The 56,104-nt window shown below is 67.8% G+C and carries 58 protein-coding genes and 1 pseudogene (2 of these 59 running past the window's edge); 17 read left to right on the forward strand and 42 right to left on the reverse strand.

The annotated features are described in order from the left end of the window. The 6 genes from cobA to mqo form a co-directional block, all read right to left on the reverse strand. On the reverse strand, positions 1-171 hold the beginning of the coding sequence (cobA, locus tag AC5Y4D_RS12590) for a uroporphyrinogen-III C-methyltransferase (RefSeq protein WP_499990535.1). 1,047 nt of this gene lie to the left of the window's left edge; 171 of the gene's 1,218 nt are visible here — the first part of the coding sequence; its start codon is at positions 169-171; the stop codon falls past the left edge of the window. Then, entirely contained in the window at positions 168-1,568 is a 1,401-nt protein-coding gene (locus AC5Y4D_RS12595) for a cobyrinic acid a,c-diamide synthase CobB (protein ID WP_499990536.1), read from the reverse strand. The genes cobA and AC5Y4D_RS12595 overlap by 4 nt, the downstream gene beginning before the upstream one ends. A gap of 97 nt (positions 1,569-1,665) precedes the next feature. Next, complete coding sequence (gene cobO, locus AC5Y4D_RS12600) at positions 1,666-2,280, reverse strand: cob(I)yrinic acid a,c-diamide adenosyltransferase (protein ID WP_500037304.1); 615 nt, start codon at positions 2,278-2,280, stop codon at positions 1,666-1,668. 1 nt (position 2,281) lies between these two features. Beyond that, the gene (locus tag AC5Y4D_RS12605) at positions 2,282-4,114 is read right to left on the reverse strand and encodes a magnesium chelatase subunit D family protein (protein ID WP_500037305.1); all 1,833 of its coding nucleotides are present in this window, start codon (positions 4,112-4,114) and stop codon (positions 2,282-2,284) included. After that, entirely contained in the window at positions 4,111-4,575 is a 465-nt protein-coding gene (locus AC5Y4D_RS12610; RefSeq protein ID WP_499990539.1) for a GNAT family N-acetyltransferase, read from the reverse strand. The genes AC5Y4D_RS12605 and AC5Y4D_RS12610 overlap by 4 nt, the downstream gene beginning before the upstream one ends. Continuing rightward, a complete protein-coding gene (gene mqo / locus AC5Y4D_RS12615) occupies positions 4,572-6,053 on the reverse strand; it encodes a malate dehydrogenase (quinone) (RefSeq protein WP_500037306.1) in 1,482 nt (493 codons plus the stop codon). The genes AC5Y4D_RS12610 and mqo overlap by 4 nt, the downstream gene beginning before the upstream one ends. Before the next feature lie 115 nt (positions 6,054-6,168). On the opposite strand from mqo, the gene AC5Y4D_RS12620 reads away from it, so the two are divergent. Together AC5Y4D_RS12620 and mtr are read left to right on the forward strand one after the other, a co-directional pair. Then, positions 6,169-7,167 (forward strand): alpha/beta hydrolase, encoded by a 999-nt coding sequence (locus AC5Y4D_RS12620; RefSeq protein WP_500037307.1) that lies wholly within the window; start codon positions 6,169-6,171, stop codon positions 7,165-7,167. Positions 7,168-7,174: 7 nt separating this feature from the next. After that, positions 7,175-8,575, forward strand: coding sequence for a mycothione reductase (mtr, locus tag AC5Y4D_RS12625; RefSeq protein ID WP_499990543.1), 1,401 nt, complete (start codon positions 7,175-7,177; stop codon positions 8,573-8,575). Here mtr and AC5Y4D_RS12630 read toward each other — a convergent pair. Further along, complete coding sequence (locus AC5Y4D_RS12630) at positions 8,553-9,098, reverse strand: Fur family transcriptional regulator (RefSeq protein WP_499942192.1); 546 nt, start codon at positions 9,096-9,098, stop codon at positions 8,553-8,555. The two genes, mtr and AC5Y4D_RS12630, sit on opposite strands and share 23 nt — an antisense overlap. Positions 9,099-9,210: 112 nt before the next feature. Here AC5Y4D_RS12630 and AC5Y4D_RS12635 point away from each other — a divergent pair, with 112 nt between their 5' ends. Both AC5Y4D_RS12635 and AC5Y4D_RS12640 read left to right on the forward strand, forming a co-directional pair. Continuing rightward, on the forward strand, positions 9,211-10,326 hold the full coding sequence (locus tag AC5Y4D_RS12635; protein ID WP_499990545.1) for an alkaline phosphatase family protein: 1,116 nt from the start codon (positions 9,211-9,213) through the stop codon (positions 10,324-10,326). A 119-nt stretch (positions 10,327-10,445) separates the two neighbouring features. Continuing rightward, the gene (locus AC5Y4D_RS12640) at positions 10,446-11,396 is read left to right on the forward strand and encodes a PPE family protein (RefSeq protein WP_499990546.1); all 951 of its coding nucleotides are present in this window, start codon (positions 10,446-10,448) and stop codon (positions 11,394-11,396) included. Positions 11,397-11,401: 5 nt separating this feature from the next. Here AC5Y4D_RS12640 and AC5Y4D_RS12645 read toward each other — a convergent pair whose 3' ends face one another. From AC5Y4D_RS12645 to AC5Y4D_RS12675, 7 genes are all read right to left on the reverse strand, one after another. Next, the gene (locus tag AC5Y4D_RS12645) at positions 11,402-12,178 is read right to left on the reverse strand and encodes a 3-oxoacyl-ACP reductase (protein ID WP_499990547.1); all 777 of its coding nucleotides are present in this window, start codon (positions 12,176-12,178) and stop codon (positions 11,402-11,404) included. Then, positions 12,178-13,542 carry an aldehyde dehydrogenase family protein gene (locus tag AC5Y4D_RS12650; protein WP_499990548.1) on the reverse strand — a complete coding sequence of 455 codons (1,365 nt, stop codon included), beginning with the start codon at positions 13,540-13,542 and terminating at the stop codon, positions 12,178-12,180. Before AC5Y4D_RS12650 ends, AC5Y4D_RS12645 begins: the two co-directional genes overlap by 1 nt. Continuing rightward, entirely contained in the window at positions 13,539-14,282 is a 744-nt protein-coding gene (locus AC5Y4D_RS12655) for a gamma-glutamyl-gamma-aminobutyrate hydrolase family protein (protein WP_499990596.1), read from the reverse strand. The genes AC5Y4D_RS12650 and AC5Y4D_RS12655 overlap by 4 nt, the downstream gene beginning before the upstream one ends. After that, positions 14,248-15,609 carry a glutamine synthetase family protein gene (locus tag AC5Y4D_RS12660; RefSeq protein WP_499990549.1) on the reverse strand — a complete coding sequence of 454 codons (1,362 nt, stop codon included), beginning with the start codon at positions 15,607-15,609 and terminating at the stop codon, positions 14,248-14,250. The genes AC5Y4D_RS12655 and AC5Y4D_RS12660 overlap by 35 nt, the downstream gene beginning before the upstream one ends. Before the next feature lie 26 nt (positions 15,610-15,635). Beyond that, positions 15,636-16,184: an alpha/beta hydrolase gene (locus tag AC5Y4D_RS12665; RefSeq protein ID WP_499942182.1), complete on the reverse strand. Its 549-nt coding sequence runs from the start codon at positions 16,182-16,184 to the stop codon at positions 15,636-15,638. A gap of 144 nt (positions 16,185-16,328) precedes the next feature. Continuing rightward, positions 16,329-17,186, reverse strand: coding sequence for a type I methionyl aminopeptidase (map, locus tag AC5Y4D_RS12670; protein WP_500037308.1), 858 nt, complete (start codon positions 17,184-17,186; stop codon positions 16,329-16,331). Between the two features lie 130 nt (positions 17,187-17,316). Continuing rightward, positions 17,317-17,901 carry a DUF1707 SHOCT-like domain-containing protein gene (locus AC5Y4D_RS12675; protein WP_500037309.1) on the reverse strand — a complete coding sequence of 195 codons (585 nt, stop codon included), beginning with the start codon at positions 17,899-17,901 and terminating at the stop codon, positions 17,317-17,319. 152 nt (positions 17,902-18,053) lie between these two features. Between AC5Y4D_RS12675 and AC5Y4D_RS12680 the strand changes: the two genes are divergently transcribed. Further along, entirely contained in the window at positions 18,054-18,323 is a 270-nt protein-coding gene (locus AC5Y4D_RS12680; RefSeq protein WP_500037310.1) for a plasmid mobilization protein, read from the forward strand. Positions 18,324-18,329: 6 nt separating this feature from the next. Further along, on the forward strand, positions 18,330-18,701 hold the full coding sequence (locus AC5Y4D_RS12685; RefSeq protein ID WP_500037360.1) for a type II toxin-antitoxin system VapC family toxin: 372 nt from the start codon (positions 18,330-18,332) through the stop codon (positions 18,699-18,701). A gap of 27 nt (positions 18,702-18,728) precedes the next feature. Here AC5Y4D_RS12685 and AC5Y4D_RS12690 read toward each other — a convergent pair whose 3' ends face one another. From AC5Y4D_RS12690 to dxr, 6 genes are all read right to left on the reverse strand, one after another. Beyond that, positions 18,729-20,555 carry a penicillin-binding transpeptidase domain-containing protein gene (locus tag AC5Y4D_RS12690; RefSeq protein WP_500037311.1) on the reverse strand — a complete coding sequence of 609 codons (1,827 nt, stop codon included), beginning with the start codon at positions 20,553-20,555 and terminating at the stop codon, positions 18,729-18,731. Between the two features lie 69 nt (positions 20,556-20,624). Continuing rightward, positions 20,625-22,637, reverse strand: coding sequence for a PE domain-containing protein (locus AC5Y4D_RS12695; RefSeq protein ID WP_500037312.1), 2,013 nt, complete (start codon positions 22,635-22,637; stop codon positions 20,625-20,627). Between the two features lie 149 nt (positions 22,638-22,786). Next, positions 22,787-23,641, reverse strand: a complete 855-nt coding sequence (locus AC5Y4D_RS12700; protein ID WP_500037313.1) for a GNAT family N-acetyltransferase — start codon at positions 23,639-23,641, stop codon at positions 22,787-22,789. Positions 23,642-23,690: 49 nt separating this feature from the next. Next, entirely contained in the window at positions 23,691-24,863 is a 1,173-nt protein-coding gene (gene ispG / locus AC5Y4D_RS12705; RefSeq protein WP_500037314.1) for a flavodoxin-dependent (E)-4-hydroxy-3-methylbut-2-enyl-diphosphate synthase, read from the reverse strand. A 23-nt stretch (positions 24,864-24,886) separates the two neighbouring features. Next, positions 24,887-26,101 carry a M50 family metallopeptidase gene (locus AC5Y4D_RS12710; protein WP_499990552.1) on the reverse strand — a complete coding sequence of 405 codons (1,215 nt, stop codon included), beginning with the start codon at positions 26,099-26,101 and terminating at the stop codon, positions 24,887-24,889. A gap of 19 nt (positions 26,102-26,120) precedes the next feature. After that, complete coding sequence (dxr, locus tag AC5Y4D_RS12715; RefSeq protein ID WP_500037315.1) at positions 26,121-27,308, reverse strand: 1-deoxy-D-xylulose-5-phosphate reductoisomerase; 1,188 nt, start codon at positions 27,306-27,308, stop codon at positions 26,121-26,123. Between the two features lie 167 nt (positions 27,309-27,475). On the opposite strand from dxr, the gene AC5Y4D_RS12720 reads away from it, so the two are divergent. The 4 genes from AC5Y4D_RS12720 (at position 27,476) to AC5Y4D_RS12735 (ending at position 31,007) form a co-directional block, all read left to right on the forward strand. After that, the gene (locus AC5Y4D_RS12720; RefSeq protein ID WP_500037316.1) at positions 27,476-28,150 is read left to right on the forward strand and encodes a fasciclin domain-containing protein; all 675 of its coding nucleotides are present in this window, start codon (positions 27,476-27,478) and stop codon (positions 28,148-28,150) included. A 111-nt stretch (positions 28,151-28,261) separates the two neighbouring features. Next, a complete protein-coding gene (locus AC5Y4D_RS12725) occupies positions 28,262-30,004 on the forward strand; it encodes a cytochrome c biogenesis protein DipZ (protein WP_500037317.1) in 1,743 nt (580 codons plus the stop codon). A 91-nt stretch (positions 30,005-30,095) separates the two neighbouring features. Then, on the forward strand, positions 30,096-30,674 hold the full coding sequence (locus AC5Y4D_RS12730) for a fasciclin domain-containing protein (RefSeq protein ID WP_500037318.1): 579 nt from the start codon (positions 30,096-30,098) through the stop codon (positions 30,672-30,674). 78 nt (positions 30,675-30,752) lie between these two features. Beyond that, positions 30,753-31,007 (forward strand): DUF2631 domain-containing protein, encoded by a 255-nt coding sequence (locus AC5Y4D_RS12735; protein WP_499942161.1) that lies wholly within the window; start codon positions 30,753-30,755, stop codon positions 31,005-31,007. Here AC5Y4D_RS12735 and AC5Y4D_RS12740 read toward each other — a convergent pair. From AC5Y4D_RS12740 to pyrH, 6 genes are all read right to left on the reverse strand, one after another. Next, positions 31,004-31,876, reverse strand: coding sequence for a cytochrome c biogenesis CcdA family protein (locus tag AC5Y4D_RS12740; protein ID WP_500037319.1), 873 nt, complete (start codon positions 31,874-31,876; stop codon positions 31,004-31,006). The genes AC5Y4D_RS12735 and AC5Y4D_RS12740 overlap by 4 nt on opposite strands. A 5-nt stretch (positions 31,877-31,881) precedes the next feature. After that, positions 31,882-32,385 carry a disulfide bond-forming protein DsbE gene (gene dsbE, locus AC5Y4D_RS12745; RefSeq protein ID WP_500037320.1) on the reverse strand — a complete coding sequence of 168 codons (504 nt, stop codon included), beginning with the start codon at positions 32,383-32,385 and terminating at the stop codon, positions 31,882-31,884. Positions 32,386-32,454: 69 nt separating this feature from the next. Further along, positions 32,455-33,576: a dual-specificity RNA methyltransferase RlmN gene (rlmN, locus tag AC5Y4D_RS12750; RefSeq protein ID WP_500037321.1), complete on the reverse strand. Its 1,122-nt coding sequence runs from the start codon at positions 33,574-33,576 to the stop codon at positions 32,455-32,457. A 13-nt stretch (positions 33,577-33,589) separates the two neighbouring features. Further along, on the reverse strand, positions 33,590-34,516 hold the full coding sequence (locus AC5Y4D_RS12755; RefSeq protein WP_499942155.1) for a phosphatidate cytidylyltransferase: 927 nt from the start codon (positions 34,514-34,516) through the stop codon (positions 33,590-33,592). 30 nt (positions 34,517-34,546) lie between these two features. Continuing rightward, entirely contained in the window at positions 34,547-35,104 is a 558-nt protein-coding gene (frr, locus tag AC5Y4D_RS12760; RefSeq protein WP_499942153.1) for a ribosome recycling factor, read from the reverse strand. A 21-nt stretch (positions 35,105-35,125) separates the two neighbouring features. After that, positions 35,126-35,887, reverse strand: a complete 762-nt coding sequence (gene pyrH / locus AC5Y4D_RS12765) for a UMP kinase (RefSeq protein WP_499942150.1) — start codon at positions 35,885-35,887, stop codon at positions 35,126-35,128. A 267-nt stretch (positions 35,888-36,154) separates the two neighbouring features. Here pyrH and mbp1 point away from each other — a divergent pair, with 267 nt between their 5' ends. Together mbp1 and AC5Y4D_RS12775 are read left to right on the forward strand one after the other, a co-directional pair. Further along, positions 36,155-36,391 (forward strand): microaggregate-binding protein 1, encoded by a 237-nt coding sequence (mbp1, locus tag AC5Y4D_RS12770; protein ID WP_499942148.1) that lies wholly within the window; start codon positions 36,155-36,157, stop codon positions 36,389-36,391. Positions 36,392-36,579: 188 nt separating this feature from the next. Next, entirely contained in the window at positions 36,580-37,329 is a 750-nt protein-coding gene (locus AC5Y4D_RS12775; RefSeq protein WP_500037322.1) for a winged helix-turn-helix domain-containing protein, read from the forward strand. 159 nt (positions 37,330-37,488) lie between these two features. Here AC5Y4D_RS12775 and AC5Y4D_RS12780 read toward each other — a convergent pair whose 3' ends face one another. After that, positions 37,489-38,124 (reverse strand): MPT63 family protein, encoded by a 636-nt coding sequence (locus AC5Y4D_RS12780; RefSeq protein WP_500037323.1) that lies wholly within the window; start codon positions 38,122-38,124, stop codon positions 37,489-37,491. A 366-nt stretch (positions 38,125-38,490) separates the two neighbouring features. On the opposite strand from AC5Y4D_RS12780, the gene AC5Y4D_RS12785 reads away from it, so the two are divergent. Further along, positions 38,491-38,910, forward strand: a complete 420-nt coding sequence (locus AC5Y4D_RS12785; RefSeq protein ID WP_499942143.1) for a MarR family winged helix-turn-helix transcriptional regulator — start codon at positions 38,491-38,493, stop codon at positions 38,908-38,910. Here AC5Y4D_RS12785 and AC5Y4D_RS12790 read toward each other — a convergent pair. From AC5Y4D_RS12790 to rpsB, 3 genes are read right to left on the reverse strand one after another with little or no spacing between them, the layout of a single operon-like run. Beyond that, the gene (locus AC5Y4D_RS12790) at positions 38,907-40,310 is read right to left on the reverse strand and encodes an amidase (protein WP_500037324.1); all 1,404 of its coding nucleotides are present in this window, start codon (positions 40,308-40,310) and stop codon (positions 38,907-38,909) included. The genes AC5Y4D_RS12785 and AC5Y4D_RS12790 overlap by 4 nt on opposite strands. A 10-nt stretch (positions 40,311-40,320) precedes the next feature. Next, positions 40,321-41,136 (reverse strand): translation elongation factor Ts, encoded by an 816-nt coding sequence (tsf, locus tag AC5Y4D_RS12795; RefSeq protein ID WP_499942141.1) that lies wholly within the window; start codon positions 41,134-41,136, stop codon positions 40,321-40,323. A gap of 13 nt (positions 41,137-41,149) precedes the next feature. Continuing rightward, complete coding sequence (rpsB, locus tag AC5Y4D_RS12800) at positions 41,150-41,971, reverse strand: 30S ribosomal protein S2 (protein ID WP_499942140.1); 822 nt, start codon at positions 41,969-41,971, stop codon at positions 41,150-41,152. 296 nt (positions 41,972-42,267) lie between these two features. On the opposite strand from rpsB, the pseudogene AC5Y4D_RS12805 reads away from it, so the two are divergent. Beyond that, positions 42,268-42,765 (forward strand): annotated as a pseudogene (locus tag AC5Y4D_RS12805) (M23 family metallopeptidase); the annotation flags it as partial. Positions 42,766-42,837: 72 nt separating this feature from the next. Here the strand turns inward: AC5Y4D_RS12805 and AC5Y4D_RS12810 are convergent. The 8 genes from AC5Y4D_RS12810 to AC5Y4D_RS12845 all read right to left on the reverse strand — a co-directional run bounded on the left by AC5Y4D_RS12810 (position 42,838) and on the right by AC5Y4D_RS12845 (position 50,847). Beyond that, complete coding sequence (locus AC5Y4D_RS12810; RefSeq protein ID WP_500037325.1) at positions 42,838-43,734, reverse strand: tyrosine recombinase XerC; 897 nt, start codon at positions 43,732-43,734, stop codon at positions 42,838-42,840. 32 nt (positions 43,735-43,766) lie between these two features. Further along, the gene (locus tag AC5Y4D_RS12815; protein WP_500037326.1) at positions 43,767-44,927 is read right to left on the reverse strand and encodes a lactate 2-monooxygenase; all 1,161 of its coding nucleotides are present in this window, start codon (positions 44,925-44,927) and stop codon (positions 43,767-43,769) included. A 36-nt stretch (positions 44,928-44,963) separates the two neighbouring features. Continuing rightward, on the reverse strand, positions 44,964-45,812 hold the full coding sequence (locus AC5Y4D_RS12820) for a siderophore-interacting protein (RefSeq protein ID WP_499942135.1): 849 nt from the start codon (positions 45,810-45,812) through the stop codon (positions 44,964-44,966). A gap of 48 nt (positions 45,813-45,860) precedes the next feature. Next, positions 45,861-47,000 (reverse strand): DNA-processing protein DprA, encoded by a 1,140-nt coding sequence (dprA, locus tag AC5Y4D_RS12825; protein ID WP_500037361.1) that lies wholly within the window; start codon positions 46,998-47,000, stop codon positions 45,861-45,863. A gap of 2 nt (positions 47,001-47,002) precedes the next feature. Beyond that, positions 47,003-48,514, reverse strand: a complete 1,512-nt coding sequence (locus AC5Y4D_RS12830; RefSeq protein ID WP_499942133.1) for a YifB family Mg chelatase-like AAA ATPase — start codon at positions 48,512-48,514, stop codon at positions 47,003-47,005. Continuing rightward, positions 48,514-48,882 (reverse strand): YraN family protein, encoded by a 369-nt coding sequence (locus tag AC5Y4D_RS12835; protein ID WP_499942131.1) that lies wholly within the window; start codon positions 48,880-48,882, stop codon positions 48,514-48,516. Before AC5Y4D_RS12835 ends, AC5Y4D_RS12830 begins: the two co-directional genes overlap by 1 nt. Before the next feature lie 125 nt (positions 48,883-49,007). Beyond that, positions 49,008-49,829 (reverse strand): formate dehydrogenase accessory sulfurtransferase FdhD, encoded by an 822-nt coding sequence (gene fdhD / locus AC5Y4D_RS12840; RefSeq protein WP_500037327.1) that lies wholly within the window; start codon positions 49,827-49,829, stop codon positions 49,008-49,010. Between the two features lie 43 nt (positions 49,830-49,872). Next, the gene (locus tag AC5Y4D_RS12845) at positions 49,873-50,847 is read right to left on the reverse strand and encodes an NAD-dependent epimerase/dehydratase family protein (RefSeq protein ID WP_500037328.1); all 975 of its coding nucleotides are present in this window, start codon (positions 50,845-50,847) and stop codon (positions 49,873-49,875) included. A gap of 122 nt (positions 50,848-50,969) precedes the next feature. Between AC5Y4D_RS12845 and AC5Y4D_RS12850 the strand changes: the two genes are divergently transcribed. Both AC5Y4D_RS12850 and AC5Y4D_RS12855 read left to right on the forward strand, forming a co-directional pair. Continuing rightward, the gene (locus tag AC5Y4D_RS12850) at positions 50,970-52,328 is read left to right on the forward strand and encodes a WS/DGAT/MGAT family O-acyltransferase (protein ID WP_499942126.1); all 1,359 of its coding nucleotides are present in this window, start codon (positions 50,970-50,972) and stop codon (positions 52,326-52,328) included. Between the two features lie 53 nt (positions 52,329-52,381). Next, complete coding sequence (locus AC5Y4D_RS12855) at positions 52,382-53,131, forward strand: GAF and ANTAR domain-containing protein (RefSeq protein WP_499942368.1); 750 nt, start codon at positions 52,382-52,384, stop codon at positions 53,129-53,131. Here the strand turns inward: AC5Y4D_RS12855 and AC5Y4D_RS12860 are convergent, their stop codons facing one another. The 4 genes from AC5Y4D_RS12860 to rplS all read right to left on the reverse strand — a co-directional run bounded on the left by AC5Y4D_RS12860 (position 53,132) and on the right by rplS (position 55,456). Beyond that, complete coding sequence (locus AC5Y4D_RS12860) at positions 53,132-53,437, reverse strand: DUF2469 domain-containing protein (protein ID WP_500037329.1); 306 nt, start codon at positions 53,435-53,437, stop codon at positions 53,132-53,134. A gap of 4 nt (positions 53,438-53,441) precedes the next feature. Further along, positions 53,442-54,176 carry a ribonuclease HII gene (locus AC5Y4D_RS12865; RefSeq protein WP_499942124.1) on the reverse strand — a complete coding sequence of 245 codons (735 nt, stop codon included), beginning with the start codon at positions 54,174-54,176 and terminating at the stop codon, positions 53,442-53,444. Between the two features lie 2 nt (positions 54,177-54,178). Continuing rightward, on the reverse strand, positions 54,179-55,048 hold the full coding sequence (lepB, locus tag AC5Y4D_RS12870; RefSeq protein WP_499942122.1) for a signal peptidase I: 870 nt from the start codon (positions 55,046-55,048) through the stop codon (positions 54,179-54,181). A 66-nt stretch (positions 55,049-55,114) separates the two neighbouring features. Next, the gene (rplS, locus tag AC5Y4D_RS12875) at positions 55,115-55,456 is read right to left on the reverse strand and encodes a 50S ribosomal protein L19 (protein ID WP_499942120.1); all 342 of its coding nucleotides are present in this window, start codon (positions 55,454-55,456) and stop codon (positions 55,115-55,117) included. Between the two features lie 354 nt (positions 55,457-55,810). On the opposite strand from rplS, the gene AC5Y4D_RS12880 reads away from it, so the two are divergent. Further along, positions 55,811-56,104 carry the start of a serine hydrolase gene (locus AC5Y4D_RS12880; RefSeq protein WP_500037330.1) on the forward strand. The gene runs 663 nt beyond the window's last position, so only the first 294 of its 957 coding nucleotides appear in the window; it begins with the start codon at positions 55,811-55,813; the stop codon falls past the right edge of the window.

Below are 56,104 nucleotides of genomic sequence, written 5' to 3' on the forward strand. Positions count from 1 at the left end.
GATGCCGTCCATCGCCTCGACGGAGCGGGTGGCGCTGCGGGAGATGACGTGGACGTCGGCCCCGCTGGCGATGAGCAACGGTAGCCGTCGTTGGGCCACGCTGCCCCCGCCGATGACGACGACCTTCCTGCCGGTCAGTCGCAGTCCCACCAGGTAGGGGCTCTCGGTCACCGGGCAAGCCTAGTGCTGGACACCGTCGCACCGCAGGCCGTGGCGTGCGCGACGAAACGCGCCACCGCTTCGGGCGTGGCCGCGGCGTGGGTGTGCAGGTAAGACGCGTGCACCCCGAGGTGTACCGCGCCCTCACGCACCGTGCCGGAGTCCTGCCGGTACGCCCACGCAGGCTGGTAACCGCTGGTGAAAGTGATTGCGGTCCGGTGGAATTCGTGCCCGGTCACCCTCTCACCGGCGGCGTACACCGACGAGTCGGCCACCGCGACGGCGTCACGGTAGGCCAGGGTGAGGCGCTGGGTGAAGCGCGCCGACCCGTTCAGCACCCCGCACATCGGGTGTCCGTCGACGTCGGACACCAGGTAGATCAGGCCCGCGCATTCGGCGTGGATCGGCGCCCCGGCGACGGCCAGGTCGCGGATCTGACGGCGCACGTCGTGGTTGGCCGACAGTTCGGCGGCGAACTGCTCGGGGAACCCGCCCGGTAACAGCACCGCGTTCGCACCGTCGGGCAGGGATTCGCTCAACGGGTCGAACTCGACGACGTCGGCGCCGGCGGCACGCAGCAGCTCCGCGTGTTCGGGGTAGCCGAAGGTGAACGCCTTGCCCGCCGCCAGGGCGACCACAGCTTTGCGGGGCCGGTCGCTCTGGACACTGCGTTCCACCGCGGCCGCCGGGTCCCACGCCGCGTCCTCGACGCGGCTGCCCGCGGTCGCCAGCACCCCGGCCAGGTCGACCTGACGGGCCACCAGATCCGTCATGGCCGCCACCGCCTCGCGCGCGTGCCGACCGTACTCCACGGCGGTCACCAAGCCGAGATACCTTGACGGAAGCTCCAATTCGGCCGTGCGGGGAATCACCCCCAGTACCGGGACACCGGCATGCTCGCACGCCTGCCGCAGCACCTGCTCGTGCCGGGCGGTACCGACGCGGTTGAGAATGACGCCGCGGACCCGGGTTTGGGCGTCGAACGTCGAAAAGCCATGCAGCAGAGCGGCGATGCTCTGACTCTGCCCGCGCGCGTCGACAACCATGATCACCGGCGCCTGTAGCAGTCCCGCGACGTGCGCGGTGGAGCCCACCGCCGGGCCCGTCACCGATTCGCCGATGCGCCCGTCGAACAGGCCCATGACCCCTTCGATCACCGCGATGTCGGCGCCGCGGGCGCCGTGCCGGAACAGCGGGCCGATGAGGCGCTCCCCCACGAGCACCGGATCCAGGTTGCGGCCGGGGCGCGCCGCGGCCAGCGCGTGGTAGCCGGGGTCGATAAAGTCCGGCCCGACCTTGAACGGGGCCACCCGGTGCCCCGCCCGGCGCAATGCGCCGATCAAACCCGTTGCGACCGTGGTCTTTCCGCTACCGGAAGCCGGCGCGGCAATCACCACGGCGGGTGTCACCGGAGCCACCTGCGCCGCGAGCGTGCAGACAATGACGCGTGGCGCGGCGTGTCGGCGTACGACTGTGCACGCTCGCCGACCAGCGGGGCGGGTGCAGCTACCACTCGATGCCCTTCTGGCCTTTGCGCCCGGCGTCCATCGGGTGCTTCACCTTCGTCATCTCGGTCACCAGGTCGGCGGCCTCGATCAGCGCCGGCGGCGCGTCGCGCCCGGTGATCACCACATGCTGGTGACCGGGTCGCGCCAGCAGGGTCGCCACCACGTCGTCGACGTCCACCCAGCCCCATTTGAGGGGGTAGGTGAACTCGTCGAGGACATAGAAGTCGTGAAGCTGGGCGGCCAACCGCTGCTTGATCTCGGCCCACCCGTCCGCCGCGGTCGCCGCGTGATCGACGGCGCTGCCGGGCTTGCGCGACCAGGACCAGCCGGCGCCCATCTTGTGCCATTCCACCGCGCCGCCGACGCCCTGCTCGTCGTGCAGCTGACCGAGCCGGCGAAAGGCCGACTCCTCGCCCACTTTCCATTTCGCGCTCTTGACGAACTGGAACACCGCGATGTCCAGGCCGACGTTCCAGGCCCGCAACGCCATGCCGAACGCGGCGGTCGATTTCCCTTTTCCGGCACCGGTGTGCACGGCCAGTACCGGGGTGTTGCGTCGGGCCCTGGTGGTCAGCCCATCGGCGGGGACCTCGGCTGGAATCCCTTGTGGCATATCAGGCCACGCTACGGACTGCTCGGGTCAACTGGTCGGCGTGCAAGTGCTCGAGCCGGATGGCCGGCGCACCCAGTTGTCGGGCGAGCTCACCGGCCAATCCCAGCCGCACATAAGACGTCTCGCAGTCCACCACCACCGCGGCCACACCCTCGGCGCGCAGACGGCCCGCCGCAATCCGGCTGCGGCCCAACGGGTCCGGGCCGGCAGTGGCACGCCCGTCGGTCAGCACCACGATGAGCGGACGCCGGGCCCGGTCGCGCACTTTCTCCCGCATGACCAGCGCACGGGCGGCCAACAGACCCTCGGCCAGCGGGGTCTTGCCGCCGGTGTCGAACCGGGCCAACCGGCGTCCGGCGATGTGCGCCGAGGACGTGGGCGGCAGCAACACCTGCGCTGTCAGCTGACGGAACGTGATGACCGCGACCTTGTCGCGCCGCTGATAGGCATCGCGCAGCAGCGAAAGGGTGGCGCCACCGACCGCCGCCATCCGATCCCGCGCGGCCATCGACCCGGACGCGTCGACCACGAAGATCACCAGGTTGCTCTCGCGTCCCTCGCGCACCGCACGGCGAATGTCGTTGGGCCGCAACCGCAACCGTCCGCGGCCGGATGCCTGCTCGGCCGCGGACAGCACGGTGGCGAACAAATGCAGGCCGTGCGCGTCGGGCACCGACGGATCCGCGGCCGCCACCACGCTCCCCGAGGCATTGCGGGCGCGCGAACGCCGTCCCGGAGCGCCCTCGCCCACTCCCGGCACCGTCAACGCCCTGGTGCGGAAGACCCTCGACGGCGGTGCGCTGGGCCGCGGTGGCGGGGGTGCGGGTCCCGGCGCCGATTGCGGCTCTGGGTCACCGGGCGACGCACCCCCGCCGGGCGGATCGGGGTCCGGCTGCGGATCGCCTTGCGATTCGGCGGCTTTGGCGAGTGCCTCGTCGAGCTGCTGGCGGTCGATGCCGTGGTCGTCGAACGGGTCGCGCCGGCGCCGATGCGGCAACGCCAGTTCGGCGGCAACCCGAATGTCCTGTTCAGCCACCGTGTCCCCGCCCCGCCAGGCCGCGTGCGCGACCGCGGTGCGGGCCACCACCAGGTCAGCCCGCATGCCGTCGACGTCGAACGCCGCACACAGCGCCGCGATTCTGCGTAACTCGCCGTCCGGCAACACCACGTCGTCGACGATCGCGCGGGCGGCCGCGATGCGCCGGGCCAGCTCGGCGTCGGTATCGGCGTAGCGTTGCGCGAACGCGTCCGGGTCCGCCTCGTACGCCATCCGCTGGCGGATCACCTGCACCCGCACGTCGACGTCGCGCGACGCCTGCACGTCGACGGTGAGCCCGAAGCGGTCCAGCAGCTGCGGACGCAGTTCGCCCTCTTCGGGATTCATCGTGCCGATCAGTACGAACCGGGCCTCGTGCGAATGGGATATGCCGTCGCGTTCGACGTGGACGCGGCCCATCGCCGCGGCGTCGAGCAGGATGTCGACCAGATGATCGTGCAGCAGGTTCACCTCGTCGACGTAGAGCACGCCGCCGTCGGCCCGGGCCAGCAGGCCGGGCGCGAACGCGTGCTCGCCGTCGCGCAGCACCCGCTGCAGATCCAACGAGCCCACCACCCGGTCTTCGGTTGCACCCAAAGGCATCTCGACCAGACCGGCGCCCTCCTTGCCGGTCGCCGCCGACAGCAAGCCGGCCAGGCCCCGCACGGCGGTCGACTTCGCGGTGCCTTTCTCGCCGCGGATCAGCGCGCCGCCGATCTGCGGGCGCACCGCGCACAGCAGCAACGCGAGTCGCAGTTGGTCCTGTCCGACGATGGCGCTGAACGGGTAGGGCTTCACCGCTGCGCCCCCGACCCGGGTCTGAGCATCGGCACGTGCGGGATGCCGCCGTCGATGAATTCGTCTCCGTCCCGGACGAACCCGTGTTTGGTCCACATGTCCGTCAAGTATGTCTGTGCGTCGATCCGGCACGGAAAGTCGCCCACCTCGGCCAGCGCGGCGCGCAGCAGCCGGGTGGTATGGCCCTGGCCGCGGGCGCTGCGCTTGGTACACAACCGGCCGAGTCGGAACCCCTTCTCGCCGCCGGGATGTTCCTCCATCAGCCGCAACGTGCAGATCACCTCGCCCTGCGGGGATTCCAGCCAGAAGTGCCGGGTCTCGGCAAGAAGATCGCGTCCGTCCAGTTCCGGATACGGGCAGGCCTGCTCGACCACGAAAACCTCCACCCGCAGTTTCAGGAGCTCGTAAAGAGTTTGTGCGTCAAGGTCTTTGGACCAGACTCGGCGCAGCGCTTCGGTCATGCGGCTTCCAACTGTAGAGTCCGGGCGGTCCAGGAACGCAGCTCGTCGTACAGCATGGGCTCGTCGGACAGCTTGGCGCCCAGGGACGGCACCATCTCCTTGAGCTTGGGCAGCCAGGACTGATAGCGGTTGGCGAAGCAGTCTCTCAAGACGTCCAGCATGATCGGGACCGCGGTGGAAGCACCGGGGGAACCGCCCAGCAGGCCGATGATGCTGCCGTCGGCGGCACCGACCAGGGCGGTGCCGAATTCCAGCACCCCTCTGCCGCGGCTGTCGCGCCGGATGACCTGCACCCGCTGGCCCGCCACCGTCAGTTCCCAGTCCGAATCTCTTGCGCTGGGCGCGAATTCGCGCAGCACACGGAGCCGTTCGGCTCTGGTGAGTCGCAGCTGGCCGAGCAGGTAGCTGAGCATGGTCGTCTCTGTGACGCCGACGCCCAGCACCGACATCAGGTTGCCGCGCCGGATGGACCGGGGCAGGTCGCTGATGTGGCCGTGTTTGGAGAACTTCGGCGACCAGCCGGCGTAGGGGCCGAAGACCAGCCACGACTTGCCCTGCACGTAGCGGAGATCGAGGTGGAGCGCGCCCAGCGGCGGGGCGCCCGGGGACGGAACGCCGTACACCTTGGCGCGGTGGGCCGCGGTCAGGGCCGGGTTTGCCGCGCGAAGGAACCGGCCGCCGATTGGGAAGCCGGCGAAACCCTTGATCTCCTTGATGCCTGACTTCTGCAACAACGGCAGCGCGTCGCCGCCGGCGCCGACGAAGACGAACTTGGCGTCGAGCTTTTGCTGTCGGCCGGTGCGGCGGTCGGCGACGGTGAGCGTCCAGCCGCCGTCGGGCTGCCGGGACAGCGCGCGGACCCGGTGCCCGAACAGCACGGTGGCGCCGCTGCGCACGCAGTAGCCGATCAGCTGCCGGGACAGGGCGCCGAAGTCGACGTCGGTGCCGTCGGCGGACCAGTTGAGGGCGACGGGTTCGGAGAAGTCACGCCCGTCGGCCATCAACGGCAGCCGGCGTGCGAACTCGTCGGGGTCGTCGATCAGCTCGGTCGCGGCGAACAACGGGTTGTGCGCCAACGCCTCGCGGCGGCGCCGCAGATAGTCGACCCCGGCCGCACCGCGGACGAAACTCACGTGCGGGACCGAGTTCAGGAAGCCGCGCACGTCGGCCAGGATGCCGTTTTCGGCTGCGTACGCCCAGAACTGGCGCGTGACTTGGAACTGCTCGTTGACCCGCACCGCTTTGCTGATGTCGATCGTGCCGTCGGGCCGCTGCGGGGTGTAGTTCATCTCGCACAGCCCGGCGTGGCCGGTGCCGGCGTTGTTCCACGGGCTGCTGCTCTCGGCGCCGACCCCGTCCAGGCTTTCGACCACCGTGATCGACCAATCCGGCTCGAGCCGACGCAGCATCGCGGCCAGGGTGGCACTCATGATTCCGGCACCCACCAGCACGACGTCGGTTCTGAGTCGTTCTGACACCGGATCGATGACCCTTCCTCTGGCTATGCCGGTCCCAGATTATCCCGACACGTGACGCCAAGTGCCTGGCCACCAATGTGGGCGGCCCGGCGACGCCTTCTTTAAGCTGGCCATCGTGACTGGCTGGGTGCCCGACGTCCTGCCCGGCTACTGGCAGCACTCGATCCCGCTCGGGCCCGACCCCGACGGGGAGGGCGATATCGTCGCCACCCTGATCCGGCGCGGGGAGATGGCGCCGGCCGCTCACGCCGTACTGGCGGTGCACGGCTACACGGACTATTTCTTCAACACCGCGCTGGCCGATCACTTCGCCGACCGCGGGTTGGCGTTCTATGCACTGGACCTGCGCAAGTGCGGGCGCTCGCATCGGCCGGAACAGACCCCGCACTTCACCACCAACCTCGCCCAGTACAACACCGAACTAGACCGGGCGCTGGACCTGATTCGCCGGGATTGCCAGGACGTGTTGATGTACGGGCATTCGGCGGGCGGCCTGATCGTGTCGTTGTGGCTGGACCGCCTGCGCCGCGCCGACGCTTCGGCCGGCATCCGCGGCCTGGTGCTCAACAGCCCGTTTTTGGATTTGCACGGTCCGGCAATCCTGCGACTGGGCCTGACGTCGGCCACCATCGCGGCGTTGTCGCGCATGCGCAGCAAGGCCGTGGCCCGGGCCAGCGGCGCCGGGGGCTACGGCTCCAGCCTGCACCGCGACTACCACGGCGAGTTCGACTACAACCTGCAGTGGAAACCGTTGGGCGGCTTCCCCGTTACCTTCGGGTGGTTGCACGCCGTGCGCCGCGGTCAGGCGCGGCTGCATCGTGGACTCGATGTCGGTGTGCCCAACCTGATCCTGCGCTCGGATCACACCGTTGCCGAAGACGCCGGACCGCAGGCGCTGCAACGCGGTGACGCCGTCCTCGACGTCGCGCAGATCGCCCGGTGGGCCGAGTGCATCGGCAACCGCAGCACCATCATCCCGGTACCGGACGCCAAGCACGACGTGTTCCTGTCGCTGGAACAGCCGCGCCGGCTGGCCTACCGCCACCTCGACCGGTGGCTCGACGATCATCTGTGCACACCCGACGTGTCGACACCGGAGAATGGGAAAGGCTGACGGCTGAATGGAAAGCTACGACCTCGCGATCATCGGAACCGGTTCGGGCAACACAATTCTCGACGAACGGTATGCGAGCAAGCGGGTGGCGATCTGCGAACAGGGCACCTTCGGCGGTACCTGCCTGAACGTCGGCTGCATCCCGACCAAGATGTTCGTCTACGCCGCCGAGGTCGCCCAGGCCGTCCGGGAGGCCGCGAAATACGGCATCGACGCACACGTCGACGGGGTGCGCTGGGACGACATCGTCTCGCGGGTCTTCGGGCGTATCGATCCGATCGCGAACAGCGGTGAGGCCTACCGGCGCTCGCTGCCCAACGTCGAGGTCTACGGCCAGCACACCCGCTTCGGCCCGGTGCAGGACGACGGCCGCTATCTGTTGCGCACCGAAGCCGGTGCGGAATTCACCGCCGAGCAGGTGGTGATCGCGGCGGGCTCGCGACCGACCGTCCCGCCGGCCATCCGCGACAGCGGCGCGACGTACCACACCAGTGACACGATCATGCGGATCCCCACCCTGCCCGAACATCTGGTGATCGCCGGAAGTGGTTATGTGGCAGCCGAATTCGCGCACATCTTCGCCACGATGGGGGTCCAGGTCACCGTCGTCCTGCGCGGCGGCACCATGCTCAGGCACGCCGACGAGGCGATCAGCGAACAGTTCACCCGGCTCGTGGCCAGCAAGTGGGAGCTGCGCGCCCAGCGCAACATCGTCGGCGTCGAAGACCGGGACGACGGGGTCACCGTCGAGCTGGACGACGGGAGCACCATCGAAGCCGGCGCGCTGCTGGTGGCCACCGGTCGGGTGTCCAACGCCGACCTGCTGGACGCCGAACAAGCCGGAGTGCGGCTCGAACACGGCCGAGTGGTGGTCGATTGCTACCAAAGAACCTCGGCGCGTAACGTTTTCGCGCTCGGTGATGTTTCTTCGCCCCACCAGCTCAAGCATGTCGCCAACCACGAAGCGCGGGTGGTGCAGCGCAACCTGCTGTGCGACTGGGACGACACCGCGTCGATGACGCTCACCGATCACCGATTCGTTCCGTCGGCGGTGTTCACCGATCCGCAGCTGGCCAGTGTGGGCTTGACCGAAAACCAGGCTCTGGCAGAGGGATACGACATCTCGGTCAAGATCCAGGAGTACGGCGACGTCGCCTACGGATGGGCGATGGAAGACACCACCAGCATCGTCAAGCTGATCGCCGACCGCGGCACCGGGCTGCTGCTGGGAGCGCACTTCATGGGATATCAGGCTTCGGCACTGATCCAGCCGTTGATTCAGGGAATGACCTTCGGGCTCACCGTCGGGCAGATGGCCCGCGGCCAGTACTGGATCCACCCGGCGCTGCCGGAGGTGGTGGAGAACGCGCTACTGGGACTGGACGTCAGCGACGCCGCGTCCGGGTGACCTGCCGGCCGGTGGGCCGCGGGTCGGTCGGATCACTCTCCCCCGCAAGATGGTCCTGCACGCTGTCCTGGCAAGCCGGACACAAGCCGCGCAACGTCAGACCGGCCTGCTCCGACAACGCGAACCGGCTGGCCGCCATCGCGTGCGCGAGCGCCGAACTGAGTTCGGGCGCGGGCACTTCGATGACCGCGTCGCACTTGGTGCACACCGCGTGGTGGTGCGGTGTGGTGGCCATGCCGTAGGTGGTGACGCCGTCGTCCATGGTCAGCCCGTGCAGGACGCCCTGATCGACCAGGGTGGTCACCGTACGGTAGATGGTGGCGAGATCGGGGGGCTGAATGCCCGCGGGCAGGCAGGCGGGCAGCCGGTTGTGGATCTCTGCCACCGACAGGTGTCCGCGGACGGGTTCGAGCACCGCGAGCACCTGGATCCGCGACGCCATCCGCCGCAACCCGCGCGCACGCAGCAGCGCGCCGATCCGTTCGGTGACCGCTGGGTCCAACCCTTCCGCTTGGGTCGTCACCCCCTCAGTGTCGCGTCCCGGACCGGTGATTGCCAACGCGGGGGTCACCGGCGCGTCGCCTGCTGACAGCACCTCGGCTCGCGCACAGCTGATTTCGTGCCACACTGACCGCGTGCCCGGTTCGATCTGCGACGTGCTGCCCAGCGTCGCGGCATTGTTCGGGGCACCGGACGCGACGGACACGCTGGCGCTGGCCGACTCGCTCGGCGTCCCTGAGCGCGTCTGCGTGGTGCTGGTCGACGGGATGGGCTGGGAGCTGTTGCCGGACCTGGCCGACGACGCGCCGCTGCTGGCCTCGGTGCTCGCCGGCGGCACCGGGCGGCTGCGACGCCTGGACTGCACCTTCCCGTCCACCACGCCGACCAGCCTGGTGTCGCTGGGCACCGGCGCACCGCCCGGCCGGCATGGCGTGCTGGGTTTCACCGTCAACGTGCCCGGCACCGACCGGGTGCTCAGCCACATCCGGTGGCGCGACGACCCACCGCACCAGCAATGGCAGCCGCTGCCGACGTGGTTCGAGCGGCTGACGCGGGCCGGGGTCAGCGCGCGCGCCGTGCTGCCGGAGTGGTTCCTGGGCAGCGGTCTGACAGCGGCGGCCTACCGGGGCGCGCAGTTCGTGGGGACGCGCTCCGATGGCGACTACGCGGCACGGGTAGCCGAAGAGCTACGCGCGGGCCCGGGTCTGGTCTACGGGTACACCGCCGACCTGGACACCGCCGCGCACGTGTTCGGGGTCGGGTCGGCCGAGTGGCACGAGGCCGCGGCCGGGGTGGACGCCCTGCTCACCCGGGTGGTCGAGTCGCTGCCCGACGATGCCGCGCTGCTGGTGACCGCCGACCACGGCGGCCTCAACGTCCCGCCGGACGCCCGCGTCGACATGGCCGCCGATCCCCGGCTGGCGGCGGGTGTGCGGGTGGTGGCCGGTGAGCCGCGGGTGCGCTACCTGCACACCGAACCGGGCGCCGCCGAAGACGTGCTGGCCATCTGGACCGATGTGCTGGCCGGTCAAGCAGAAGTGCGCAGCCGGGACGACGCCGTCGCGTCGGGGATCTTCGGCCCGGTCAGCGCCGAACACCTACCCAGGATCGGCGATGTCGTCGTCGTCTGCACCGGCGAGTCCGCGATTCTGGCGAGCGGTCACGAACCTCCCGAAACGGCTAGCCTCGTCGGGTTCCACGGCGCGGCGACCACGGCGGAAATGGCGATTCCGCTGATAGAGCTGTTCTAGTCGAACTCAAATTATTTTCGTGTGGCTGACCTAAATTGGTCGCGATAGGTTGGGAAGGTGGATCTCCGCGTCGCGCGCGTCTCCCGACGGTCGCGGCCGACTGCTGGGGAGAGGTAGCCGTGGATTACGGGGCGATTCCGCCGGAGGTCAACTCGGCGCGGCTGTATTGCGGTCCTGGTCCGGGATCGCTGTTGGCCGCCGCGACGGCGTGGAACCGGTTGGCGGACGGGTTGGACGAAGCGGCGGACGGCTTCCGCTCGGTGACGACGCGGCTGACCTCTGGATGGCAGGGTCACGCGGCGATCGCGATGACCCAATCCGCGGTGCCGTACCTGGGGTGGCTGGCCGCCGCGGCCGCCACGGGCGAGCAGGCGGCGGCGCATGCGATGGCGGCCGCGAGCGCCTACGAAGATGCGCGTGCCGCGGTGGTGCCTCCCGCGGTGATCGCGGCCAACCGTTCCCAACGCAGGTCGGTGGCTGACGGGAATCCGCTGGGTCAGGACACCGAGACGATCGCTGCCATGGACGCCGACTACGAACAGATGTGGGCCCAGGACGTTGCGGCGATGTACAGCTACGCCGACGCTGCTGCCACGGCGGCCCGGGTCACGCCGTTCACGTCGGCGCCGCTGGCGGTCGCTCTGCCGGCCCAACAAAGCGTGGCCGGCGACCCGGAAGTCGTGACCGCCGGATCGCAATTGATCGCCGCTCTCCCGCAGGTGCTGCAGTCTCTCGCGTCGTCGCCGTCGGCGGCATTCGACGCGGCGTTGCTGTCGGTGTCGGCGTCGCTGGCGCGGCTGGGTTCGTTGCGGGCGCCGGTCAAGTTCCCGATGCACCTGCTGAACTTTTTGGGCAGAGGATCCGGTCCGGTCGGGCGCAAACCGGCGGCCGGCCGAACGACGGTGACCGCGCGCTGGGGCGGTGGCCGAAGGGTGGGCCGTCTGTCGGTGCCCTCGGCTTGGAGCGACATCGAACCGCCGAGCCCGGTCAGCGTCGATTTCCGCGCTTCGGCGCGGCGACTGCGGACGATCGGCGGGCGGGCAGTCTGCGCGAGGCTCGTCTACTCCTGACGCCGCTACAGCGGTGTCACGTAGGCCGAGCTGATGCCGCCGTCGACCAGGAATGTGGACGCCGTGATGAACGACGCGTCGTCGCTGGCCAAAAACGCCACGGCGGCGGCGATTTCGTCCGGCTCGGCGAATCGGCCCAGCGGTACGTGCACCAGACGGCGCGCGGCCCGTTCCGGATCCTTGGCGAAGAGTTCTTGAAGCAGCGGTGTATTGACCGGACCCGGGCACAGGGCGTTGACGCGGATACCCTGCCGCGCGTACTGCACGCCGAGTTCCCGAGACATGGCCAGCACCCCGCCCTTGGAGGCGGTGTAGGAGATCTGCGAAGTGGCCGAACCCAGCACCGCGACAAAGGATGCCGTGTTGATGATGGCGCCCTTCCCGGCCGGCACCATGTGCCGCAACGCCGCCCGACAGCACAGATACACCGACTTGAGGTTGACGTCCTGGACGTGTTGCCAGGCCGCCAGTTCGGTGTTCTCGATCAGGTCGTCCTCCGGCGGTGAGATGCCGGCGTTGTTGAACGCGATGTCGACCGCCCCGCAAGCGTGCCCGGCGGCGTCGAACAGCTTGTGCACCGAGTCTTCGTCGGAAACGTCGACGGGCACGAACAAACCGGAGAGCTGTTCTGCTGCCGCGCCGCCGGCTTCGGTGTCGATGTCACCGATCACGATCTGGGCGCCCTCGGCGTGCATGCGGCGGGCCGCGGCCAGGCCGATGCCGCTACCGCCGCCGGTGATGACGGCCACCCGGCCGGAAAGCCGCTGCGTGAGGTTGATCATCAGCTCTCCTTGATCGCGATGAAGACGTTCTTGGTCTCGGTGAACTGCAGCGGCGCGTCCGGCCCCAACTCACGACCGAGGCCCGACTGTTTGAACCCGCCGAACGGGGTGCTGTAGCGCACCGAGGAATGCGAGTTCACCGACAGGTTGCCCGCTTCCACCGCCCGGGACACGCGCAGCGCGCGGGACAGGTCGTCGGTCCAGATCGACCCGGACAGACCGTATTCGGTGTCGTTGGCCAGTGTCACCGCGTCGTGTTCGTCGTCGAACGCCAACACCGTGACCACCGGCCCGAAGATCTCGTCGGTGACGCTGCGGTCGGTGCGCTGCGGGGTGAGAACCGTTGGCGGGAACCAGAACCCGGGCCCGCGTGGTGCCGTCCCCCGAAAGGCGACGGGCGCGTCGTCGGGCACGTAGGAGGCCACCTTGTCCCGGTGCGCCGCCGAGACCAGCGGGCCCATCTCGGTGTCCCGCGCTCCGGGATCCCCGACCACCACTGCCTGCACGGCCGGCTCCAGCAACTCCATGAACCGGTCGTAGACGCTGCGCTGCACCAGGATCCGGCTGCGGGCGCAGCAATCCTGGCCCGCGTTATCGAAGACTCCGGCCGGCGCCGTCGCGGCCGCGCGCTCCAGGTCGCAGTCGGCGAAGACGATGTTGGCGCTCTTGCCGCCCAGTTCCAGGGTCACCCGCTTCACCGCGGCCGCCGCACCGGCCATCACCTGCTTGCCGACGCCGGTGGACCCGGTGAATGCGACCTTTCGGATCCCGGGATGGGTGACGAAGCGCTCCCCCACCACCGATCCCCGCCCGGGCAGCACCTGCAGCAGGTTCGGGTCCAGCCCGGCCTCGACCGCCAACTCCGCGAGTCGCATCGTGCTCAGCGGTGTCCACTCGGCGGGCTTGACCAGGACCGCGTTGCCCGCGGCCAAGGCCGGCGCGATGCCCCAGGTCGCGATCACCATCGGAAAGTTCCAGGGGGTGATCACCCCGATCACGCCCATCGGCTCGTTGAAGGTGACGTCGAGCCCACCGGCCACCGGAATCTGCTTGCCGCACAGGCGCTCCGGGCTGCCGGCGTAATACTGCAGCACGTCGCGGACGTTGCCGGCCTCCCATTCCGCCGAGCCGATCGGGTGTCCGGAGTTGGCCACTTCGAGGGCGGCGAGTTCGTCGCGGTGGGTGTCGACGACGGCTGCGAAGGCACGCAGGCCGGCGGCCCGCTCGGCCGGGGCCAACTTCGCCCAGCGGCGCTGCGCAGCGTGGGCCCGCCCCACCGCGTCGTCGACGGCAGCGGCGTCGGCGTGCTCGACCGTGCGCAACACCTCTTCGGTGGCCGGGTTGACCACGTCGGTGGCCGTCATAGGCCGGCCCTCGCCGCGTCCACCAGGGCCGTGAACAGCCGCAGATCGTCCAGCGCCTTCTCCGGATGCCATTGCACCGCAAGCGCGAACGCGTCGCCGGGTAGCTCGACGGACTCGACCACGCCGTCGACGTCCCACGCGCCGACCACCAGTCCGTCGCCGACCTTGTCGATGGCCTGATGGTGATAGCACGGCACGTCGGCGGTTTCGCCCAGCAGCGCGGCCGCGCGGGTGCCCGCCACGGTCCGCACCGGCAGCCGGCTGAATATCCCGTTGCCCGCACGATGCCCGGAGTGGCCCAGCACCTCGGGCAGATGTTGGTGCAGGGTGCCGGCGAAGGCGACGTTGAAGATCTGCGCGCCCCGGCAGATGCCGAGCACCGGCAGTCGCCGGTCCAGCGCGGCCCGCAGCAACGCAAACTCCCAGGCGTCGCGGTCGGCACGCGGTTGATCGGTGCTCGGGTGGGGTTGCTGGCCGTAGGTGGCGGGGTCGAGGTCGTAACCGCCGGTGATGACCAGAGCGTCCAGACTGTCGAGCAGCGCCTCGACGGTGTCGCTTCGCACCGGCTGGGGAGGCAACAGCACCGGGACACCGCCGGCCTGCACGACGCCTTCGAAGTAGTCGGACGGCAGATAGGCCGCGGGGATGTCCCAGACCCCGGTGCGTACCTGCTCCCGGTACATGGTCAGGCCCACGACCGGGGGCCTAGAGCCGCTCAAAACCACGCATCCTCTCCCAATCGGTGACCGCCGCGTTGAACGCCGCCAGTTCCACGCGCGCGTTGTTCAGGTAGTGCGCGACCACGTCGTCGCCGAATGCCTGCCGCGCCACCGCCGAATCCCCGAACAGCGCGGCCGCCTCGGCGAGGGTGGACGGTAGCCGCTCGACATCGTCGGCCTGATAGGCGTTTCCGGCGTACGGGTCGCCGAGTTCCAGGCCCTGCTCGACACCGTACAAGCCGCCCGCGATCAGCGCCGCCACCGCGAGGTACTGGTTGACGTCGCCGCCGGGGACGCGGCATTCGACTCGGATATTGCGTTCGTGCCCCACCACCCGCAGCGCGCAGGTGCGGTTGTCCAATCCCCACGCCACCGCGGTCGGGGCGAAGCTGCCGTCGACAAAACGCTTGTAGGAGTTGATGTTCGGCGCATAGAACAAAGTGAGCTCGCGCACCGTGGCCAGCAGCCCGGCGATGAAACCGCGGAACGTCGCCGACATGCCGCGCGGCGCGCCGGGATCGAAGAATGCCGAGGCGCCGTCCGCGTCGCGCAGCGACAGGTGGATGTGACAGCTATTGCCTTCGCGCTCATCGTATTTGGCCATGAACGTCAGGCTCTTGGCGTGTTGGTCGGCGATCTCCTTGGCGCCGTTCTTGTAGACGGCGTGGTTGTCGCAGGTGACCAGCGCCTCCGCGTAGCGGAAGCCGAGTTCCTGCTGGCCGTTGTTGCACTCGCCTTTGATCGCCTCGATCTGCAGACCCGCACCCTGCATGCCCAGCCGGATGTCGCGCAGCAGTGGTTCCATGCGCGAACCGGCCATGATCGCGTAGTCGATGTTGTAGTCGCTGGCCGGCGTCAGGCGGCGGTAGCCGTCGGCCCACGCCTGGCGGTAGGACTGGTCGAACACGATGAACTCCAACTCGGTGGCGGCATCGGCGACCAAGCCACGCCGCTCGAGGCGCTCGAGCTGGCGGCGCAGGATGGCACGCGGCGACTGCACGACCGGGCCGCCGTCCAGCCAGGACAAGTCGGCGATCACCAACGCGGTGGCGGGCAGCCACGGCACCAGCCGCAACGTGGACAGGTCCGGCGTCATCACCATGTCGCCGTAGCCGGTTTCCCAGTTCGACATGGCGTATCCCGCCACGGTGTTGACGTCGACATCCACGGCCAGCAGATAACTGCAGCATTCGGCGCCGTGGCCGGCAACCTCGTCGACGAAGAACCGGCCCGCGACCCGTTTGCCCACCAGCCGGCCCTGCATGTCGGTGAAGGCCACGATGACGGTGTCGACGTCGCCGGCTGCGACCAGTCGTTCCAGGTCGGACGGCGAGAGGTGCCCAGTCATGCCCGCCAGTCAACCACTCTGCCGCGCTACCAGCCGCTGGTGCGCAAGATGATCTCGGTGGCCAACTGCGCGGTCGACTCGCTCGCGCTGCGCCGGCCCAGCAACTCCACCACCCGGTAGTCGCCGAAGACGAACCGCTGGCTCTCACGGGCAGCGTCGCGCATCGCCGGCGTGCTCACCAGCACGGTCGTGGCAATCTCCACCGGCGGACAGATTTCGTCAGCGTCGTCGGCAGCGGCCACCCGCGGGTGCACGCGATCGATCGCGACCAGCCCCGCGAACCTGCCCAACCTGGTGGCCGCCAATTCCCAGGCCAGCTCGGCGCCGGCGCGGTCGCCGACCGCCACCGCCCACGCAATGCCCAACGAGTCGAGAATGCCGATCACCGACTTGGCTGTCAGCCGCGGGTCGGCGCCGATGACGACGGTGCGCAACGACGCGTTGTGCAGGCGCTCGCACACGGCGTCGTAGGCCGAGGGGGCACGCTGCTCGGCGGCCAGTATGACCACGACGGTGCCGTTGTCCGGACCGGACACGCCCACTGGCACGGGGAATCCATCGAGCGTGGTCATCATCGTGGGCACCCCCCGCAAATTACCCGAAACCGGGGCCATGAGCACCCGGGACGATTCCGGTCGAAGAGGTGCGTCCGGCGCCGCCAACGATCGGCTCGACCGTCTTCATGGCGACCGGTTTGCTGCCGGCTGTTCGTCGACGTGTTACGGCAGCGTGAGGATCTCGGCGCCGGTGTCGGTGACCAGCAGGGTGTGCTCGAACTGCGCTGTCCACTTGCGGTCTCTGGTGACGACCGTCCAGCCGTCGTCCCAGATCTCGTAATCCAGCGCGCCGAGGTTGATCATCGGCTCGATGGTGAACGTCATCCCGGGTTGCAAGACGGTGCTGACGGCCGGCTGGTCGTAATGCAGGACCACCAGCCCGTTGTGGAACGTGGTGCCGATGCCGTGACCGGTGAAGTCGCGAACTACGTTGTACCCGAACCGATTTGCGTATGCCTCGATGACCCGGCCGACCACCGACAGCGCCCGGCCGGGCTTGACGGCTTTGATCGCGCGCATCGTCGCCTCGTGCGTGCGCTCGACGAGCAAGCGGTGTTCCTCGGCGACGTCACCGGCCAGAAAGGTCGCGTTGGTGTCGCCGTGCACCCCGTTGATGTATGCGGTGACGTCGATGTTGACGATGTCGCCGTCCTCGATCACCGTCGAATCCGGGATGCCGTGGCAGATGACCTCGTTGAGCGATGTGCAGCACGATTTCGGAAAACCCTTGTAGCCCAACGTGGACGGGTAGGCGCCGTGGTCGACCATGTAGTCGTGCGCGATGCGGTCCAGATAGTCGGTGGTAACACCGGGCGCGACGGCCTTGCCGGCTTCCTGCAGCGCCTGCGCCGCGATCCGCCCCGCGACGCGCATGTTTTCGATGACCTCGGGTTCCTGGACCCAAGGCTCGGTGCCCTCTTTGGCGGTGGCCTTGCCGACGTATTCCGGGCGCGCGATCCACTTGGGCACCGGCAACGTGGACGACAGCACACCGGGGGCAAGCGCGGTGCGAGCAGGCATGGGACACAGCTTAGCGGTGTGCGGCTGGGCCCGGCGCGGCACCGAGTTCGGCGCACGCATCGAGATTGCACCTCTGCAGGCCCGCACTCGAAGAGTTCGTCTGCAGCCTTTCAATCTCGGCGAGCGGCGGTCAGAACCGAGGCCGGCGCAGCAACGTCCGGCGGCGGGGACCCCGGATGATCACCGACCCGAACACCAACTGACCGCTCAGGACGACGTGCGGGTTGCCTTCGGCCGGCGGATCTTTGCGACGGTCGGTCGCGCTACCGACATAGGCTTCCACGTTGTCGATCGAGGCACTCGCACCGTCGGGCAACCGCAGGTCGAGGTTGCCGAACTTCATGTCGATCTCGATCACGACGACGGGACCGGCGAAGCGCGCCTTGGTGAGATCGAGGTCGATGTTGCCGAACCGGCGCACCAGCGACAACCGGGTGGGCACGGTCCATTCGCCGTGGCGCTTGAGCGAGCCGGCCCAGCCGCGCAACTCCACCCGATCGGTGGCCGAGGTGACGATCGCGCCCGGGCCGGGCAGGTCACCGACCAGACTGTCCAGCTCGTTGCGGGTGCGCGCAAAAGACACCTGCGTCGAGCGCTGCTCGAATTCGTCAAGGTCGATCAGCCCGAGCGCCAAAGCGTTGTGCAGCCGCCGCATGGTGCCGTTGCGGTCAGCATCCGACACCCGCACTGCCATGTCCCCGCCGGATTCCGTCATCGCCTTTTCCACTGCTCGACTACTGGCGATGATTCGCCCACCACACGTAACTTACCGGCGGACGTAGCTTCGTTGCAGCAAAGCCCTCGTCGGCGCGTGGTTCTCGACTGCTGTCTGCACGCTTGGTCCGATGCATGTGTATCTACATACACATGAGTAGGCGAGTTCAGGTGATTCTGTCCGAGGAAGAGCGGGAAGCCTTCCGCCAGCAAGCCGCGGCGCAGCAGATGTCCCTCAGCAACTGGCTGCGACAAGCGGGACTCAAGCAACTCGAGGCCCAACGGGAACGTCCCATTCGTACCGCCCGGGACCTGCTTGAGTTCTTCGCGTCGCAATCCGAAGACGCAGGAACAGAACCTGATTGGGAGACGCATCTGCAGGTGATGGCCGAGTCCCGCCGTCGCGGCCTCACGACGTCGTGATTTTCGATCGACACCAACGTCTTCATGTATGCGGTGGGTCGCGATCACCCACTGCGAACGCCCGCCCGCGAGTTCCTTGTGCACAGCGTGGAACACAAGGAGCGGCTTGTCACCTCAGCGGAGGTCGCCCAGGAATTGCTGCACGCGTACCTGCCGGTGGGCCGGATCTCGACGCTGGATTCGGCATTGACATTGGCACGGGAGCTAGCGGAAATCTGGCCCGTCGAGATGGCCGACATCCTGCACGCTCGAATACTGCACACCCGCCACCGCGGTCTCGGCGCGCGCGATCTGCTTCACCTGGCATGCTGCCAGCGTCGCGGTGTCACGCGGATCAAGACGTTCGACCAGACCCTGGCGAGCGCCTTCGGGCCCTAGGCGGCGCGCGGCCGCTAGCAGCGTTTGTCAGGCGAGGTAGCCAGGCGCCAGCGAGTCGAACATCACTTTGGTCATCCGGACCGCGTATTCCGAGCTGCCGCCCCCGACGATGAGCGCCGCAAACGCCAGGTCACCGCGGTATCCGGCGAACCAGGAATGTGATCCGCCCGCGAACTCGGCCTCGCCGGTCTTGCCGTAGATCTCCCCGCAGCCGGCGATCTCCTTGGCGGTGCCGTTGGTCACAACCAGGCGCATCATCGGCCGCAACGCTTCGACCATCTTCGGGCTGATCGGGGTGTTGTCGCCGGAGACGGTGGTGGGCCGACCGGCGATCAGCTGCGGGACGGGAGTCTTCCCGGCCGCGACCGTGGCCGCGACCAAAGCCATGCCGAACGGGCTGGCCAGCACCCGGCCCTGCCCGAAGCCGTCCTCGGTGCGCTCGGTCAGGTCCACCGTGGGCGGCACCGAGCCGGTCACCGTGGTGATGCCCTCGACCTGATAGTCCAGCCCGATGCCGTAGCGGTTGGCGGCCTGGGTCAGGCCGCGCGGCGGCAACTTGCTGCTCAGTTCGGCGAAGGTGGTGTTGCAGGAACTGGCGAAGGCCCGCGACAGGGGCACCACGCCAAGATCGAAGCCGCCGTAGTTGGGGATGGTGCGGTGCCCGATGTCCAGGTGGCCGGGACATCCGAGCATGGTGTTCGGGGTGGCCATGTCACGCTCCACGGCCGCACCGGCGGTGATCATCTTGAAGGTGGACCCCGGCGGATAGAGGCCGGTGGTGGCGAGCAGGCCATCGGCGTTCGCACCCGCGTTCTGCGCGATGGCCAGGATCTCACCGGTCGACGGTTTGATCACGACCAGCATGGCTTTGCCGCCGCGGGTGTCCACGGCATGCTGTGCGGCGTTCTGCACCGCGCGGTCCAGCGTGATGGAGACCGAGGGCGCCGGTGTGCCCTCGACTTCGTGCAGCACCGCGACGTCGACCCCGTTCTGGTTGGTGGTAACGATCCGCCACCCCGCCTGCCCGTCGAGTTGGTCGACCACCGCCTTTTTCACCTGGCTCATCACCGCGGGCGCGAAGTTCGGATCGGTGGGCAACAGCTCGGGCCGCGGTGTGACGATGACGCCGGGCAGTCTGCCGATCGCCGGGAAGACGCGGTTGCTGTCGTCGGGCAGCAGCGTGACCAGATCGACGGGTTGGGTTGCGGAGCTGGCCATTTCGGCAAGCAGTTGCGGGTCGTTGAGTTGGTCGTTGAACGGGTGTAGCGCCTCGATGACGGCGTGGGACGTTGCGATCAATTCAGCCCCGGCTTGGGTGGCGTCCAGTGAGTAGTTGTACAGGTAGCCCGGCGCCAGCACGTCGGTGCCGCCGAACTCGTTGACCGAGGCGCGCCGGGGCTGGTCGGCCCGCAACGCGAACGTCTGGTGCTCACCGAGCCTGGGATGCAGGCCGGTCGGGGTCCAGCGCACCTGCCAGCGTCCCTCATCGCGGGCCATCTTCAGCTGGCCGTCATAGCTCCAAGTTCGGTTCTTGGGCAGGTGCCAGGTGAAGCGGTACACCACCGTGCCGGTGTCCTCGGCGTACTTCGAGCTCAGCACCTGCGCGTCCAGGTGGGTGGCCTGCAGGCCGGCCCAGGCCGCGTTGAGCGCTTCGCGCGCGTCGTTGGGGCTGTCGCTCAGTTGCGCCGCGGTCGCGGTGTCACCGACGGACAGCGCGGCCAGGAACTTCTCGGCGGCGGGTCCGGGACCTTCGGGCCGCGGGGTACAGCCGGGCAGGACGGCGAGCGCCACCAGCAGGCACGCCACCGAAGTTGCCAATGTGACTGCTGAGACTGGAGTTTCTTTTGTGACCATCGATGCTGATGGTAGAAACTGTCGGCGTCACCGCCTCGTAGACACACCGAGACGAAACCGTGACGCTTGCTAGGGCGCGAACGGGTTGAGGATCGGCGGGATGATCTGGTTGCCGGTCACACCGGTGAACCGGACGAAGATCTGCGCGGGGATATTCAGGGTCTGGTAGACGCCGGCACCGACCCATGAGACCGGCAACTGCAAGAAGCTCGGTACCGCGTCGACGAGGCTTTGGATCGGGTCGTAGACGAAGTAGGGAATCGAGGCCGCGAGCGTGCGCGAGTCCAGGATCAGGTTGGTCGGAACATCGGGATAACCCTGGGCGGCGAATGTCTGGTTGAGCACATTGAACAAGTTGACGTCGGGATCGAAGTAGGTGCCGTTGAAGACCGGGGACGTCAGCGGCGCACCCTGCATGTAGCTCGGCGTCGGAAGGCTGAAGGTATCCATGATCGTCGGCGTCGTACTGACGATCTGCCACGAGTTGTTGATCCAGCCGTCATGGATATTGTTGCCGGCCTGATCCCACATCAGGAAACTTGCTGTCTCCACGGGTGATTGGAAACCGTGACCGATGCCGGCGATGTTGGTATCCGTGTGGCCGTGGTCGGTGACGATGAGGGTGTTCCATTCCTCGCCGGGGTGGGTGGGCTGCCACATGGCCTCCCAGTCGGCTACCGCGCCCAGCACGCCTCTTGTCGCCAACGGCTGACCCGCAATTTGTTGGCCGAGGTTGGCGTCCATGTTTCGAAGGGCCGCCGCGTACTCCGGCGAGCCGCCTCCGAATGCATGCCCCATCTCGTCGACACCTACGTAGTAGGAGAAGATGAAATTCGCTTTGTCGGGGTCGGCGAGCATGATCGCGGCCTGGGTTTCCTGGCCGACCATGTTTTGCGACGCCGCCCAGTACGGGTCGCTCGCGGCGTCATGCGGGACGAAGATGACGTTGTCCGCAGGATGCGACCCGGCGCCGGCGATGTCGGTGATGACCGGCCAGTTGCCGATGACCGTGGTGTTGATGTCGTCGCCGTAAGCGCCCTCGAGTTGGTTGTAGACGGTCGGCCAGTTGTCGTACGTCCACGGGGTGAAGACGTTGTTGGTGACGCCGGCCGTCTCGCTCCACACACCGGTCTGGATGGTCGTCCACGACGGGTTGGACACGCTGGTGTGTCCGACGATCGTCGACGCCGAGGTGGTGCTCTGCTCCATGAACAGATGGAAGTTCGGGGTCCCAGTGGGATCAGCCAGGATTCTGCTCAGATTCGTGCCGTCGGTGCCGATCAGCAGGAAATTCCCGTCCGGTGTGGCCAGCGCCCACTCGGCGAACTGGGCTTCCGTCACGAAGGTGATCGTGTCGACGGTTGCTCCGGCGTTGCCGGTTGCGCCCGGGGCACCGAACAAGAACGGCCTGCCGCCGGCTCCCCCGGCCCCGCCGGCGACGGTTCCGGCGCCGCCGTACAGGTTGCCGCCGAGACCGCCGGTACCGCCGGCCCCGCCGTTGCCCCAGAACAAACCGCCGGTGCCGCCGGCGCCGCCGGCTCCGCCGCGCAGGCCACCGGTACCGCCGGCACCGCCGTTGCCGAAGAAGCCGGCGTTGCCCCCGCGTCCGCCCGTCCCGCCCGCAATTCCTGACCCGCCCCGGCCGCCATTGCCCCACAGGATCCCGCCGTCCCCGCCGGCTTGGCCGGTGCCGTTCACGCCGTTGAACCCGTCGCCGATGAGCGGCCGTCCCAGCAGCAGGTTCGTCGGCGCGTTGATCGCACCCAGAATGGGGTCGACGAGTGGCTGCAACGGACCGGCATTGATCGCCTCGGCGGTCGCATACGCCTTGCTGGCATTGCCTAGTGCCTGCACGAATTGCTCGTGGAAGGCGGCCGCCTGCCGGCTGGCAGCCTCGTAGGCCTCGCCGTGGCCGGAAAACAGCGAGGCGATCGCCGCCGACACCTCGTCACCGGCGGCTGCGATCAGCGTGCTGGTCGGTGCCAATGCCGCCAGATTCGCTGCGACGAGCGAGGATCCGATACCTGCGGCATCCGCCGCGGCTGAAGTCAAAAGGCTTGGTGCGGCGATCAGAAACGACATCATTGTCCTCCCAGCCGGAAACACTGACGATCGGAGATTGTGACGATACTCGTAAGTCGGCCAATTACGGCCCTTTTCGAGTCAGCTGGGTGGCGCTATGACGCCGGATAGCGTCGAGTGTGCAGCCAGCCGCACACCCGAGGCGAGCACTAATCCAGCAACACCGTTGCGAAGGTGCCGACTTCCTTGAACCCGATGCGGGCGTAGGCAGCCCGCGCCACGGTGTTGAAATCGTTCACGTACAGGCTGGCGATCCGGCCACTGCCGACGATCACCGCGGCCAGCGTCGCGGTGCCCGCGGTACCCATGCCCAGGCCCCGCCGCTCGGGATGGACCCAGACGCCCTGGATCTGGCCTACCGAGGGTGACTGCGAACCCACCTCGGCCTTGAACACGACCTGGCCGTGCTCGAAGCGGGCCCACGCCCGTCCGGCCGCGATCAGGCTGGCGACGCGACGACGATATCCGCGGCCGCCGTCGCCGAGTCGCGGATCGACGCCGACCTCGCCTATGAACATGTCCACCGCTGCCACCAGATAGGCGTCCAGTTCCTCCGGACGCACCTGGCGCACTTCGGTGTCCAGCGTGCAGTTGGGATGGGCGTTGAGCGCCATCAGCGGTTGGTCGGCGCGCACGTCACGCGCGGGCCCCCAGGCGGGTTCGAGGCGCTGCCACATCGGCAGCACCAGATCGGCCCGACCGACCAGCGACGAACACCGCCGTGCCGTGCTCTTGGCCTCGTCGGCGAACGCGTTGAGGTCAATCAGGTTGCCGCGCAGTGGAATCAGGTTGGCGCCGGCGAAACACAGCGACTCGTCCACACCGCCGCGGGTCCACAGTTCGCCGCCGATGGAATTGGGCTCGACACCGTAGTCGGCGACGCGGGCGGCCACCATGCACGATTCGACCGGGTTCTCCCCCAGGACACGCCAGACGGCGTCGGCGTCACGCACCACTGACACCCGTCTCTCGCCAACCAGGCGCAAGATGGGCGGAGCCGACATCTCATAACTCTCTGTGGTGCGAATCGAGGGCCGGTGAGTTTGGCCCCTATCAGCTTACGGTGACAATAGGCGAACCGCTTGCTGCCGTCCCGGGATCCGTCTCGGTCAGTTCACCCATTTCCGAGGCGAGCCGCATGGCCTCTTCGATCAGCGTCTCGACGATCTGCGCCTCGGGCACCGTCTTGATCACTTCGCCCTTGACGAAGATCTGACCTTTGCCGTTGCCGGACGCCACGCCCAGATCTGCCTCACGGGCCTCCCCCGGCCCATTGACCACACAGCCCATCACAGCCACCCGGAGCGGCACGTCGAGCCCATCCAGCCCGGCGGTCACCTCGTTGGCCAGGGTGTAGACGTCCACCTGGGCGCGGCCGCACGACGGGCAGGACACGATCTCCAGCCCGCGTGGGCGCAGGTTCAGCGACTCCAGGATCTGCGTGCCGACCTTGACCTCCTCGACCGGCGGCGCCGACAACGACACCCGGATGGTGTCGCCGATCCCCCGGGACAGCAGCGCGCCGAAGGCGACGGCGGACTTGATGGTGCCCTGGAACGCCGGACCGGCCTCGGTGACCCCGAGATGCAGCGGGTAGTCGCACTGCGCGGCCAACTGCTCGTAGGCCGCGACCATGATCACCGGGTCGTTGTGCTTGACGCTGATCTTGATGTTGCCGAAGCCGTGCTCCTCGAACAGCGAGGCCTCCCACAGCGCCGACTCGACCAGCGCCTCGGGGGTGGCTTTGCCGTACTTCTGCATGAACCGCTTGTCCAGCGAGCCGGCGTTGACGCCGATGCGGATCGGGATGCCCGCGGCCGCCGCGGCTTTGGCCACCTCACCGACCCGGCCGTCGAATTCCTTGATGTTGCCCGGGTTGACCCGAACCGCCGCGCAGCCGGCGTCGATCGCGGCGAAGATGTATTTCGGCTGGAAGTGGATGTCGGCGATCACCGGGATCTGGCTGTGCTTGGCGATCTCGGCCAGCGCGTCGGCGTCCTCCTGACGTGGACAGGCCACCCGCACGATGTCGCACCCGGCGGCGGTCAGCTCGGCGATCTGCTGCAGGGTGGTGTTGACGTCGTGGGTCTTGGTGGTGCACATGGACTGCACCGCGATCGGGTGATCGCTGCCGACCCCGACGTCGCGGACCATCAGCTGTCGCGTCTTGCGCCGCGGCGCCAGCGTGGGGGCCGGGGGCTGCGGCATGCCCAGGCCTATGGTCACTTGGCTTCGCCTTCTCTCTGTTTCTAGAAGAGCCGGATGGGATTGACCAGGTCGGCGGTGACGGTCAACAGGAAGAATCCGGCTACGAGAGCCAGCACCACGTAGGTCGCCGGCATGAGCTTGAGGTAATTCACCGGGGCGCCGGCCACCTTGCCGCGCGCCGACCGGATCATGTTGCGGATCTTTTCGTAGCACGCGACGGCGATATGGCCTCCGTCGAACGGCAGTAACGGCAGCAGGTTGATGGCGCCCAGGATGAGGTTCAGCTGGGCCAGGAAGAACCAGAAGGCCACCCACAGCCCGTGGTCGACGGTGTCGCCGCCGATGATGCTGGCGCCCACGACGCTCATCGGGGTCTGCGGGTCGCGCTCACCGCCGCCGATGGCTTGGACCAGGGCGCCGATCTTGGAGGGAATGGCGGCCAGGGATTTGCCGACCTCGACGGTGAGTTGGCCGGAGAAAGCTACCGTGGCCGGCACCGCCGACAGCACGTTGTACCGGGTCGGCGGTTCGGGCGACGGCGCCGCCACGCCGATGGCACCGACCGTCGCGGCTTTGGCGTCAGCGTCGCGTCCGGCGGAGACGAAACGCTGGGTGCTTTCGACGTTGACGTTGGTGACGATGGTCTTCCCGTCACGTTCGACCACGACGGGCACGGTGCCGTGCAGTTTGCGCACCGCCGTCGCCATTTCCTCGAAGGTCGACACCGGGGTGTCGCCCACCTTGACCACGACATCGCCGGCGCGGATCCCGGCCAGCGCCGCGGGGCCCGGTCCGTCGCATTTGTCGAGCTTGCCCTTGACGGTTTCCTGTGCGACGCAGCTGGTTTCGCCGACGACTGCCTTCGTCGACTGATGCAGGTTGGGCAGCCCCCAGATCACCGCGATGGCGTACATCAGCACCAGGAACAGCACGAAGTTCATTCCCGGTCCGGCGAACAACACTGTCACGCGTTTCCAGGTCGCCTGCTTGTACATCGCCCGGTCTTCTTCGTCGGGCGCGAGTTCCTCGGCGGGAGTCATCCCGGCGATGTCGCAGAAACCGCCCAGCGGCAGGGCCTTGATCCCGTACTGGGTCTCACCACGTCGGGTCGACCACAGCGTCGGCCCGAAGCCGACGAAGTAGCGGCGCACCTTCATGCCGGTGCCGCGCGCTGCCCACATGTGGCCGCATTCGTGCAGGGCGACCGAGATGAGGAGGCACAGCGCAAACAGCACAATGCCGATAACGAACATCATCAGCCTGTTACGACCTTTCTCATGCCAAGCCGGAAACTCGGACCGACACGGGGTTAGCTGTCGCGATCGCATGTTGCGCCCGCTCACGAGCCCAACGCTGCGCCTCGAGTACTTCATCCACGGTAGCGGGTGAAACGGCCCACTGGTCAGCAGCGTGCAGCACGTCGGCGATGGTGGCGACGATCGCGGGGAACGGGATGCGCCGTTGCAGGAACGCCTCTGCGGATTCCTCGTTGGCGGCGTTGTAGACCGCGGTCATGCAGCCGCCGGTTTCCCCGGCCTGCCGGGCCAACTCCACCGCCGGGAACACCTCGCTGTCCAGCGGCTCGAATTCCCAGGTAGAAGCCTTGGTGAAGTCACAGCGGGCGGCGGCCCCGGGGACTCGGTGCGGCCAGCCCAGCGCCAGCGCGATCGGCAGCTTCATGTCCGGCGGACTGGCCTGGGCGATCGTCGAACCGTCGACGAACGTGACCATCGAGTGCACGATCGACTGTGGGTGTACGACGACCTCGATGCGGTCATAGGGGATGCCGAACAGCAGGTGCGTTTCGATGAGTTCGAGGCCCTTGTTGACCAGTGAGGCCGAGTTCAGGGTGTTCATCGGCCCCATCGACCAGGTCGGATGCGCGCCCGCCTGCTCTGGGGTCACCCCGTGCAGGTCATCCGCCGACCAGCCGCGGAACGGCCCGCCGGAGGCCGTCAGCACCAGTTCGGCGACCTCGTCGGGGGTGCCGCCGCGCAGGCATTGCGCCAGCGCCGAGTGCTCGGAATCCACCGGAACGATCTGCCCCGGACCCGCCGCCGCCAACACCAGAGGCCCCCCGGCGATCAGCGATTCCTTGTTGGCCAGGGCCAGCCGGACCCCGGACTCCAGCGCGGCCAGCGTCGGCCGCAGTCCCAGCGCACCGACCAGCGCATTCAGCACGACGTCGGCCTCGGTCTCCTGCACCAGACGAGTGGCCGCCTCGGGTCCCCGGTAGGGAATATCGCCGGCCCGTTCGGCGGCGGCCGCGTCGGCGACCGCGATGTTGGTCACGCCGGTCTCGGCGCGCTGACGCAGCAAGGTGTCCAGGTTGTGACCTCCGGCGGCCAACCCGACGACCTCGAAGCGGTCCGGGTTGGCGGCGATGACCTCCAATGCCTGGGTACCGATCGAGCCGGTGCTGCCCAGCACCAGCACTCGCAGGCGGCGATCGGAGATTGTCACCCGACCATTGTGCCGCGTGGGTGCGTCATGTCGGGCGGTACGCGGTCAACTCGCGCGTGTTCGACCCGTCCGTGCCGATGCTGACTCCGAATGACTGTGTGTACGACCCATCCGGGGGCGGCCTATGTCGCCTCGAAACTGTTCTGCAGCAAAGGAATTGGAATTCAATGAACACACAGGCCAAGACGACGGCGGCAGCGGCCCTTGCGGCGATCGCGATTGCGGGCTTCTCGGGATGTGCAAGTGACAAGCCCGCGGCGCAGGGCGGCGCCGGCTCCGGCGCTTCGAGCACTTCGAGCATGGCCGCCGCCCCCAGCAGCGCGCCGTCGTCGGCAGCGGCGGACCCGGCCGCGGACCTGATCGGCCCGGGCTGTGCGCAATACGCCGCGCAGAACCCGACCGGACCCGGATCGGTAGCGGGCATGGCACAGGATCCGGTGGCGACCGCGGCGTCGAACAATCCGATGCTGAGCACGCTGACATCCGCCCTGTCGGGCAAGCTGAATCCGCAGGTCAACCTGGTCGACACGCTCAACAGCGGGCAATACACCGTGTTCGCGCCCACCAACGCGGCCTTCGACAAGCTCCCGGCGGCCACCATCGATCAACTCAAGACCGATGCCAAGTTGCTCAACAGCATCCTGACCTATCACGTGGTCAACGGTCAGGCGAGCCCGGCCAAGGTCGCCGGCACACACAAGACGCTGCAGGGTGCCGACGTCACCGTCACCGGCGCAGGCAACGAGTTGAAGGTCAACGCGGCGGGACTGGTGTGCGGAGGGGTGCACACCGCGAACGCGACGGTCTACATGATCGACACCGTCCTGATGCCCCCTCAGTGATCCGGTTGACCGAGACAAAGGCAGTCCACTTCGGTGGGCTGCCTTTGTCGTGGCGCCAATCCCGTTGCCGTTCGAACCAATCCGCGGCGCGATCCGCGACGAATAGCTGACATGTTGACTCTCGCGTTGGTCGGCTTTCTCGGTGGCCTCATCACCGGAATCTCGCCGTGCATCCTGCCGGTCCTGCCGGTGATCTTCTTCTCCGGGGTGCAAACAAACTCAGCCGATGCGACGACGAAAACCGAAGGCTCCGTGGCAGTTCTACCGCAGCAAACCCACTCCGACAGGTCCCGGCCCTACCGCGTGATCGCCGGTTTGGTGCTCAGCTTCAGTGTGGTCACCCTGCTCGGCTCGGCGCTGCTCTCCGCGCTGCGACTGCCGCAGGACGCCATCCGCTGGGTTGCGTTGGTGGCCCTGCTGGCGATCGGAGCCGGGTTGATCTTCCCGCGCTTCGAGCAATTGCTGGAGAAGCCGTTCTCACGCATTCCGCAGAAGCAGATCAGCACGCGCGGAAAGGGTTTCGGACTCGGCCTGGCGTTGGGTGTGCTCTACGTACCGTGTGCGGGACCGGTGCTGGCGGCCATCGTGGTAGCCGGTGCGACCGCCCAGATCGGTGTGGGAACCGTCGTGCTCACCGCCGCCTTCGCCGGCGGTGCCGCATTGCCGTTGCTGTTCTTCGCCCTCGCCGGTCGACGAATTGCCGTGCGGGTGAGCGCGTTTCGACGCAGGCAACGCGAAATCCGGATCGGCGCAGGAATCATGACCATTCTGCTCGCGGTCGCGCTGGTGTTCGATCTGCCCGCCGTACTGCAACGCGCGATTCCCGACTACACCTCCTCGCTGCAGGACAAAGTCGGTGACACAGAACAAATCCGCCGCCAACTCGAGCTCGGCGGCATCGTCACCGACCAGAACGCGCAGCTGTCCAACTGCAGCAACGGTGCCGCCGAACTTCTGAACTGCGGAACCGCACCCGATCTGCGAGGCATCATCCGATGGCTCAACACCCCCGGGGGCGAGCCGGTCACGCTGGCTTCGTTGCGCGGCAAGGTGGTACTGGTCGACTTCTGGGCGTACTCGTGCATCAACTGTCAACGCGCTATCCCACACGTCGTCGGCTGGTATCAGGCCTACCGGGACAGCGGTCTGGTGGTCGTCGGCGTACACACACCCGAGTACGCCTTCGAGAAGGTCCCCGAGAACGTCGCCAAGGGAGCAGCCGACCTGGGCATCACGTATCCGATTGCGTTGGACGACAACTTCTCTACGTGGACGAACTACCGCAATCGGTATTGGCCGGCCGAGTATCTGATCGATGCCCGGGGCACGGTGCGGCACATGAAGTTCGGCGAAGGCGGTTACAGGGAGACCGAATCGTTGATCAGGCAGTTGCTCACCGACGCCACACCCGGCCGGCCACTTCCCCGGCCCGTCGACGCACCCGACCTCACGCCGAAAACGATCCTGACCGCCGAGACCTACTTCGGCGTCGGCAAGGTCGTCAACTTCGGCGGCGGCGGGGTCTACGACGAAGGATCGGCGATTTTCGACTACCCGCCCGCCCTGGCCGCGGACAGCTTTGCGCTGAAGGGCCGCTGGTCACTGGACTACCAGGGGGCGACGGCCGACGGCGACGACTCGTCGATCAAGCTCAACTACCACGCCAAGGACGTCTACGCCGTCGTCGGCGGCACCGGCACCCTGCAGGTGATCCGCGACGGCAAGACCACCACGGTGCCGATCGGCGGACCGCCGACCAACCGCAAGATCCTCGCCGGTGAGGCGCAGGCAGCCGGAACGGTCGAGGTGCGGCCCAGCAAGGGTGTGCAGATTTTCTCGTTCACTTACGGCTGAACCCGTCCGGGACCCAATCGACTCCGAATCATCTACGTCGGGGACCCAACGAGGCGGCACACCGCCTCGGTACTCAATAGGAGCGAACGAAATGAAGACGGAAAACACGGTGGCCGCAACCGGTCTCGCGGTAGCTCTGGTGGCATGCGGACTGGCGATGGCGCCATACGCGGCAGCGGCCGACCTGGTGGGTCCGGGATGTGCGGACTACGCGGCGGCCAATCCCTCCGGACCGGCGTCGGTGCAGGGCATGTCGCAGGTGCCGGTGACGCAGGCCGCAGCGAACAACCCCATGCTCACGACGTTGACGTCGGCGTTGTCGGGTGGGCTCAATCCCCAGGTGAACCTCGTGGACACCCTCAACAGCGGCCAGTACACGGTGTTCGCTCCCACGGATGCCGCCTTCGGGAAACTGCCGCCGGCCACCATCGACCAACTCAAGACGGACTCGGCGATGCTGACCAGCATCCTGACCTACCACGTCGTCAACGGCCAGGCGACTCCGGCCAGGGTCGTGGGCACGCACACCACACTGCAGGGTGCGAGCGTGACGGTGACCGGCCAGGGCAACAACATCCGGGTCAACAACGCCGGTCTGATCTGCGGCGGGGTGTCGACGGCGAATGCGCAGGTGTACATGATCGACACGGTGTTGATGCCGCCGGCATAGCAGGAGCGGACCTGCCCACGGCCAACCGGCCTGTGCCAGAATGTGGGTCGACAGTCCAGTCCAACCGGAGGGATCACCGTGGCCAGTACTGAGGTGGAGCCGTACAGCGGCGTCGATGAAGCTGAGGTGCCGTCCGCGCAGTGGGGCTGGAGCAAGATCAACTACCGCACCTGGTATGTCGTGGGCGGGTTCATCCTGGTGATGTTGTTGGCGTTCCTGCGCGGCAACCACGTCGGCCACGTCGAAGACATCTTCTGCATCGGGTTCGCCGCGCTGGTGCTCTTCATCCTGGTGCGCGACATCTGGGGTCGTCGCCGCGGCTGGCTGCGCTAGCGATCGGCGACCGCGGAACGCTTGTCGCGGCGCCTCCGGCGATAGCCGTTGCCCGCCGATGCTGCGACCAGCAGGACCGCCAACGCCACCAGCCATGGCCATCCGCCATGCTGATGCACCCAACCCGCCAACGAGCTCTGTAACCGGCTTGCCGCAGCGATCACCGCATCCTCCGGGCTGGCGTCCAGACTGAACAGTCGCACCTCATAGAGGCCGTAGTAGCCGACATACAAGCCGACCAGGATCAGCAGCGCACCCCCGAACCGGTTGACGATCGGCAGCATCCCCCGCATCCGGTCGATCAGCGCTGCGCTCGCGGTTGCCACCGCCATCGCGAGGACACCGACGACCAGCGTCAGCCCCGCGATGTACGCGGCGTAGATGGCGACGCCGTCGAGTACCGATCCGCCCCGCAGTCCGGCGCCGGTGACGGCCAGGAACGGGCCGACGGTGCAGGACAGTGAGGCCATCGCATAACTCGCGCCGTAGCCGATCATCGAACTCAGTCGCGCGGTCGGAGCCCGGCGCGGGCCGACGGGCCTCAGCGCGGGCAGTTCCCGGCCGGACAGCAGCCAACCGCCGCTGCCGATCAGCAGTACTCCGATCAGCACCGTGACGTAGGGCAGGTAGCGCTGCACCGTCGAGGCCGCCGAGATGGTCAGCAGGCCGAACGCGCCGAATACCGCTACGAAGCCGACCGCCATACACCCGGTGGCGACGGCCGCCCGGGCGACCGCGGCGATCGGGCTCCGGGTTTGCGTCCCGCGTACCACCAGCAGCAGATAGGCGGGCAGCAGCGCGAACCCGCACGGGTTCAACGCGGCCACCAGGCCGGCGGCGAACGCGAGCCCGACGAGGGGCTGGTTCACCCCGGTCAGGACGTCAGCGCCGTAACCCGACCGGACAGTTCCTGCTGTGACATGGCCGAAGTGGTGTTGTTGACGAACGTGGACGAGCCGTCCGGGCGATAGAACACCCAGGCCGGCTGCCAGGGCACGTTGTAGCGGGCCCAGATCGCGCCGTCGGCGTCGTTGAGGTTGGTGAAGTTCAGTCCGTATTTGGCGACGAAGCCCTGCATCTGCCCGTCGTCGGAGTGTGCGGCGACGCCGACGAAGGTGACGTTGGGGTTGGCGGCCGCCACCTGGCTCAGGGCGGGCGCTTCGGCGTTGCAGTACGGGCAGAACGGCGTCCAGAACCACAGAACCGCCGGTTTGCCCTGCAATGTGGCGCCGTCGAACGGGGCGCCGCTGAGAGTGGTGCCGGTGAAGTTCAGGCGGTCATCGGCGGCGGACGCGTTCGGGGTGGCGCTCAGGCCGAGCAGCAGCAGGACGGCGATCGCCCCGGCGACAAGGATCCTCAATGGCGACAGAACTTTCATGGCAGACCTCATTTCCGGGGGTGTGCCTTGATCACGTACCCGTGTCTGCGCGGGTTCAACACCCCGCCGTCACCGAGGATGCGCAGGCCGCCCGCCTGCCAAGCCTTCACTGGCCAGCTGTCCACACGCCGCACTGATCTCGCGGCCGCGGGTATCGCGCACTGTGCACGAAACACCCTGCGCGCGAACGCGTCTGACGAACTCACGTTCGGCCGGCTTGGGGCTGGCATCCCAGTCACTACCCGGCGTGGGGTTCAGCGGGATCAGGTTGACGTGCGCCAGCGGGCCCAGCTTCCGGTGCAGCAGTTTGCCCAGCAGGTCGGCTCGCCACGGCTGGTCGTTGACGTCGCGGATCAGGGCGTACTCGACCGACACCCGCCGACCGGTCACGTCCGCGTAATAGCGGGCGGCGTCCAGCACCTCGCTGACCTTCCACCTGTTGTTGACGGGCACCAGGGTGTCGCGCAACTCGTCGTCGGGGGTGTGCAGGGACAGCGCCAGCGTCACACCGAGCCGCTCGTCGGCCAGTTTGCGGATAGCCGGAGCCAGACCCACCGTCGACACCGTCACCGCGCGGGCCGAGATACCGAATCCCGACGGCGGCGCCTCGACAATCCGGCGGACCGCGGCAACCACCCGGGCGTAGTTGGCCAGCGGTTCCCCCATGCCCATGAAGACCACGTTGGACAGGCGCTCACCGAATTCGTCGCGCGAGGCGACCGCGGCGGCGCGTACCTGCTCGAGGATCTCGGCGGTGGACAGATTGCGGGTCAGTCCGCCCTGGCCCGTGGCGCAGAACGGGCAGGCCATGCCGCAGCCGGCTTGCGAGGAGATGCATACGGTGTTGCGCTGTGGGTAGCGCATCAGGACTGACTCGACGGTGGCGCCATCGACGCAGCGCCACAACGTTTTTCGTGTCTGGCCGGAGTCGCAGGTGACCTCGCGGGCTGCGGTGAGCAGGGTCGGGAAAATACTCGAGGCGACCCGCTCGCGTACCGCGGCCGGCAGATCCGTCATCTGGTGGGGATCGGCGATCAGCCGCCCGTAGTACTGGTTGGCGAGCTGCTTGGCCCGGAAGGGCGGCAATCCCAGCTCGGCTACGGCGTCCGCGCGCCCGGCCGCGTCGAGGTCGGCCAAGTGCCGCGGCGGCTTACCGCGGCGGGGCGCATCAAAAACCAATTCCTGGACCATTACCAGTCCAGTATCAGGGCAGCAGCGCCAGAACGGTCCACGCGGCCACCGCCGACGGCAGGATGCCGTCCAGCCTGTCCATGATGCCGCCGTGGCCGGGCAGCAGTCGACCCATGTCCTTGATGCCCAGATCGCGCTTGACCTGCGACTCGATCAGGTCGCCCAGCGTGGTCGTCAAGACGAAGAGCACCCCCAGGAGTGCCCCGACCCACCACCGTTCACCGGCCAGGAAGGTCGCGGTCAGGATCGTCGCCGTGATCCCGCACACCAGCGAACCGGTGAAGCCCTCCCAGGACTTCTTCGGGCTGATCATCGGCACCATCGGATGCTTGCCGAACATCGCGCCTACCGCGTATCCCCCGGTGTCGGAACTGATTACGGCGATCATCATGCAGAACACCCAGCCTGGACCGTACTGCGGGTCGTAGACGAGCATCGCGGCGAAGGACCCGAACAGCGGCACCCACGTGCACAGGAACACGGTTGCGGAGACGTCACGCAGGTAATTGCTCGACGGCGGGGGGCCGTCGGTTTCGTCGACGTGGGCACGCTCGTCCTGCATGAACAACCGCCAGATCATGCAGATCACCACCATCCCGCCGAAGCCGGCGAGGGCACCGGTGGCGCGATACGGCCACGTCAGCCAGATCGTCGCCTGCCCCCCGACCAGCAATGGGATGACCGGGATCAGATAACCCGCTTCCCGGAGTCGGCGCACCACCTCGTGACTGGCCACCAGGATCGCCAGTGAGCACCACAACACCCAGAAGTGCGGCACGCACAGCAAAGTGGCGATGAGGGCGGCACCGATGCTTGCGCCGACCGCGATAGCGGCAGGCAGATTGCGTCCGGCCCGGGATTTCTTCTTTTTGGGTCGGCGCGCTCCGACGTCGACCGGCTCGTCGGTCGGGTTGCCGGCTTCGGCATCGGTGGTTGCCACGGACGTGGAAGGACTTGACTGCTGCGGCCGCTAGACCTCCAGCAGCTCGCCCTCTTTGTGCTTGACCAGCTCGTCGATCTGGGCGACGTACTGGTGGGTGGCTTTCTCCAAGTCCTTCTCCGCCCGGGTGACCTCGTCTTCGCCGGCCTCGCCGTCCTTGCGGATGCGGTGCAGCTCCTCCATCGCCTTGCGGCGGATGTTGCGCACCGAAACCCTCGCGTCCTCCCCCTTGGCCTTGGCCTGCTTGACCAGGTCGCGCCGGCGTTCCTCGGTGAGCTGCGGGATGGCCACGCGGATCAGCGTGCCGTCGTTGGTGGGGTTGACGCCCAGGTCGGAGTTACGGATGGCCGTCACGATCGCGTTGACCTGGCTGGCTTCGTAGGGCTTGATGACGACGAGCCGGGCCTCGGGAACGTTGATGCTGGCCAACTGGGTGATCGGGGTGGTTGCGCCGTAGTAGTCGATGACGATCCGGGAGAACATGCCCGGGTTGGCACGGCCGGTGCGAATGGTCGACAGGTCGTCGCGGGCCACCGAGACGGCCTTCTCCATCTTCTCCTCGGCGTCGAAGAGAGCCTCGTCAATCATTCGTCACGCTCCTCGGGCTCCTCAGGTGGTTACCAGCGTCCCGATCTTCTCACCAGCGACCGCCCGGGCGATATTGCCGTCGGTCAGCAGGTTGAACACCAGGATCGGCATGCCATTGTCCATACACAGGCTGAACGCGGTGGCATCGGCCACCCGCAAGCCGCGATCGATGACTTCGCGGTGACTGATCGCGGTGAGCAACTCGGCGTCCGGGTTCTCCCGCGGATCCTCGGCAAACACGCCGTCGACCGCTTTGGCCATCAACACCACGTCGGCACCGATCTCCAACGCCCGTTGCGCCGCGGTGGTGTCGGTGGAGAAGTACGGCAGGCCCATGCCGGCCCCGAAGATCACCACTCGCCCCTTTTCCAGGTGCCGTACCGCGCGCAGCGGAAGGTAGGGCTCGGCCACCTGGCCCATCGTGATCGCGGTCTGCACGCGCGTGGCGATGCCCTCTTTCTCCAGGAAGTCCTGCAGCGCCAGGCTGTTCATCACGGTGCCGAGCATGCCCATGTAGTCCGAGCGGGTCCGCTCCATGCCGCGCTGCTGTAACTGCGCGCCACGGAAGAAGTTGCCGCCGCCGATCACCACCGCGACCTGCACCCCGCCGCGCACCACTTCGGCGATCTGACGGGCCACCAGCGCGACCACGTCGGGATCAAGCCCGACCTGACCTCCGCCGAACATCTCCCCGCCTAGCTTCAGCAGCACGCGGGAGAACTTCGACGGCGAGCCGGCGACCGCGGCGGCCGGCATCCCGTTGGTCTCCCTGGGCTCTGTCATCGGTCTCCTCGCCTGAAACTGCCATCCCAGCAAACCTTTCGGGACGACCACTCTTATCCTGCCTCATCGCCGCGTTCCGCTGAGGGTCGGGTCCTCGAGTCCAATCCAGGTTTGGCCGTCCTTCGGTCTGGGAATCCGCTCTTCGCGACGGTGACATCACGGTCTGAGCACGACGGCCGCATCGTCCGGGGGCGGGCCGGTCCAATTCGATCGGTTCATCACACCTAGCACTCACCAATGCCATCGCGGCTGATCGAGGAGGAACTCATGGCGGACAGCAACTCGGGACCGGCTGAAGCGGTCAAGGGTGTCGTCGAGGACGTCAAGGGCAAGGCCAAAGAAGCGATCGGGACCGTGACGGGTCGTGGCGACCTGATCAACGAGGGTGAAGCGCAGCAGGACAAGGCAGAAGCGCAGCGCGACGCCGCCAAGAAAGAAGCGCAGGCCGAGGCCGCGCGCAGTGCCGCCGAGGTCGCCGAACAGCGTCAGAAGGCGCAACAGTAGAACTTGTTGGAAGGATGGGCCCGGTCTGTGTAACGGACCGGGCCCATCGAACATCTGCGGGTGTTCGCCGCCGGCGGCGTAACAAAATTGGAATAATCGCTCACCGAATGGGGTAATCAGCGCTGCGCTCGGGGTGGAGGTCTCCACGAGGACGCGGCAATGGGTCGGGGTACGCAGGCACCACCCTCATGAGGTTTGGAGATGCGGAGTTGGATGTTCTGCTGCTCAGCGACGAGAGCGATTTCGAATCCGCGCTGGAGCTGGCACCTTTCGCCTTGACAGTGCGCAGCGCGCCCTTGACCGGCTTGGACAATGGGGCGCTGGACGGCGCCGACGTCGCGGTCATCGATGCTCGTACCGACTTGGTGGCAGCTCGCGCCGCCTGTCGCCGCCTGACAGCCAACCTGCCCGCGCTGGCCGTGGTTGCCGTGGTCGCGCCCGCGGACTTCGTGGCACTGGACGTCGACTGGAACTTCGACGATGTGCTGCTCGCCGCGGCCGGGCCCGACGAACTGCAGGCGCGATTGCGATTGGCCATCACGCGTCGGCGCAACGCCGTGGGCGGCACGCTGCAATTCGGTGACCTCGTGTTGCATCCGTCCAGCTACACCGTTTCGTTGCGGGGCGCGGACCTGGGTCTGACACTGACCGAGTTCAAATTGCTGTATTTCCTCGTACAGCACGCCGGGCGGGCGTTCAGCCGGACCCGACTGATGCACGAAGTGTGGGGGTATGAGAGCAACGGGCGGGTCCGCACCGTCGATGTGCACGTGCGCCGCCTGCGGGCCAAGCTCGGCCCGGAGCATGAGTCGGTGGTCGACACCGTCCGCGGAGTCGGGTACATGGCAATGACCCCGCCGCAGCCGCGCTGGATCGTGGGCGAGCCGGTGCTGAACCCCGCATCGGCATCGGGCGCCCCGGATCCCGTCGCGCGCTGAGGTATCCATCCGAACGACGGGCCTCCGCCCGAACGGCGGGCTTCCGGTTCGAACGGCGGGCCTTCGGCCTCCGCAAGATCCCCCAACGGGAAATCCTCCCCGCGCCATGGCGGCGGCGCGGGGAGGATCAACCTGGCTAACTAGGCTGCGTTAGGCCGGTCAGTTGGTTGCCGGGGCACTCGGGTTCGGCACCGCGTCGGGGGCCGGAGCCGAGTTCGGGCCGGGAACCGCGTTCGGCGCGGGCACCGAGTTGGGGCCGGGCACCGAGTTGGGCGCAGGCGCCGGGTTCGGCAAGGCATTGGGCGCCGGGGCGCCTGCCTGGCTACCCTCCCAGACCAACACATCCTGCACGCCGTCGTTGTAGACCACCCGGGTCGGGGCGGGACCGGTCACGTCGAAGTAGATCTTTCCGCTGGCCATCCCGCCCTGAGTGATCGGCGCAGGACTCAAGCCTTCAGGAGTCATCTTCGTGGTGATCACCCGGTAATTCTGACCCTCGGCACGGGCGTTGAAGTTGGACACCACGGGCGTGATCACACCGCTGTTGGCGCGAACCTGGACATCGGCCTGCCAGAGCTGACCCTTGGGGGTGTAGCCCGGGATGGTGATATTGGCGGGCTGCAGGTTGCTGACCGTGTAGTCGGTGCTCAAGGGGCCGTCGACCAGCGTCTCTGGCGTCCCCAGACCCTCGACGATGGTGGGCGCAGCGGAAGCCGCCGCGGCCCCGAACAAGCTCACCGCCGCGATACCGGCGGCACCGATGGCCGTCTTTGCAGTGGTAGTGCGGAACTTCACGTCAATCCTCTCATTCGATCTCATTCGGAGCAGTCAGCTTTGCGCGTTCAATTGCCAACCGCACGTAACCGCCCAATTACCCAACGCGCACATACTCAAACAGTGACACCGCGTCGAATCCCGTTGTGCAGCCTCATTACCAGCGAAAACAGCGGCAATTTGAGATGGGCCACAATACGTTTCGTGCCACAACTTTCACATTTTCACCATGACGTTTTCGCACCTCGGTTGACAATCGTCGAATAGGACGGCGGCACAATCGGGCTCGGTCGCCAGGCAATGCCACTGGGGGCAAATGCGTTATCGGAGTTATTAATGACGCGCCGTCGGTACCGTCCGGCGCGGACATATGTCAATATGCTTGATATGACCCGCACCGAGGACGCGCCGCTGGGCTACCTGCTGTATCGGGTGGCGTCGGTGCTGCGGCCCGAAGCGTCGGCCGCACTCGCACCACTGGGGCTCACGTTGCCCGAATTCGTCTGTCTGCGAATACTTTCCACATCACCGGGGTCGTCCAGCGCCGAACTGGCGCGGCATGCCAGCGTCACCCCGCAGGCGATGAACACCGTGCTGCACAAACTCGAAGATATCGGCGCCGTTGCCCGGCCGGCGTCGGTGTCGTCCGGGCGCGCATTGCCGGCCTCGCTGACCACCAAGGGCCGCGGTCTGCTCAAGCGCGCCGAGTCCGTGGTGCGCGCCGCCGACGCCCGCATCCTGGCCAAACTGACCGAGACTCAGCAACGTGAGTTCAAGCGGATGTTGGAGAAGCTCGGCTCCGACTAGTCGGCGTGGATCCGCGCGAACGGCGCGGCCTCTTCGAGTTCATAGGCGAGTTCCAGCAGTCGCGCTTCCTGCCCGGTCGCCGCGGACAGCATCATGCCCACCGGCAGACCCGATGCGGATCTGCCCAGCGGCAGCGAGATCGCCGGATCTCCGGACACGTTCTGCAACGGCGTGAACGCGACCCACTCGGACAGCCGATCGATGACCTGCTGGTACTCCGTGGGTGCCAGATACCCGACCTGCGGCGTCGCGTCGGCGAGAGTCGGGGTGAGCAGGGCGTCGTAAGTGGCGAAGAACTCCGCGCTGCGCCGCGGCAACCGGCGCAGCCGGGCGATCGCCAGTGGGAGCCGGTGCAGATTGCTCTTGGCGTGGCGATAGAGACCCAGCGTCAGCGCGTCCAGTCGAGTGCGGTCGAAGGTGTCACCGAACGCACGCCGGCCAACGCTCACCTGGCCCAGCGACAGCAGTCCCCAATACAGCACGAAATCGTCGAGGAAGCTGGTCGGAACCCAGGAGCTGTCGACGTGTTCGACATGGTGCCCCAACTCTTCCAGCAAGCCAGCCGATTTCAGCGTCAGATCCCGGACTTCCGGGCTGGATTCACGCTGAATCGATTGCGTCGCAACGGCGATCTTCAAGCGGCGTTTGCCGGGGCCGGTCACGTCACCGATGGGTGGCAGCTTCGGGTTGCGGAAGACGCGCTCGACCTCGCGATAACAGGCTGCCGTGTCACGCACCGTGCGGGTCACGACACCGTTGGCGACGATGCCCACCGGCATGCGACGGTACTGCGGATCCAACGGCATCCGTCCGCGCGACGGCTTCAACCCGACCAACCCGGTGCACGCCGCCGGGATGCGGATCGAACCGCCCCCGTCGTTGGCATGGGCGATCGGCACCACGCCGGCCGCGACGAACGCACCCGACCCCGACGACGACGCGCCCGCGGTGTAATCGGTGTTCCACGGGTTACGGACCGGGCCCAACCGCGGGTGCTCGGCGGCGGCGCTGAAACCGAACTCAGAGAGCTGAGTCTTGCCCAGCGCTATCAGTCCGGTGTCCAGCAGCACCCGGCTGACCTGGCTGTCGGCCTTGGCCGGGCGGGGTTCCCACGCATCGGTGCCGTACATCGACGGCATCCCTGCGACGTCGACGTTGTCCTTGATCAACGTCGGCACGCCGGCAAAGAAGCCGGTGCAGTCCCGCGCGGCGGCGGCGCGAGCGCCGTCGAATGCCGCGTACGCCAAACCGTTGAGGCTGGGGTCGACGGCTTCCGCGCGGGCGATCGCCGCCTCGATGACCTCGGTCCGGCTCAGCCGACCGGAGCGGAGGGCCTCGGCAACACCGATCGCGTCGAGGTCACCCAGGGCGTCGTCGCCGAATGCATGTACGCGCGGCATCGGACCGGCGCTAGGCCTGACCCACCTCGAAGCGCACGAACCGGGTCACGGTGACGCCGGCCTCGTCGAGCAGCGCCTTGACGGTCTTCTTGTTGTCGGACACCGACGGCTGCTCGAGCAGCACGGCGTCCTTGAAGAAGCCGTTCAGCCGGCCCTCGACGATCTTGGGCAGCGCCTGCTCGGGCTTGCCTTCGGTCTTCGCGGTCTCCTCGGCGATACGTCGCTCGCTGGCCACCACGTCTTCCGGGACGTCGTCGCGGGACAGGTAACGGGCCTTGAGCGCCGCGATCTGCAGCGCCACCGCGTGTGCCGCCTCGGCGCCGTCACCGGTGTACTCGACCAGCACCCCCACCGCGGGCGGTAGGTCCGCGGCGCGCTTGTGCAGGTAGGTCTCGACGGTGCCGTCGAAGTTGGCCACCCGGCGCAGCTCCAGCTTTTCGCCGATCTTGGCCGACAGCGCCGCGATCGCCTCCTCGACCGTCTGGCCGCCGGCGTCGGCCGCTTTGAGCGCGTCGACGTCGGTCGCCTTCGCCGACACCGCCGCCTCGACGATCTTGTTGGCCAACTGCTGGAACTCGTCGTTCTTCGCGACGAAGTCGGTTTCGGAGTTCAGCTCGATGAGCGCGCCGTCCTTGGCGGCGACCAGGCCCTCGGCCGTCGCGCGCTCGGCACGCTTACCGACGTCCTTGGCGCCCTTGATGCGCAGCGCCTCCACGGCCTTGTCGAAGTCGCCGTCCGTCTCGACCAGGGCGTTCTTGCAGTCGAGCATGCCGGCACCGGTCAGCTCCCGAAGTCGCTTGACGTCGGCAGCGGTGTAGTTCGCCAATGCTCAGCCTTTCCTAGGATGCATCTGTGGTTGATTCGGTGGCGCCGGTGTCAGCGGTGGCCGCGGCACCGGCGAGGAGTTCCTGCTCCCACTCGGGCAACGGCTCGGCGGCCTCGGCCTCCGGCTTGCCGTCGCCGCGTCCCACGCCGGCGCGGGCCTGCAGGCCCTCGGCCACGGCCGAGGCGATCACCTTGGTCAGCAGGGCGGCCGAGCGGATCGCGTCGTCGTTGCCCGGGATCGGGTAGTCGACCTCGTCGGGATCGCAGTTGGTGTCCAGGATCGCGATGACCGGGATACCCAGCTTGCGGGCCTCGCCGACGGCGATGTGCTCCTTGTTGGTGTCGACGACCCAGATGGCCGAGGGCACCTTGGCCATGTCCCGGATACCGCCCAGCGACCGCTCCAGCTTGTTCTTCTCGCGGGTCAGACCCAGGATTTCCTTCTTGGTGCGGCCCTCGAAGCCACCGGTCTGCTCCATCGCCTCGAGTTCCTTGAGGCGCTGCAGCCGCTTGTGCACGGTGGAGAAGTTGGTGAGCATGCCGCCCAGCCAGCGCTGGTTCACATACGGCATGCCGACGCGGGTCGCTTCGGCCGCGACCGACTCCTGCGCCTGCTTCTTGGTGCCGACGAACAGCACCGTCCCGCCGTGAGCGACGGTTTCCTTGACGAACTCGTACGCCTTGTCGATGAAGGTCAGCGTCTGCTGCAGGTCGATGATGTAGATGCCATTGCGGTCGGTGAAGATGAACCGCTTCATCTTGGGGTTCCAGCGCCGGGTCTGATGCCCGAAGTGGGTGCCGCTGTCGAGCAGCTGCTTCATGGTTACGACGGCCATGCTGATGCCTTACTTGTGTCGGTTGTTGCCCGGCATCGGGTGACGCCAAGCCCTGGCGCCTGCTGCGATGCCGTACCCGCTTCCAAGAGAACTCGGCTGCGGGACCGCTCGGCATGCTGTCGCGGATCCCTGAACCACTGGGTCGCTGTGCAGACGCGCGAAGTCAGCCCGCTTGTCACGAGCTGCGTCGAGAAGTTTACACCGACTCGGCACCTGCTTTTTCCCAGCTGCGCCCGTCGTCCACAGGCCCGTCCCGGCGACTGGCCCCCAGGTCCGGTTCCGGATGCACTGAGCAGGTGCGATGGCTGGCGGTGGCGCTGTTACTGGGTTGGGTGCTGGTCAATGCGCCGCCTGCAGACGCCGACAGCGGGCGGCTTCGGTGGCCGTTGCGTCCGGCGCCGACGGTCCTGCGGGGTTTCGACGCGCCGTCACCGAACTGGCTGTCCGGCCACCGCGGGGTGGACCTCGGCGGCGCGCCGGGACAGCCGGTGTACGCCGCGGGCGATGCGACGGTGGTGTTCGCAGATGTGTTGGCGGGTCGGCCGGTGGTGTCGTTGGCTCATCCGGGCGGTTTGCACACCAGCTACGAGCCGGTCCGTGCCGCGGTGCGGGCGGGTCAGTCGGTGGCCTCGGGCGCGGTGATCGGTGAGTTGATCGCCGGGCACGCAGGTTGTCCCGCCGCGGCATGCCTGCACTGGGGCGCGATGTGGGGCCCGGCGTCGCGGGCCGACTACGTCGACCCGCTGGGCCTGCTGGCGTCGACGCCGATCCGGCTCAAGCCGCTGGCACCCCCGGCGAGCAGACGCAAAAGCCCCCTATTTCGGCACGAAATAGGGGCTTTTGCGTCTGTTCGCGCCGAGGAACCGTTAGGCGCGGGGGTGGGCCTGGTCGTGCACCGCACGCAATCGGGACACCGCGACATGGGTGTAGAGCTGGGTGGTGGCCAGGCTGGAGTGGCCGAGCAGTTCCTGCACCACGCGCAGGTCGGCCCCGCCTTCCAGCAGATGGGTGGCCGCGCTGTGCCGCAGCCCGTGCGGACCCATGTCGGGCGCGCCGTCCACCGCGGCGACGGTCTGGTGCACCACCGTGCGCGCCTGCCGCACGTCGAGACGCCGGCCGCGAGCACCGAGCAGCAGCGCCGGCCCGGACTCGACGGTAGTCAGCGCCGGTCGCCCTTCGGTCAACCAGGCCCGCAGCGCCTCGGCGGCCGGTTGCCCGAACGGCGCGCTGCGTTGCTTGTTGCCCTTACCCAGAACCCGCACGAGGCGGTGCGTGATGTCGACGTCGTCGACGTCCAGCCCGCACAGCTCGCTGACCCGGATCCCGGTGGCGTACAGCAGCTCGACGATCAGACGGTCCCGCAACGCGAGCGGATCACCTTGCTGCGCACCGGATTTAGCGGCCGTCATGGCCGCCAGCGCCTGGTCCTGACGCAACACCGCGGGCAGGGTGCGATGAGCTTTGGGGACCTGCAGCCGCACCGCCGGATCGTCCGCGATGAGCCCCCGCCGCAGCGCCCAGGCGGTGAAGGCCTTGACCGACGAGGTGCGCCGGGCCAGCGTGGTGCGGGCCGCACCGGCACCCGCCGCGGTGGCCAGCCATGACCGCAGCACCGGCAGGCGCAGCGATTGCAGTGACGAGCCCCGCTGCGTCAGAAAGTCCAGCAACGACCGGATGTCGCCCAGATAGGCCCGGCGGGTGTGCGCCGACCGACCGCACTGCAGCTCCAGGTACTCGTCGAACTCCTCGAGGATCGCCTGCACTCCCCCACGCTCGCAGAGCCCCGCGCGGTGTTTCAGCCGACGCGCCGCAGCGTGTCCGGGGTGAGATCTTGCAACGAGGGATAGCCGTCGACCGCCATGGTCAGATCGGCTTCGGCCAGCAGCGACCGCAACACGTGCACGACGCCGTCGACACCTCCCAACGCCAGGCCGTAGGCGTACGGGCGCCCGACACCGACGGCGGTCGCGCCCAGAGCGAGTGCCTTGACGATGTCCGCGCCGCTGCGGATACCGGAGTCGAACAGCACCGGCAGCCCGTCGGCCGCTTCGACGACGCCGGGCAGACAGTCCAGCGCCGGCAGCCCGCCGTTGGCTTGCCGTCCGCCGTGGGTCGAGCAGTAGATGCCGTCGACTCCGCCGTCCTTGGCGCGGCGCGCGTCGGCGGGATGGCAGATGCCTTTGATGATCAGCGGCAGGTCGGTCAGCGAACGCAGCCAGGGTAGGTCGTCCCAGGTCAGAGGGTTGCCGAACAGGGACGCCCAGCGCAGCACGGTACCTTGCGGGTCTTCTTCGGGTGGACGCTGCAGGCTGGCACGAAAGACCGGATCGCTGGTGTAGTTGCTCAGGCAGTGTCCGCGTAATTGCGGGAAGTTCGCGGTGCTCAGGTCGCGTGGGCGCCAGCCGGGGATCCAGGTGTCCAGGGTGACGATGATGGCTTTGAAGCCGGCGGCCTCGGCGCGCTGCACCAGGCTGGCGGCCAGTTCCCGGTCCTTGGGCGTGTAGAGCTGGAAGAAGCCGGGGGTGTCGCCGAACTGGGCGGCGACGTCCTCCATCGGGTCTGCGGTCAACGTGGACACGACCATCGGAACCCCGGTGCGGGCCGCCGCGCGGGCTGTCGCGATGTCGCCGTGGCCGTCCTGGGCGCACAGTCCGATGACGCCGATCGGAGCCATGAACAGCGGCGACGGCAACTTCAAGCCGAACATCTCCACCGACAGGTCGCGCTCGGTGGCGCCGACGAACATGCGCGGCATCAGCCCCCAACGATCGAAGGCTTCGCGGTTGGCCCGCTGGGTGCGCTCGTCGCCGGCGCCCCCGACGACGTAGGACCACACCGAGGGCGGCATGGCCATCTCGGCCCGCGCTTCCAACTCGGCGTAGGCCATGGGCAGCGCGGGCGCTACGCCGGCCAGGCCCTGGAAATAGATCTCGAGCTGATAGTCACCGAATGCCATGACGTAGAGGATGCCAGTGGCAAGGTGGCGGCAGGACTACTGATCCGCGGCCTCCGCCTCGGCGAGTTCCTTCTTCCACTGCCGGAACGACTCTTCGGTGCGACCGCGCCGCCAGTAACCGGATATCGACGCCCACTGGGCTTCGACACCGCGTTCCTTGCGGATGTAGGGGCGCAGGTTGTGCATGACGGCCTGCGCTTCGCCGTGGATGAAGACGTGCACCTGACCGGGCAACCAGGGCGTCGTGGTCACCGCCTCGATCAGCGGCGCGTGGTCGCCGGCGCGGTCTTCGGGAACCAGGTCGGCGCGGCCGCCGCGCACGATCCAGGACACGTCGACCCCTTCGGGGTGGGTCAGCTCGATCTCGTCGTCGGGGAAGGCGACCTCGATGAACGCCTTGCCCACCGCCGTTTCGGGCAGGGCTTCCAGCGCCGCCGCGATGGCCGGCAGCGCGGATTCGTCGCCGGCCAGCAGGTGCCAGTCGGCGGTCGGGTCGGGCGTGTAGGCGCCACCGGGCCCCATCAGATAGATCCGCTGACCGGGTTCGGCGGTCGCGGCCCATTGCCCGGCGACCCCGTGTTCGCCGTGTACCGCGATGTCGACGGTGATCTGCTGGGCTTGTTCGTCGACACGACGGACGGTGATGGTGCGCACCGGGGGCCGCTGCTCGGGGGGCAGGTCGGAGAAACTGTCCTGCGTCAGAGGCTGCGGCAACTCGTCCACGTCGATGTTGTCGGCGACGAAAACCAATTTGACGTAAGAGTCGGTGAACTTGCTGGGCACGAAGGTCTCGAAATTACTGCTACCCAGCACCAACCTGACCATGTGCGGGGTGAGGTCCTCGGTGCTGACTACTTCGAATGCCTGCAAAGGCCGACCTGCCACTGTTGCTCCTGTTCTGACCTGAGGGCACCGAACCCGACCCTCATTCGACTATACGAGTCGCGTTTTGCTGCGCGCCCGACGCACGAGGCGCCACTGTCCGTCGTCGGGCTCGACGAGTCCGGCCACCTCAAGCAACGCCAGCGGCCCCAGCACCTGTTCGGGGACCAGCCCGGCCGCGACGGCAATCTGGTCTACCGTTGCGCAACCACGGCCGGGCAGCGCGTCGTGGACCCGGCGCTCGGTCTCGCTCAGCCCGTCCAGCGGGGTCTCAGGTCGCGGCTCATCGAGCGCCAACTCACCGATGCGACCAACCAGTTCGACGACGTCGTCGGCGCGGGTGACCAACTCGGCGCCGTTGCGCAGCAACGCATGACATCCCGCGGATGCCGACGACGTGACCGGGCCGGGCACCGCGGCCAGCACCCGGCCCAGCGCACGTGCCCAGGCCGCGGTGTTGGCGGCACCGCTTCGGAGACCGGCTTCCACCACGACCGTCGCGCCGGCGACGGCGGCGACGAGCCGGTTGCGGGTGAGAAACCGGTGCCGGGCCGGCCGGACACCCGGCGGGTATTCGGTGACCAGCAGGCCGTGCCGACCGATGCGGTGCAGCAACCCGGAGTGTCCCGCCGGATAGGGCACGTCGATTCCGCCGGCCAGCACGGCCACGGTGACACCCTCGGCCGCCAGCGCCGCCCGGTGCGCCGCGCCGTCAATGCCGAACGCGCCACCGGAGACGACCGCGACGTCCCGTTCGACCAGACCCGCCGCCAGGTCGGCCGCCATGTGTTCGCCGTAGCTGGTGGCGGCGCGGGTGCCGACGATGGCCGCGCAACGTTGGGACACCTCGTCCAGCACCGCGGGTCCCAGCGCCCACAAGACCAGCGGCGGCCCGCCCCGAGATCTGAGGGAGGCGCTGGCGAATGCGGCGAACGACAGCACCGGCCACTCGTCATCGTCCGGGGTGATCAGCCGGCCGCCGCGGCGCCCGATGAGATCCAAATCGTCTGCGGCTCGGTCGATTTCACGTCTGGCTTCGGTCTGTCGGGCCAGCGCGCCGTCGACCAGGCCCCGCCGAATGCGTTCGGCTGCCTCCTGCGGGCCCACGCATCGCACCAGGGCGGCGAGTTCAGCGCACGGCGGTTCGGCCACCCGCGACAGGTAGGCCCAGGCCCGCGCCTGTGCATCCATGCTCATCGCGCGGCTCCGAACTGCCGAAAGCTCAGTGCCGCAGCCACTTCCGCTAACCCTGGTGACGTCTGCCCGGCGAGGTCGCCAAGCGTCCACGCGACCCGCAGCGTGCGGTCCACGCCGCGGATGCTGAGCATCCCCTGCCGCAGTGCTTTGTGCAGTGGCGCCATCGCGGCACCCCCGAGCCTGAATTCCCGGCGCAGCAGCGCGCCGCTGACTTCGGCGTTGGTGCTGTAGCCGTGCGGCTTCCAGCGGTGGGCCGCGGCCTCCCGGGCCTGCGCTACCCGGCGGCGGACCTGTGCTGTCGACTCTCCGTCGGCCTCCGAGAACGCCCCGGCACGTACCACGTGCATCTGCACCCGCAGGTCCACCCGGTCCAGCAGCGGGCCGGACAGTTTGCTCAGGTAGCGTCGTTTGACCAGGCCGGGGCAGATGCAGTCCTGCGGATCGGCCGGAGCGCAGGGACACAGATTGGCCGCCATCACCAGTTGGAACCGGGCGGGGTAGCACGCCACGCCGTCGCGACGGGCAAGCCGGATCTCGCCGTCTTCCAACGGCGTTCGCAACGCGTCCAACGTCCTGGCGCCGATTTCGGCGCACTCGTCGAGAAACAACACCCCGCGGTGCGCCCGGCTGACCGCGCCCGGACGCGCCAGCCCACTACCCCCGCCGACGAGGGCCGCCACGCTGGAGGTGTGATGCGGCGCGACAAATGGTGGCCGGGTGATCAGGGGCATGTCCCCGGACAGCAGGCCCGCCACGGAGTGGACGGCGGTGACCTCGAGTGCCTCGTCATGGGTCAGTGGCGGCAGCAGTCCCGGAAGGCGTTGCGCCAGCATCGTTTTACCCACTCCGGGCGGGCCGGTCATCATCAGGTGGTGGGCACCGGCGGCCGCCACTTCGACGGCGAAACGGGCCTGCGACTGACCGACGACGTCGGCCAGATCTGCCGTCGGCTCGTCGACGACGGGTGCTGCGGGCACCGGCTCGTCCAGCCTCCCGGACCCGTCCAGCCAGCTCTGCAGGTGCCTGAGCGTGCGCACACCGCGGACGTCGATGCCGTCGACCAGGTTGGCCTCGGCGAGGTTGGCGCTCGGAACGACGACGGTCGGCCAGCCGTCCCGCTTGGCGGCCAGCACAGCCGGCAGCACCCCGCGGACCGGTCGCACCCGGCCGTCCAGAGACAACTCCCCCAGCAGCACTGTCTTTTCCAGCCGATGCCACCGCTTCTTGCGCTGGGCCGACAACACCGCCGACGCCAACGCGATGTCGTAGACGGACCCCATCTTGGGCAACGTCGCCGGGGACAACGCCAGGATCAGGCGGGCCATCGGCCACTCGTTGCCGCAGTTGGTGACCGCGGCGCGCACCCGATCGCGCGACTCCTGCAACGCCGCGTCGGGCAGACCCACCAGGTGCACCCCCGGCAGTCCCGAGCTGATGTCGGCCTCGATCTCCACGATGTGCCCGTCCAACCCCTGCACCCCGACCGAGAACGCGTGTCCCAGCGCCATCACCCCACCCCCTTGAGGTGAGTCAGCTCCGGGACGCGGCAACGGCCGATACGCACACCGACGACGTCGATGCGGATCGCGGCCCATCTTTCGTGCTGGCCGGCCAGCCACAACCCGGCCAACCGGCGCAGCCGGCGCACCTTCTGCCCGGTCACCGCCTGCGCCACTCCGCCGTAGCCGTCGCCGGTGCGCGTCTTGACCTCGACGAACACCACTGTGCGGGCGGCCACGTCGCACGCGATCACGTCAAGCTCGCCATATCGGCAACGCCAGTTGCGGTCCAGGATCCGCAAGCCCAGGCCGATCAGATGGTCTACCGCCAGTTGCTCACCCAGCGCGCCGAGCTGGGTTCGAGTCATCGTCGTCATGACGCTGAATGTGCCCGCTCGCCCCGACACATTGGGGGTGACGGACGCGTAGCGGCCGGCGCAACGACCCTGTTATCCCCAGTTGAGCATTCATCCACAGCCCGAATCCCGCCGGACCATGGCTTCTAGACGACCCGCTCCGCCCGGGTGTAGACGTTCATCGAATCCTCCCGCAGGAACGCCACCAGCGTGACCCCGGACTCCTCGGCCAGCGAAACCGCCAGTGACGACGGCGCCGAAACGGCAGCCAGCACCGGGATCCCGGCCATCAGCGCCTTCTGCGTCAACTCGAACGACGCCCGCCCGCTGACCAGCAGCACCGACGCCGACAGCGGGATCCGGTCGTGCTCCAGCGCCCAACCGATCACCTTGTCCACGGCGTTGTGTCGGCCGATGTCCTCCCGCGCGACCAACATCGTCCCGTCGACCCCGAACAGCGCGGCGGCGTGCAGCCCCCCGGTGGACGCGAAAACCGTTTGGGCGCCCCGCAATTGGTGCGGCATCCGGGTCAAGGTGGCGGTGCTGACGGTGGCGGGATCGTCCCCGGGCGCGTAACGACTGATCGCGCGCACCGCCTCCAGCGACGCTTTGCCACAGACCCCGCACGAGGACGTGGTGTAGAAGTTGCGGGTCACATCCAGATCCGGAAGCTCGACGCCGGATGCCAGCGTCACGTCGAGCACGTTGTAGTCGTTCACGCCGTCGGTGTCGCGCCCGGCGCAGTATCGGATCGTCCGCACGTCCGCCCGCTCGGCGATGATCCCCTCGGTCAGCAGAAAGCCTTGTGCCAGTTCGACATCCGAGCCAGGCGTGCGCATAGTCACGGTGACCGGCGTCCCGTCGAGGCGGATTTCCAGCGGCTCTTCGACGGCCAGGATCTCCTGGCGGGTGCTCACTTGATCGGCGACCAGATGTCTCACGCGCCGACGCGCGGTTACGTGCCCCACTGCGTCTTTTCGCCTGTCACCGGCTCAACGTACCTTGGCCACGTCAGACCGCGGCGGCCAGCGACTCCAACGCCTCCGCCGAGGTGTGCGTCGGGCGCCAACCGAGCTGACGTCTGGCCCGGCTGGTATCCATCACCACCGATGTCCGCGCGACGTGCAGCCACTCCAGCAGAGAGGGGACGAACGGCAAACGCGAAATCGTCGTCGACGCCACCGATGCCGCAGCGGCCGGAACCCGGATCGGGCGGGCCCCGAGGGCCTTGGCCACCTGACTGACGGTGACGACCCCGTTTCCGGCGATGTTGTATGCACCCGGCGGGGCCGGTGACGTAGCCGCCAGCGCGATCGCCGACGCGACGTCGTCGTGATGCACCAACTGCAGCGGAAATCCGGGGTCGGGGACCACCGGCTTGAGCAACGGCACCATCCTGGACACCGCACGCACCGGCGCCGGCAACTTCGTCAACGGCCCTGCCAGCGCGGGCGCTTCGGGACCGACGACGATGCACGGCCGCAGCACGAACACCTCCAAGGACGACCCTTCGGTGATCTCGGCCAGCGCCGCCTCGCACGCGGCCTTCTGGTCTGAGTAATAGTGCTCGGCAGAACCGCGCGCCGGGACATCCTCGGTCAACGGCACCGGGTTGTCGGAGTGGTACCCGTAGGCTGCGACCGACGAGGTGTACACCAGGCGCCGGGGACGCTTCGCCCCGACCGTGGCTTCGAATACGTTGCGGGTGCCGCGCAGGTTGACCCGTTCGCTCTCCTCACGCGAGCCCATGATGACGAAGGCCAGATGGACGACCACGTCGGCGTCGGCGACCAACGCCTCGACCGCGTCGCGGTCCAGGATGTCTCCCTGCCGGTACGTCGTCTTCGCCCAGCTGTGAACGCGCGGATCGAACGGCCGCCGCGCCATTCCGAGGATCTTGTCCACGGCGGGTTCGCGCTCCAGCGCGGTGACGGCCGAGATGCCGATTTCCCCGGTCGGCCCGGTGACGGCGACGGTTAAGCCCACCTGCAACGGCCCTCTTCTGCGCCGGTCAAACGCCCGGAGGCGATAAGTCACCGAATGTGTGCAATTCGCAACACCTGGCTATTCATAGCGGGTTCATGTCATCTGGCAGCGAAAGAGGAGCCATGAAGCTGATCGCACCGACCGATTCGATGTTCCTGGTTGGCGAGTCACGCGAACACCCGATGCACGTCGGTGCTCTGCAGCTCTTCAAGCCGCCGGAGGGAGCCGATGACGACTTTGTGACCGAGGCGTACGAGTCGATGCTGGCCTGCACCGACATCCAGCCCACCTTCCGCAAGCATCCGGCTTTCGCCGGCCCGCTCACCAATCTCGCTTGGGCGATCGACCAGGACGTCGAACTCGATTACCACTTCCGCCGCTCCGCCCTCCCTCGGCCCGGCCGGGTCCGCGAGTTGCTGGAACTGTGCTCGCGCTTGCACGGCAGTCTGCTCGACCGCCACCGCCCCTTATGGGAGGCGCATCTGGTCGAGGGCCTCAACGACGGGCGCTACGCGGTCTACACGAAGTTCCACCATTCGCTGATGGACGGCGTGTCCGCGCTGCGGATGATGCAGCGCGCGTTCACCGACGACCCGGGCGACGACGAAGTCCGGGTGCCCTGGGAGCTCAAACCGCGCCACAAGCCGGACAGCGACGGCGGATCCTCGCCGCTGCAGAAGCTGACCGGCGCGATCGGCTCGACCGCGGCTTTGGCGCCGTCGACGCTGTCCCTGGCGCGCGCGGCGTTGCTCGAACAACAACTGACGTTTCCGTTCCGGGCGCCCAAGACCATGTTCAACGTCAGGATCGGCGGCGCTCGGCGCATTGCCGCCCAGTCGTGGTCGCTGGAGCGGCTCTTCGCGGTCAAGGACGCCGCCAACGCCACCTTCAACGACGTGGTGTTGGCGATGTCCGCGGGTGCGCTGCGGAGCTATCTGCTCGAACAGGACGCGCTTCCCGATGCGCCGCTGATCGCGATGGTCCCGGTGAGCCTGCGCAAGGAATCCGACGCCGAAGGCAGCGGGAACGCGGTGGGCACCGTGTTGTGCAACCTGAACACCGACCTCGAGGACGCGGGCAAACGCTTCGAAGGGATCAGTTCCTCGATGCGCGAGCAGAAGCAGCTGTTCATGGAGCTTCCCCAGGTCCAACAGCTCGCTCTGTCGGCGTTTCTGACCGGAGGACTCTTCCTCGGACTGATTCCGGGATTCATCCGCACCGCCCCACCGCCGTTCAATATTGTGATATCCAACGTGCCGGGGTCGAAGGATTCGTTGTACTGGCGCGGTGCGCAGCTGGTCGGCAACTACCCGTTGTCGATCACCCTGGACGGCCAGGCCATGAACATCACCGTGACCAACAACGGCGAGAATCTTGATTTTGGTCTGGTGGGCGCCAGGGGCAGCGTGCCGCATCTGCAACGCATGCTGAGTCACCTGGAGACGTCACTGAAAGATCTCGAACGTGCCGTAGGTGTGTGACCCGCATGACGACTCCGATAGCCTACGGCCGTCCCAGCGCTTCGAAGGACGGTATGGACGTGGCAGACGAATCGAGGGCCGACAGCTCGGCACCCGGCGCGTTGACGGCTGATCCCGCCACCGTGTTCGCCGCCCTGGCCGAGATCATCTACCAGGGTTCGGATGCGAAGCAGATGTATGCGGCCATCTGCGTGGCGGCCACCTTGATCGTGCCGGGATGTGATCACGCCAGCATGCTGATGAAGCGCGACGACCAGTACGTGACGGTCGGGGCGAGCAGTCGTCTCGCCCACCACATCGACGACCTGGAACGACGTGCCGGTGACGGCCCCTGTATCGACGCGATCGAGGAGGAGACGCCGCAGATCGAACCCGATCTGGCCACGCCGACCTTGTGGCCGGCACTCGCGGCCCGTCTGGTCGCCGAGACGCCGGTGCGCGGTGCGATGGGATTTCGGCTGCTGATCGACAAGCGCAAGGTGGCGGCGCTCAACCTGTTCAGCGAAACACCCAACCTGTTCGACTCCGAATCGGCGGGACGGGCCGCGGTGCTGGCCTCGTTCGCCAGCGTGGCCATCAACGCGGTCGCACAAGGCGAAGACGCCTCGAGCCTGCGCCGGGGCCTGCTGAGCAACCGGGAGATCGGCAAGGCGGTCGGCATGCTGATGATGCTGCACGAGATGAACGAGGATCAGGCGTTCGACCTGTTGCGACGGCACTCGCAGGGACTGAACATCAAGCTCGCCGACGTCGCGCGCAGGGTCATCGATGCCCGCGGTCAGCTGCCGCCGGGGCAGGACTGACTACTCCGGCAGCCGCAGTTCGGGCTTTTCGACCTCTTCGATGTTGACGTCTTTGAACGTCACCACCCGCACCTGTTTGACGAACCGGGCCGGCCGGTACATGTCCCAGACCCACGCGTCGGCCAGGCGTAGCTCGAAGTACACCTCGCCGTCGGCGTTGCGCGGCGCCATCTCGACACTGTTGGCCAGATAGAAGCGCCGCTCGGTTTCCACGACGTAGCTGAACTGACCGACGATGTCCTTGTATTCGCGGTAAAGCGAGAGCTCCATCTCGGTTTCGTACTTTTCGAGATCTTCTGCACTCATCTGTTCAGACGTCCTTTTCCCGCAACTCTTGCCCCATCTTTGCGCACTCGTAAACGGCGCCCTCGCCCGGACCGCCGGAGCCGAGCACGGTCGCGACCCGCCGCACGTTGATGAACGAACGGCGGTGCTCGGGACACGGCCCGAGGCGGCTCAACGCGCGACTGTGCGCGGGCGTGCTGTAGCCCTTGTGCTCGGCGAAGCCGTAGCCGGGATGATCGGCGTCCATCGCGACCATCAACCGATCCCGGCTGACCTTGGCCAGCACACTGGCCGCGGCGATGCAGGCCGCCGCCGCGTCGCCGCCGACCACCGGCAGCGACGGCACCGCCAACCCGGGCACCCGGAAACCGTCGCTCAGCACATAACCCGGCCGCACCGACAACCCCGCGACCGCGCGCCGCATGCCCTCGATGTTGGCCACGTGCACCCCGCGGCGGTCGACCTCGGTCGAGGGAATGAACACCACGTGATAGGCGAGGGCATACCGACGGATCAACGGGAACAGCTTCTCCCGCGCCTTCTCTGTCAGCTTCTTCGAATCGTCAAGAGCGGCAAGGCTTTCCAGGCGGTTCGGACCCAGCACGCAGGCCGCCACGACGAGCGGGCCGGCGCAGGCACCACGCCCTACCTCGTCCACCCCGGCAACCGGACCCAGACCGCTGCGGTGCAGCGCGGATTCCAGGGTGCGCAATCCTGACGATTTGCGGATCACCGTCCGTGGCGGCCAAGTCGTGGCCATGGCTACTGACCTTGCTGAGGGTTCACCGAACCCACGCCACCCCACCGCTGCGGCGGCCACACGATGAACCTGGCCTTGCCGATGACATTGTCGACCGGCACTGTTCCCGCCGTCGGGTCGCCCGTGCACTGCATCGGACAGTGCGCCCGCGAGTCCGCCGAGTGGGTCCGGTTGTCACCCATCACCCAGAGCCGTCCCGGCGGCACCGTGACCGGCCCGAATTCGCTGCCCAGGCACCGGTACGCCTGCTGGTACGGCGAGATCATCATCGTGTTGGCGTCCAGATACGGCTCCTTGAGCGGCTTGCCGTTGACGGTCAGGCCGGTGTCTTCGTGGCACTGAACGGTCTGTCCGCCGACCGCGATCACCCGCTTGACCAAATCGTTCTCGTCGGGCGGCACGAAGCCGATGAAGGACAGCGCATTCTGCACCCAGCGCACCAGGGTGTTGTGCGAGCGGATCGACTTGTATCCGATGTTCCACGACGGCGGACCCTTGAAGACGATCACGTCGCCGGGTTTCGGCTCGCCGAAGCGGTAGCTGAGTTTGTCGACCATGATGCGGTCGCCGACGCACGTGGAGCAGCCGTGCAGGGTCGGTTCCATCGACTCCGACGGGATCAGGTACGGACGCGCGACGAACGTCAGCATGACGTAGTAAAGGGTGAGCGCGATGACGGCCAGTGTGGCGAGTTCCCGCAGCGTCGAGCGCTTCGGCTTGGCTTCGCCTTCCTCGGAATCGGAGGCGACGACCTCGTCGTCGTCCGGCGTTTCGGCTTCGCTGGTGACGCGCGGCTGCGACTCCGGCGGCGCAGCGTCAGGCCGGCGCTCGGAATGCGAGTCCTCCGAAGGAGATCCCTCAGTGTCAGTCACGAGATCAGCGTAGCCAGCACCGTGCGGGCGGCTGCGGACGCCGGGACCCAACCGGGGCGTGCGCGGTCAGCGCTTCTCCTTGATCTTGGCCTTCTTGCCGCGCAGCTCACGCAGGTAGTACAACTTGGCCCGACGGACGTCGCCGCGGGTCACCACCTCGATGTGGTCGATGTTGGGCGAATGCACCGGGAAGGTGCGTTCGACGCCGACGCCGTAGCTCTCCTTGCGCACCGTGAACGTCTCGCGGATGCCGCCACCGGAGCGGCGGATCACCACGCCCTTGAACACCTGGATACGTTCCTTGGCGCCCTCGATGACCTTGACGTGCACGTTGATGGTGTCGCCGGGGTGGAAGGCGGGGATGTCGTCGCGCAGCGACGCCTGGTCGACGAAGTCCAGCCTGTTCATGGGAGAGACACTTCCTCGGGGTCGCGGCCTGGGTTAGACCATCCGCACGCGGACGTGCGGCGGTCACCAAGCCGATGGTTTTCGGGCTTCTTAGTCGCGTCTCGCGGCAGGCGGTAGGCACGCGCCTTCCGACGGCCACCGGAGACAACCGCCCAATTGTGCCAGATGGTGCGCATGCAGTGAAAATCACAGGAAACTGTAGTGGTTCGCGCCCGCGCCGAAGCGCCTGCAAATGGTACATATGACTGGGGTTCTAACCGCGCCGAATCAATACCTGGACGAGATCGCAAACCTCGGCTTCACGACGCGGCAGCCCGGCCACACAGACGCCCACGGGACGCCAGGAGGAGCGCCATGCGAGCCCGTCCGCTGACCATGCTGACCGCCGCGGCGGCAGCGGCGTTGGTGGTGGTGGCCGGGTGCGAGGCGACCGTGCACGCCAATGCGTTCAACTCCGCCGCGCCGTCGGTGTCCGAGCAGCACCCCCAACCGCAACCGCAGTTGGTGGAGTTGCTGCTGCGGGCCATCACACCGACCGGGACGCCGCTGGCGTTGCCGAACCTCGTCGGACCCAGCGGACTGACCGGGGTGCAGGCGCGCGTGCAGCAGGCCACCGCTCAGGCCGCGGTCAGCGGTGCGACGCTTTCG

Source organism: Mycobacterium sp. NGS67, from assembly GCF_059812185.1.

Bases quoted from the DNA above. Each gene is read 5' to 3' on its own strand.
- AC5Y4D_RS12665 (WP_499942182.1), bottom strand. From the start codon at position 16,184: ATGATGACCACGCTCGATGGATTCCCCGTGCCAGTGGGCGTGTCCGGT.
- AC5Y4D_RS12850 (WP_499942126.1), top strand. From the start codon at position 50,970: ATGAAGCTGATCGCACCGACCGATTCGATGTTCCTGGTTGGCGAGTCA.
- AC5Y4D_RS12865 (WP_499942124.1), bottom strand. From the start codon at position 54,176: ATGGCCACGACTTGGCCGCCACGGACGGTGATCCGCAAATCGTCAGGA.
- AC5Y4D_RS12660 (WP_499990549.1), bottom strand. From the start codon at position 15,609: ATGACTGGGCACCTCTCGCCGTCCGACCTGGAACGACTGGTCGCAGCC.
- rplS (WP_499942120.1), bottom strand. From the start codon at position 55,456: ATGAACAGGCTGGACTTCGTCGACCAGGCGTCGCTGCGCGACGACATC.
- mtr (WP_499990543.1), top strand. From the start codon at position 7,175: ATGGAAAGCTACGACCTCGCGATCATCGGAACCGGTTCGGGCAACACA.
- AC5Y4D_RS12695 (WP_500037312.1), bottom strand. From the start codon at position 22,637: ATGTCGTTTCTGATCGCCGCACCAAGCCTTTTGACTTCAGCCGCGGCG.
- AC5Y4D_RS12675 (WP_500037309.1), bottom strand. From the start codon at position 17,901: ATGACGGAATCCGGCGGGGACATGGCAGTGCGGGTGTCGGATGCTGAC.
- AC5Y4D_RS12650 (WP_499990548.1), bottom strand. From the start codon at position 13,542: ATGACGGCCACCGACGTGGTCAACCCGGCCACCGAAGAGGTGTTGCGC.
- rpsB (WP_499942140.1), bottom strand. From the start codon at position 41,971: ATGGCCGTCGTAACCATGAAGCAGCTGCTCGACAGCGGCACCCACTTC.
- AC5Y4D_RS12790 (WP_500037324.1), bottom strand. From the start codon at position 40,310: ATGCCGCGCGTACATGCATTCGGCGACGACGCCCTGGGTGACCTCGAC.
- AC5Y4D_RS12730 (WP_500037318.1), top strand. From the start codon at position 30,096: ATGAAGACGGAAAACACGGTGGCCGCAACCGGTCTCGCGGTAGCTCTG.
- AC5Y4D_RS12775 (WP_500037322.1), top strand. From the start codon at position 36,580: ATGAGGTTTGGAGATGCGGAGTTGGATGTTCTGCTGCTCAGCGACGAG.
- frr (WP_499942153.1), bottom strand. From the start codon at position 35,104: ATGATTGACGAGGCTCTCTTCGACGCCGAGGAGAAGATGGAGAAGGCC.
- AC5Y4D_RS12835 (WP_499942131.1), bottom strand. From the start codon at position 48,882: ATGACGACGATGACTCGAACCCAGCTCGGCGCGCTGGGTGAGCAACTG.
- mbp1 (WP_499942148.1), top strand. From the start codon at position 36,155: ATGGCGGACAGCAACTCGGGACCGGCTGAAGCGGTCAAGGGTGTCGTC.
- map (WP_500037308.1), bottom strand. From the start codon at position 17,186: ATGCCTGCTCGCACCGCGCTTGCCCCCGGTGTGCTGTCGTCCACGTTG.
- AC5Y4D_RS12785 (WP_499942143.1), top strand. From the start codon at position 38,491: ATGACCCGCACCGAGGACGCGCCGCTGGGCTACCTGCTGTATCGGGTG.
- AC5Y4D_RS12610 (WP_499990539.1), bottom strand. From the start codon at position 4,575: ATGACCGAAGCGCTGCGCCGAGTCTGGTCCAAAGACCTTGACGCACAA.
- dprA (WP_500037361.1), bottom strand. From the start codon at position 47,000: ATGGATGCACAGGCGCGGGCCTGGGCCTACCTGTCGCGGGTGGCCGAA.
- pyrH (WP_499942150.1), bottom strand. From the start codon at position 35,887: ATGACAGAGCCCAGGGAGACCAACGGGATGCCGGCCGCCGCGGTCGCC.
- AC5Y4D_RS12700 (WP_500037313.1), bottom strand. From the start codon at position 23,641: ATGTCGGCTCCGCCCATCTTGCGCCTGGTTGGCGAGAGACGGGTGTCA.
- AC5Y4D_RS12645 (WP_499990547.1), bottom strand. From the start codon at position 12,178: ATGATCAACCTCACGCAGCGGCTTTCCGGCCGGGTGGCCGTCATCACC.
- AC5Y4D_RS12830 (WP_499942133.1), bottom strand. From the start codon at position 48,514: ATGGCGCTGGGACACGCGTTCTCGGTCGGGGTGCAGGGGTTGGACGGG.
- AC5Y4D_RS12815 (WP_500037326.1), bottom strand. From the start codon at position 44,927: ATGGCATTCGGTGACTATCAGCTCGAGATCTATTTCCAGGGCCTGGCC.
- AC5Y4D_RS12710 (WP_499990552.1), bottom strand. From the start codon at position 26,101: ATGATGTTCGTTATCGGCATTGTGCTGTTTGCGCTGTGCCTCCTCATC.
- rlmN (WP_500037321.1), bottom strand. From the start codon at position 33,576: ATGGTCCAGGAATTGGTTTTTGATGCGCCCCGCCGCGGTAAGCCGCCG.
- cobO (WP_500037304.1), bottom strand. From the start codon at position 2,280: ATGCCACAAGGGATTCCAGCCGAGGTCCCCGCCGATGGGCTGACCACC.
- AC5Y4D_RS12725 (WP_500037317.1), top strand. From the start codon at position 28,262: ATGTTGACTCTCGCGTTGGTCGGCTTTCTCGGTGGCCTCATCACCGGA.
- AC5Y4D_RS12690 (WP_500037311.1), bottom strand. From the start codon at position 20,555: ATGGTCACAAAAGAAACTCCAGTCTCAGCAGTCACATTGGCAACTTCG.
- dsbE (WP_500037320.1), bottom strand. From the start codon at position 32,385: ATGAAAGTTCTGTCGCCATTGAGGATCCTTGTCGCCGGGGCGATCGCC.
- AC5Y4D_RS12860 (WP_500037329.1), bottom strand. From the start codon at position 53,437: ATGAGTGCAGAAGATCTCGAAAAGTACGAAACCGAGATGGAGCTCTCG.
- AC5Y4D_RS12720 (WP_500037316.1), top strand. From the start codon at position 27,476: ATGAACACACAGGCCAAGACGACGGCGGCAGCGGCCCTTGCGGCGATC.
- AC5Y4D_RS12855 (WP_499942368.1), top strand. From the start codon at position 52,382: ATGGACGTGGCAGACGAATCGAGGGCCGACAGCTCGGCACCCGGCGCG.
- AC5Y4D_RS12680 (WP_500037310.1), top strand. From the start codon at position 18,054: ATGAGTAGGCGAGTTCAGGTGATTCTGTCCGAGGAAGAGCGGGAAGCC.